The 57,671-nt window shown below is 37.9% G+C and carries 55 protein-coding genes (2 of these 55 only partly in view); 20 read left to right on the top strand and 35 right to left on the bottom strand.

All coding sequences use genetic code 11. The features are described 5' to 3' along the window. Positions 1-470: the end of a zinc-dependent alcohol dehydrogenase gene (locus V6624_RS15385; protein WP_338839213.1), read on the top strand. 544 nt of this gene lie to the left of the window's left edge; only the last 470 of its 1,014 coding nucleotides appear in the window; its start codon lies beyond the left edge, outside the window; the stop codon is at positions 468-470. 30 nt (positions 471-500) lie between these two features. On the opposite strand, the gene V6624_RS15380 is transcribed toward V6624_RS15385, so the two are convergent. Together V6624_RS15380 and V6624_RS15375 are read right to left on the bottom strand one after the other, a co-directional pair. Further along, complete coding sequence (locus tag V6624_RS15380; protein ID WP_338839212.1) at positions 501-5,897, bottom strand: N-6 DNA methylase; 5,397 nt, start codon at positions 5,895-5,897, stop codon at positions 501-503. Beyond that, on the bottom strand, positions 5,884-6,321 hold the full coding sequence (locus V6624_RS15375) for a DUF1896 domain-containing protein (protein WP_338839211.1): 438 nt from the start codon (positions 6,319-6,321) through the stop codon (positions 5,884-5,886). The genes V6624_RS15380 and V6624_RS15375 overlap by 14 nt, the downstream gene beginning before the upstream one ends. A gap of 172 nt (positions 6,322-6,493) precedes the next feature. Between V6624_RS15375 and V6624_RS15370 the strand changes: the two genes are divergently transcribed. Then, complete coding sequence (locus V6624_RS15370) at positions 6,494-6,670, top strand: histone H1 (RefSeq protein ID WP_338839208.1); 177 nt, start codon at positions 6,494-6,496, stop codon at positions 6,668-6,670. 78 nt (positions 6,671-6,748) lie between these two features. Here V6624_RS15370 and V6624_RS15365 read toward each other — a convergent pair whose 3' ends face one another. From V6624_RS15365 to V6624_RS15310, 12 genes are all read right to left on the bottom strand, one after another. Next, entirely contained in the window at positions 6,749-8,836 is a 2,088-nt protein-coding gene (locus tag V6624_RS15365; RefSeq protein ID WP_338839207.1) for a DNA topoisomerase 3, read from the bottom strand. Positions 8,837-8,842: 6 nt separating this feature from the next. Beyond that, complete coding sequence (locus tag V6624_RS15360) at positions 8,843-10,330, bottom strand: DUF3945 domain-containing protein (RefSeq protein ID WP_338839206.1); 1,488 nt, start codon at positions 10,328-10,330, stop codon at positions 8,843-8,845. 85 nt (positions 10,331-10,415) lie between these two features. Next, entirely contained in the window at positions 10,416-10,724 is a 309-nt protein-coding gene (locus V6624_RS15355; protein WP_338839205.1) for a helix-turn-helix domain-containing protein, read from the bottom strand. 26 nt (positions 10,725-10,750) lie between these two features. Further along, a complete protein-coding gene (locus tag V6624_RS15350; RefSeq protein WP_338839203.1) occupies positions 10,751-11,104 on the bottom strand; it encodes a helix-turn-helix domain-containing protein in 354 nt (117 codons plus the stop codon). A 265-nt stretch (positions 11,105-11,369) separates the two neighbouring features. Beyond that, positions 11,370-12,206, bottom strand: coding sequence for an RteC domain-containing protein (locus V6624_RS15345; RefSeq protein ID WP_338839201.1), 837 nt, complete (start codon positions 12,204-12,206; stop codon positions 11,370-11,372). 299 nt (positions 12,207-12,505) lie between these two features. Further along, entirely contained in the window at positions 12,506-13,204 is a 699-nt protein-coding gene (locus V6624_RS15340) for a DUF4397 domain-containing protein (RefSeq protein ID WP_338839199.1), read from the bottom strand. A gap of 276 nt (positions 13,205-13,480) precedes the next feature. Next, positions 13,481-14,242 carry a LytTR family DNA-binding domain-containing protein gene (locus tag V6624_RS15335; protein WP_338839198.1) on the bottom strand — a complete coding sequence of 254 codons (762 nt, stop codon included), beginning with the start codon at positions 14,240-14,242 and terminating at the stop codon, positions 13,481-13,483. Further along, on the bottom strand, positions 14,223-15,341 hold the full coding sequence (locus tag V6624_RS15330; RefSeq protein WP_338839197.1) for a sensor histidine kinase: 1,119 nt from the start codon (positions 15,339-15,341) through the stop codon (positions 14,223-14,225). The genes V6624_RS15335 and V6624_RS15330 overlap by 20 nt, the downstream gene beginning before the upstream one ends. A 55-nt stretch (positions 15,342-15,396) precedes the next feature. Next, positions 15,397-15,891: a hypothetical protein gene (locus V6624_RS15325; RefSeq protein WP_338839195.1), complete on the bottom strand. Its 495-nt coding sequence runs from the start codon at positions 15,889-15,891 to the stop codon at positions 15,397-15,399. 111 nt (positions 15,892-16,002) lie between these two features. After that, the gene (locus V6624_RS15320) at positions 16,003-16,632 is read right to left on the bottom strand and encodes a porin family protein (RefSeq protein ID WP_338839193.1); all 630 of its coding nucleotides are present in this window, start codon (positions 16,630-16,632) and stop codon (positions 16,003-16,005) included. A 325-nt stretch (positions 16,633-16,957) separates the two neighbouring features. Beyond that, entirely contained in the window at positions 16,958-17,479 is a 522-nt protein-coding gene (locus tag V6624_RS15315) for a VOC family protein (protein ID WP_338839191.1), read from the bottom strand. 106 nt (positions 17,480-17,585) lie between these two features. After that, the gene (locus V6624_RS15310; protein WP_338839188.1) at positions 17,586-18,455 is read right to left on the bottom strand and encodes a helix-turn-helix domain-containing protein; all 870 of its coding nucleotides are present in this window, start codon (positions 18,453-18,455) and stop codon (positions 17,586-17,588) included. A 134-nt stretch (positions 18,456-18,589) separates the two neighbouring features. Here V6624_RS15310 and V6624_RS15305 point away from each other — a divergent pair, with 134 nt between their 5' ends. Together V6624_RS15305 and V6624_RS15300 are read left to right on the top strand one after the other, a co-directional pair. Then, on the top strand, positions 18,590-18,991 hold the full coding sequence (locus tag V6624_RS15305; RefSeq protein ID WP_338839185.1) for a hypothetical protein: 402 nt from the start codon (positions 18,590-18,592) through the stop codon (positions 18,989-18,991). A 55-nt stretch (positions 18,992-19,046) separates the two neighbouring features. After that, on the top strand, positions 19,047-19,511 hold the full coding sequence (locus tag V6624_RS15300) for a hypothetical protein (protein WP_338839183.1): 465 nt from the start codon (positions 19,047-19,049) through the stop codon (positions 19,509-19,511). 292 nt (positions 19,512-19,803) lie between these two features. Here the strand turns inward: V6624_RS15300 and V6624_RS15295 are convergent, their stop codons facing one another. The 12 genes from V6624_RS15295 to V6624_RS15240 all read right to left on the bottom strand — a co-directional run bounded on the left by V6624_RS15295 (position 19,804) and on the right by V6624_RS15240 (position 33,233). Then, positions 19,804-20,832, bottom strand: coding sequence for a DUF6268 family outer membrane beta-barrel protein (locus tag V6624_RS15295; RefSeq protein ID WP_338839180.1), 1,029 nt, complete (start codon positions 20,830-20,832; stop codon positions 19,804-19,806). Between the two features lie 189 nt (positions 20,833-21,021). Then, positions 21,022-21,783, bottom strand: a complete 762-nt coding sequence (locus V6624_RS15290; RefSeq protein WP_338839178.1) for a LytTR family DNA-binding domain-containing protein — start codon at positions 21,781-21,783, stop codon at positions 21,022-21,024. Further along, complete coding sequence (locus V6624_RS15285) at positions 21,780-22,823, bottom strand: sensor histidine kinase (protein WP_338839176.1); 1,044 nt, start codon at positions 22,821-22,823, stop codon at positions 21,780-21,782. Before V6624_RS15285 ends, V6624_RS15290 begins: the two co-directional genes overlap by 4 nt. A 164-nt stretch (positions 22,824-22,987) precedes the next feature. After that, positions 22,988-23,797, bottom strand: a complete 810-nt coding sequence (locus tag V6624_RS15280; RefSeq protein WP_338839174.1) for an SDR family oxidoreductase — start codon at positions 23,795-23,797, stop codon at positions 22,988-22,990. A 324-nt stretch (positions 23,798-24,121) separates the two neighbouring features. Continuing rightward, on the bottom strand, positions 24,122-24,880 hold the full coding sequence (locus V6624_RS15275) for a succinate dehydrogenase/fumarate reductase iron-sulfur subunit (protein ID WP_338839172.1): 759 nt from the start codon (positions 24,878-24,880) through the stop codon (positions 24,122-24,124). 20 nt (positions 24,881-24,900) lie between these two features. Beyond that, the gene (locus tag V6624_RS15270) at positions 24,901-26,814 is read right to left on the bottom strand and encodes a fumarate reductase/succinate dehydrogenase flavoprotein subunit (protein ID WP_338839170.1); all 1,914 of its coding nucleotides are present in this window, start codon (positions 26,812-26,814) and stop codon (positions 24,901-24,903) included. A 1-nt stretch (position 26,815) separates the two neighbouring features. After that, positions 26,816-27,475 (bottom strand): succinate dehydrogenase cytochrome b subunit, encoded by a 660-nt coding sequence (locus V6624_RS15265; protein ID WP_338839168.1) that lies wholly within the window; start codon positions 27,473-27,475, stop codon positions 26,816-26,818. Positions 27,476-27,496: 21 nt separating this feature from the next. After that, positions 27,497-28,930 carry an anion permease gene (locus V6624_RS15260; RefSeq protein ID WP_338839166.1) on the bottom strand — a complete coding sequence of 478 codons (1,434 nt, stop codon included), beginning with the start codon at positions 28,928-28,930 and terminating at the stop codon, positions 27,497-27,499. Between the two features lie 63 nt (positions 28,931-28,993). Further along, positions 28,994-30,142: a porin gene (locus V6624_RS15255; protein WP_338839164.1), complete on the bottom strand. Its 1,149-nt coding sequence runs from the start codon at positions 30,140-30,142 to the stop codon at positions 28,994-28,996. Positions 30,143-30,294: 152 nt separating this feature from the next. Further along, complete coding sequence (locus tag V6624_RS15250) at positions 30,295-31,353, bottom strand: adenylate/guanylate cyclase domain-containing protein (protein WP_338839162.1); 1,059 nt, start codon at positions 31,351-31,353, stop codon at positions 30,295-30,297. A 23-nt stretch (positions 31,354-31,376) separates the two neighbouring features. Continuing rightward, positions 31,377-32,219 carry a phospholipase A gene (locus tag V6624_RS15245; protein ID WP_338839160.1) on the bottom strand — a complete coding sequence of 281 codons (843 nt, stop codon included), beginning with the start codon at positions 32,217-32,219 and terminating at the stop codon, positions 31,377-31,379. A gap of 36 nt (positions 32,220-32,255) precedes the next feature. Next, complete coding sequence (locus V6624_RS15240) at positions 32,256-33,233, bottom strand: DUF4421 family protein (protein ID WP_338839158.1); 978 nt, start codon at positions 33,231-33,233, stop codon at positions 32,256-32,258. 94 nt (positions 33,234-33,327) lie between these two features. On the opposite strand from V6624_RS15240, the gene V6624_RS15235 reads away from it, so the two are divergent. Next, a complete protein-coding gene (locus V6624_RS15235; protein WP_338839156.1) occupies positions 33,328-34,257 on the top strand; it encodes a helix-turn-helix domain-containing protein in 930 nt (309 codons plus the stop codon). Between the two features lie 92 nt (positions 34,258-34,349). On the opposite strand, the gene V6624_RS15230 is transcribed toward V6624_RS15235, so the two are convergent. Further along, positions 34,350-35,195: an RteC domain-containing protein gene (locus V6624_RS15230; protein WP_338839155.1), complete on the bottom strand. Its 846-nt coding sequence runs from the start codon at positions 35,193-35,195 to the stop codon at positions 34,350-34,352. A gap of 347 nt (positions 35,196-35,542) precedes the next feature. Continuing rightward, complete coding sequence (locus V6624_RS15225; protein ID WP_111291214.1) at positions 35,543-36,331, bottom strand: SDR family NAD(P)-dependent oxidoreductase; 789 nt, start codon at positions 36,329-36,331, stop codon at positions 35,543-35,545. 229 nt (positions 36,332-36,560) lie between these two features. Between V6624_RS15225 and V6624_RS15220 the strand changes: the two genes are divergently transcribed. From V6624_RS15220 to V6624_RS15210, 3 genes are all read left to right on the top strand, one after another. Then, positions 36,561-36,974 carry a VOC family protein gene (locus tag V6624_RS15220; RefSeq protein WP_111290814.1) on the top strand — a complete coding sequence of 138 codons (414 nt, stop codon included), beginning with the start codon at positions 36,561-36,563 and terminating at the stop codon, positions 36,972-36,974. A gap of 102 nt (positions 36,975-37,076) precedes the next feature. Then, entirely contained in the window at positions 37,077-37,655 is a 579-nt protein-coding gene (locus V6624_RS15215) for a TetR/AcrR family transcriptional regulator (protein ID WP_111290813.1), read from the top strand. A gap of 50 nt (positions 37,656-37,705) precedes the next feature. Then, entirely contained in the window at positions 37,706-38,497 is a 792-nt protein-coding gene (locus V6624_RS15210) for a glucose 1-dehydrogenase (RefSeq protein ID WP_111290811.1), read from the top strand. Between the two features lie 66 nt (positions 38,498-38,563). On the opposite strand, the gene V6624_RS15205 is transcribed toward V6624_RS15210, so the two are convergent. Together V6624_RS15205 and V6624_RS15200 are read right to left on the bottom strand one after the other, a co-directional pair. Further along, on the bottom strand, positions 38,564-39,514 hold the full coding sequence (locus tag V6624_RS15205; RefSeq protein WP_204251709.1) for an aldo/keto reductase: 951 nt from the start codon (positions 39,512-39,514) through the stop codon (positions 38,564-38,566). A 158-nt stretch (positions 39,515-39,672) separates the two neighbouring features. After that, positions 39,673-40,233 carry a hypothetical protein gene (locus V6624_RS15200; protein WP_111290809.1) on the bottom strand — a complete coding sequence of 187 codons (561 nt, stop codon included), beginning with the start codon at positions 40,231-40,233 and terminating at the stop codon, positions 39,673-39,675. Positions 40,234-40,414: 181 nt separating this feature from the next. Here V6624_RS15200 and V6624_RS15195 point away from each other — a divergent pair, with 181 nt between their 5' ends. Beyond that, on the top strand, positions 40,415-40,819 hold the full coding sequence (locus tag V6624_RS15195; RefSeq protein WP_111290807.1) for a helix-turn-helix domain-containing protein: 405 nt from the start codon (positions 40,415-40,417) through the stop codon (positions 40,817-40,819). A 154-nt stretch (positions 40,820-40,973) separates the two neighbouring features. Here the strand turns inward: V6624_RS15195 and V6624_RS15190 are convergent, their stop codons facing one another. From V6624_RS15190 to V6624_RS15170, 5 genes are all read right to left on the bottom strand, one after another. Further along, positions 40,974-41,570: a hypothetical protein gene (locus V6624_RS15190; RefSeq protein WP_111290805.1), complete on the bottom strand. Its 597-nt coding sequence runs from the start codon at positions 41,568-41,570 to the stop codon at positions 40,974-40,976. Positions 41,571-41,723: 153 nt separating this feature from the next. Further along, entirely contained in the window at positions 41,724-42,587 is an 864-nt protein-coding gene (locus tag V6624_RS15185; RefSeq protein WP_111290803.1) for a hypothetical protein, read from the bottom strand. A 139-nt stretch (positions 42,588-42,726) separates the two neighbouring features. Further along, entirely contained in the window at positions 42,727-43,410 is a 684-nt protein-coding gene (locus V6624_RS15180) for a hypothetical protein (protein WP_111290801.1), read from the bottom strand. Positions 43,411-43,585: 175 nt separating this feature from the next. After that, entirely contained in the window at positions 43,586-45,010 is a 1,425-nt protein-coding gene (locus V6624_RS15175; protein ID WP_111290799.1) for an amino acid permease, read from the bottom strand. 215 nt (positions 45,011-45,225) lie between these two features. Continuing rightward, positions 45,226-46,740, bottom strand: coding sequence for a carbohydrate-binding domain-containing protein (locus V6624_RS15170; protein WP_111290797.1), 1,515 nt, complete (start codon positions 46,738-46,740; stop codon positions 45,226-45,228). 561 nt (positions 46,741-47,301) lie between these two features. Here V6624_RS15170 and V6624_RS15165 point away from each other — a divergent pair. The 11 genes from V6624_RS15165 to V6624_RS15115 all read left to right on the top strand — a co-directional run. Next, positions 47,302-47,907, top strand: a complete 606-nt coding sequence (locus tag V6624_RS15165) for a DUF4255 domain-containing protein (RefSeq protein WP_111290795.1) — start codon at positions 47,302-47,304, stop codon at positions 47,905-47,907. Then, positions 47,904-48,740 (top strand): hypothetical protein, encoded by an 837-nt coding sequence (locus tag V6624_RS15160; RefSeq protein WP_111290793.1) that lies wholly within the window; start codon positions 47,904-47,906, stop codon positions 48,738-48,740. The genes V6624_RS15165 and V6624_RS15160 overlap by 4 nt, the downstream gene beginning before the upstream one ends. A 21-nt stretch (positions 48,741-48,761) precedes the next feature. Beyond that, positions 48,762-50,936: a phage tail sheath C-terminal domain-containing protein gene (locus V6624_RS15155; protein ID WP_111290791.1), complete on the top strand. Its 2,175-nt coding sequence runs from the start codon at positions 48,762-48,764 to the stop codon at positions 50,934-50,936. A 27-nt stretch (positions 50,937-50,963) separates the two neighbouring features. Beyond that, positions 50,964-51,392 (top strand): phage tail protein, encoded by a 429-nt coding sequence (locus tag V6624_RS15150; RefSeq protein ID WP_111290789.1) that lies wholly within the window; start codon positions 50,964-50,966, stop codon positions 51,390-51,392. Between the two features lie 2 nt (positions 51,393-51,394). Continuing rightward, on the top strand, positions 51,395-51,841 hold the full coding sequence (locus V6624_RS15145; RefSeq protein ID WP_338839154.1) for a phage tail protein: 447 nt from the start codon (positions 51,395-51,397) through the stop codon (positions 51,839-51,841). Positions 51,842-51,848: 7 nt separating this feature from the next. Continuing rightward, positions 51,849-52,010, top strand: a complete 162-nt coding sequence (locus tag V6624_RS15140; RefSeq protein WP_338839153.1) for a DUF5908 family protein — start codon at positions 51,849-51,851, stop codon at positions 52,008-52,010. A gap of 1 nt (position 52,011) precedes the next feature. After that, entirely contained in the window at positions 52,012-52,695 is a 684-nt protein-coding gene (locus tag V6624_RS15135) for a LysM peptidoglycan-binding domain-containing protein (RefSeq protein ID WP_338839152.1), read from the top strand. Positions 52,696-52,707: 12 nt separating this feature from the next. Next, positions 52,708-54,453, top strand: a complete 1,746-nt coding sequence (gene vgrG, locus V6624_RS15130; RefSeq protein WP_338839151.1) for a type VI secretion system tip protein VgrG — start codon at positions 52,708-52,710, stop codon at positions 54,451-54,453. Between the two features lie 63 nt (positions 54,454-54,516). Then, the gene (locus tag V6624_RS15125; protein WP_111290781.1) at positions 54,517-54,807 is read left to right on the top strand and encodes a PAAR domain-containing protein; all 291 of its coding nucleotides are present in this window, start codon (positions 54,517-54,519) and stop codon (positions 54,805-54,807) included. A 2-nt stretch (positions 54,808-54,809) separates the two neighbouring features. After that, a complete protein-coding gene (locus V6624_RS15120; RefSeq protein WP_338839150.1) occupies positions 54,810-55,220 on the top strand; it encodes a GPW/gp25 family protein in 411 nt (136 codons plus the stop codon). Between the two features lie 13 nt (positions 55,221-55,233). Beyond that, positions 55,234-57,671: the 5' portion of a baseplate J/gp47 family protein gene (locus tag V6624_RS15115; RefSeq protein ID WP_338839149.1), read on the top strand. 910 nt of this gene lie beyond the right edge of the window; 2,438 of the gene's 3,348 nt are visible here — the first part of the coding sequence; it begins with the start codon at positions 55,234-55,236; the stop codon falls past the right edge of the window.

The raw sequence follows: 57,671 nt of genomic DNA, 5'->3' as shown, positions 1-57,671 counted from the left end.
TAGATATGGATGAGTGGCGCTTGGAGAAAGCGAGAGAAATTGGTGCGCAATCACTTAACACTTCCAAACACTCCTTAAATGGGGGATTGGCAACTATTTTCGGTGAAATAGATAGTCATGGCAATAAAGTTCCCGATGTGGACATATATATTGATGCAGCGGGAGCTCCAGCACTCTTTATTGAAATAGTGAAATGGGTAAAGCACGGTGCACGGATATCTCTTATAGCAGTTTATAAAAATCAAGTACCACTTAATCTTTCGCAGGTAATGTCAAAGGAAGTAGTCATCTTGGGATCAAGTGGCTATAACCACGAGGATATAAAGGCTGTTGTTGGATATATCAATAATAATGAAACAAAGATTGGGAATACGGTAAGCAAGGTCTATAGGCTTGACAATATACATGAGGCATTTCAAGTGGCCATAGAAGCGAAAAAGGTCATTAAGGTTATCATCGATATGGAATAATAGTGTCTCCCCATCAGTATTGGGAGAGATTTACAAAGATCTAGATTTTACCTGAAGGGATGGAGTTCGTTCTCCATCCCTTAAATTTTCCCCGGTATCTGCCTGCTCTTGCGGTGCAATAGACAACTGTATCTTCCGCTCGACAGCTGCAAGTTCCGTTTTGAGCTCGCTCAATCTACTTTCCTTTGACCATGTTCCGTTAACCACTTCCTGAAGTATAGGCAAGTCTTTTTGCAGTTCGGTAATTTTCTTTTGTTCCTGCTCGATATAGCCAGGCAATTTTTCTAATGCTTTCAAAAAATTCATGGCCGCCGTTTCGGGATCTTTCGCCATAATACCATTGTTGTAGGTATATTTAATATTACCCTCGCCCTGTACCAAAAAGCGGTTTACACGAATATCAACACCCTCTTTTTCGGATATTTCGGTTTTTACCAATAACTGAAACCCATACAGACTACCTATTTCCTGGTATTCACCTCCTGTACGTGCTTTATCTGCAAGCTGATTGAGCTTTGCACCAATCTGTTTTATGTCCGCATTGGACGGTAAACCGTCCAGTAACACAGGATTTGCAATGATGCCGTCCGAATGCTTTTGTATCCGCCCCTGTAAATTCTCCCAATCAAGGTTAAATTTATCAAGCCGTGACTGCGCACTTTCAAGCATTGCGGTAGTATCTTCCAATTTGTATTTAGAACTGAACTTGGAACGGTTAAAAGCCTGCTTTTCGCTTTCCAATCCGGCAACCTGTTTTTCTAATTTGGCTTTATCCAACAGGTCTGTATTCCCTGACAGTATAGCCACGTATTCCGAAAAGTTCATTCCCGATTTTTCATCCATGCTACCTTCATCAATGGTTCGTTTGCCGAGGTTATTCGTTTTTAGCTGGTCTATAAAAAGTTGCTTGTTGTACAACAGGTTGAACTTGTAACTATCCAATGATTTTTCTACGGCATAGATGATCACATTTACTTTGTTATCAGCAAAGAATTTGGCAATCTCATTGCCTTTACGAACGGCTCTGCCGTCCCTTTGAGCTAGGTCGCTTGGTCGCCAAGGTGTATCGAGATGATGGACGGCAACAGCTCTTTTCTGCGCATTTACGCCTGTTCCGAGCATGCTTGTGGAACCGAACAGCACACGGATCTTACCCTCGTTCATATCTTTAATGAGCTCTTTGCGTTGCTTATCATTCTTTGCCTCCTGAATAAAGCGTACTTCGTGTGCAGGTACGCCGTGGTCTTCCACGAGTTTGCGTTTGATTTCGGAGTACACATTCCATTCGCCCGGCTTGTATGTTCCCAAATCGGAGAAAACGAACTGTGTTCCTTTCTGTGCATTGTATTGGTTGTAATATTTGGCAATGTTTTGAGCACAATGCGAAGCTTTATTATCAGGATGGTCTTCATACCGGCCACTTACCATCCGCATATCAAGCGACATCTTACGGGCGTAGTCCGTTGCGATGAGCATCTTTGCTTTTTCCTCACTTTGACTTAACGGAGGCCTGCCCAACAGTTCTGCATTTCCCGTTTTGGCAAACTCCATCAGCTTTTGGATAAATACCGATTGGTCTGGCGTTGGAGGTATGTTATACAATACCTCGTTCTTATTGGGGCGGTCGATACCGATATCTTTTGCCGTTCGGTAATCTGTAATTTCGGAGTAGAATTGTGCCAGCTCAGGGACTTTGATAAAATAGCGGAAACGTTCTTTTGCTACGATATTGTTGGCTACAGAAAATTCATAGTCGGTGGTTTTTCTTGCATAGATTGCTGCCCACGCATCAAAAGAATGGATACCTTGTTTTTCCATTGCTTTTGGTCGCAGGTATTTGAAAAGCAGATACAGTTCCGTTAGCGAATTGCTTATAGTTGTTCCAGAAAGAAAGGTAGCACCCATATCCGCACCCGTACGTTCCTGAATGGTACGGATAGCAAAGAGCAGGTTCATTGCCTTTAAGCTTCCATCAACGTTGCCCAATCCGGCAACCCTTGTATGCCTTGTGTTGAACATCAGATTTTTGAACTGGTGGCTTTCGTCCACAAACAAATGGTCGATGCCCATCATTTTAAAGTCCACCACATCATCCTTGCGGTTCTCAATATCGTGTTCGAGGGTTTTAAGCTTTACTTCGAGGTTTTCCTTGCGCTTAATTACTCCGGCGAGCATACCTCTGGTCACTTCCTTGCCCTGTGATTGCAGGGCGTCGAGGTTACGCTCTACACTGTCCAGTTCTATATGCAGAATTTCCTTCTGTATTTCGGGGGACTGCGGTATCATCCCGAACTGGTCATGCGTGAGTATCACACAATCCCAATCATTATTTTTAATATCGCCAAAAATGCGCAGGCGCTTTTGAGGCGTAAAATCTTCCTTGCCCGGAAACAGGATTTTAGCGTGTGGATAGGCAGTGCGGTAGGCTTCGGCTATTTCGTGGACATTGCTTTTCAGCCCGATAATCATCGGCTTATGGGCTAAGCCCAGACGCTTCATTTCCTGTGCTGCGGTACACATTACCAACGTTTTTCCTGCACCTACTTCGTGGTCGCAGATAGCACCGTTGTTCAGCTTTATCATCCAAACGGTGTCCTTTTGGCTCGAATACAGGTCTTGGATACCCAGTGCCTTGCGATCCAGCCCAGGAAAGTCCTGATGTGTTCCGTCATAATTGGGACGGACAAAGCAGTTAAAGGTATCGTTGTATTGGTCTGTAAGCCTGTTCTTAAACTCATCGTTTTGGGCGTGCAACCATTCGGTAAATGCCGTACGGATTTCGTCAATCTTGGTGTTCGCCATTTGTATAGCTTCCATATCCCGCACTTTTACTTCCTGATCGCCAACCTTTACTTTTTTGGTTATATCAGGCGTAGTATTGACCAATGCGTGTTTAAGCAGTGCAATTCCGTCAAATGTCCGGCTTTCTGCCTTTACAGCGTATTTATCCCAGATATGTACATTCTTCCGGTCACACTTTACGGAAAAATCATCGGCACTTTCGGAGTAATGGATAAGGACATCCGTATCGAACAGGTGCGAAGCAAACCGGGCATAGATGCCGGTGGGGATCCAACGCTCGCCGAGGTTAAAATCCAGCTCTTCAAATTCGATACGTCTTGGTCGGGCTTCTTCCAAAACGGTAAGGCTTGCTTTGGCTTGGTTATCATCGGGATAACCTTCGAGGTAGGTCCGTACCTCTTCCGCTTTCTCCACTACATTGCCCGCAATCCAGCGTTCGGATATTTCATATTCCATTTGCAGAGGATTATAATATATACGAGCATGTAAGGCTTCTTTTAGCGCATCAGCAGTCATACCACTGATTTCGGACATAAAGTCCAAATCCACGCTTCCATACTTGTTCAGCGAAGCCGCTAAAGCTTCTTCCGGATTGTCGGTTGCTATGGTTACGGTAGAAAAACTTACCGGACGGCTGAATATATCCGCCTTATGTACCACGCCACCAACGACACGCTCCAGGTAAGGGATTTCCTTACCGGAACTGTCAGTTTTGATTAGCTTGATATTATCGGTACTGTTGAGGTTGCCATACCTTTTGACAAAAGCATCGTACAAACGGTTTAGGTTTTCCCTTTCTTCTTTGTATTCGGTGTGATGCTGAGCCTCTTTTGTGTAAAGCTGTTGGTAAACATCACGCATCCCGATATACGCTTCCGCTCTTGCTTTCTGCAAGGACGGCAATTGCAATGGATGAAAAACAGCCTTATTGTCTGCTATATTCACATCATGCAGATGGCCGACCCACCCATTATCTACCACAAGGCAATCGCTTCGGTGGAACGATTGGAGTTTGCCACTATATGGTGCAGGCGCAGGAATAGTACTAGTAACAGTAGGTCGAGCAGTTTGGCCATTCTCACCGAAACCTGAAAACAGGTCGCCGACAGCTTCCTGTTTTATACCATTGGTCGCTGCGTTTCCGTTAGTAGTTCTATTGTTAATGGTAGGCGTATAATGTTGCTGCATCGCACTACTGAACAGGTCGGGTTGGCGACCAATTGCACCTCTACTTTTATTTGTGCTTTGCCTTTTTGCCTGTGTGGCTCTCTTTGGCGGGGCAAGAACGGCTACAGGTTCGTCCACATTTTCAAACAGATCGAAAATGCTCAACTGCTTTAATTCCTGTGGGCTTTCCTGATGTGTTGCCGGAACGGGTAAAGGTTGCATTTTTTGCTGAATGATTACTGGTTCGATAACCGGAGGTGTAACTTTCGGTTCAACCGGAATTCGTATCACAGGTTCATCATTCCGTTCGCCTTTGTATAAGTTCAAATTCAGGTGCTTTCCAAAATCTTCGGAAAGCATTTGTCTGAGGTCTTTGGCAATACCATCAACCCCGTTTTTATGGGTGTAGATAAGCGCAGGTTGTCCGTAAGGGTCTGTATCTAATTTATAGTCAGTATGCACAATCCTTGTGCTGTCCTGAAAGAGTGCATTGCCAGGGATATTGTTTTCCGTTGGCTTACTCTGGCAAAAGAGATCTTCTCTTTCGGTCAGGCTTTGCTTTGCAGTATTCTTTTGTAGGATAATCAAATCACTGCCAACCTCCGTACCGGCATATTCTGTAAACAGGTTGTTGGGCAACCGGACAACGGAAACCAAATTATTATTCTGCATTAGCGCTCTGCGTATCGGCTCGTTCTTAGGGCTATTCAAAATACCCTGTGAAGTGATGTAAGCCAATAAGCCTCCCTCACGAACCATATCAGCGCCTTTCAGGAAAAAGTAATTGTGTATACTTCGGGCGGCCTGTACTTTTGCAACATCCTTGCTTCGGGAATAGGAAAGATCAAACACAGAAGTATCGCCAAACGGAATATTGCTAGCAATGACATCATAGCTCTTTTGTTCCCTTTCAGGAATTTCCTCGAAACCGCTCACACGGATATTGCTTTCGGGATAAAGCTGTTTTAAAATTTTGCCAGTGAGCAGATCCTTTTCATAAGCGGTAACGCTGGCCTTTTGATGTTCTGAAAATGACTGTATAAACGAACCAGTACCTGCGGAGGGTTCGAGGAACTTATCAATGCTCAGACCGCTTTCACGCAAGGTTGCAGAAATTGCGTCTATGATCTTTGGCGGGGTATAAAAAGCCGTCAGTACGGAGCTTTTCATACTCTCCACATACCTGCGGTATTCTTTTTCGTCTTCGGAATTATCTTTGAGCAGCTGGTGGAGTTCGCGGGTAATCGGGAAAAGGTCGTGTTCCGTTTTCCGCCAATTATTGATGTCTATTTCATTTGCTATGGGGTTCAGCACGAATTTAAGACCGCCAAATCCGCTGTATTGCATCATTAGCAGTCTTTCACCTACGGTAGCTTGCCGGTTCTCCTTTTCCAGTTTAAAAGCAATTCGCAGGGCATCAATATTCTGTTGGAGATGTTGCTTTTTACTGAAGCCCATTTTCCTCTATCCATATTGCGATGGTTCCGGTCAGTTCGGTATAGAGCAGATCGTACTCTGTGTTGTACGCGAAATCATCGGTTAGCTCATATTGGGCAAATACAGGCTCACTAACGGTGAACATTTTAAGGGCGAACGGTCTTAGTTCCTCGTCTGCCATGATGGTGTCGAACTCATTGCTGACTACCTGAAATATGGTGTCGAATTTGGAGAAGTGCAAGCCATCAAAGAGAATGTAATTGGCTATTTCATTGCATTGCTCAATCGCATTTCCCGAACGGAAAGCACCTTCATAGGCATTGGCTGCCCACGAGGAACGCTGGTCAATAAATTTGTGGTCGTGTGCCTTTTCGGGAAAGCTGGTGTTTAATAATTCTTGTAGTCGTAATCTGAAATACGATAGGTCTTTTTGCTGAGTATCCATACTATAATTTTGTTTAGAATTTCACTTGAAGCCTAAAATTATAGTAGAGGATTAGAGCGTTTGTAGAAGTTGCAGTGTTTGGCTTTAAGAGGTAGGATTTGGCGGAAGGTTGCAAAACTTAATGGTAGAAAGTGTATTTTTGTACACTTTTAATTTTTAATCTATAATCATAATGAACGAGTTAATCGAAAAAATCAATTCTAGCTTTGAGGCATTAAAAGCAGACGCAGAATTACAGGCAGAAAAAGGAAACAAAGCAGCGGGAACAAGGGCTAGAAAAACTTCTTTAGAGTTAGAGAAGCTATTAAAAGAATTTAGAAAAGCATCTTTGGAAGCATCTAAGGCTTAAAAAATAAGCCCTCTGGGTCAGGAGGGCTTATGAAAACAAATCAAGAATTATTCTGTAACTAATTGGCAGATAGTAAATTTATTTTTTTTTGTGACCCTTGTTTTTATCAAACTCAAAAGAGGTTGTACAATCTTCTTTCAATATGATAAACGCATCGAATTTCTTTCCAGCTTTGCTTTTCATTCCCTTTATGAGCGAGGTTTTGCCTTTACTGACAAGGCTTTCAATATCAGCTATGTCGATTTGTACGCCACATACATTACGGAACTGTACCCAATTACAAGCCTCATCAGGACATTTGACAATCTTATCACGAATGATCAGATGTTGCTTTTTGCATTTTGGACAAATGAGTTTAGGCAGGTTGTTTTGAGCTATGGAAGTTTGCAACAGTTCATTTGTAATGGACAACGCATAAGTTTCCATTTGCTTTTGAAATTCTTCCGGATCAGCTTCGCCGTTTTCGATTTTCTGCAATGCGAGTTCCCATTCGGCAGTCATTGCCACATCTGCAATTTTGCGTTCTTTGACCAATCCATATACCTGTAATCCCTTTTCGGTGGGGATCAAAGATTTCTTTTCCCTTTGGATATAATTTCGGGTAAATAGGGTTTCGATGATTGCGGCTCTGGTAGCCGGAGTACCGATACCGATATTTTGCAGGGCTTTCCGTTCGTCTTCATTTTCAATTTCCTTTCCGGCAGTTTCCATTGCGGACAATAAACCAGCCTCGGTATAAAGTACAGGGCGTTTAGTTTTCTTTTCGAGAACGGAGGCTTGTTTTACTTTAAGTTCATCGCCAATTTTCAGTTCTGGCAGATCCTGTATCGCTTCGCCATCATCATCAGAGAAACTGCCTTTAATGGAACGCCAGCCAGGTTCTATAATTTTACAGCCCTTTGCAGTAAAATCGTAATGTAAGACCTGTAATCCTATATCGGTTATCTCTTTAATACAGGCCCCAGAAAGGGCTTCGAGCAAACGTGAGGCAATCATGTCGTAAACCTCGTTTTCCTTAGCATTAAGAGCCGAAGGGATTTTATCTGTAACCAATAATCCGTGATGGTCAGTTACACGCAGATCGTTCACAATACGTTTATTGAAGCGTCCCCATTTCATCTTTAAAACGGCTTGTTTACAGGTTTCCCTATCCTGCAAAGCCCTGACAAGGTTGGGTATTTCCGCCCACATATCTTCAGGAATGTATTTGCTTCCGGTACGTGGATACGTGATAAACTTCTTTTCGTAAAGGCTTTGGGCAATGTTAAGGGTTTCTTCAGCAGAAAGGTTTAGCTTTTTGTTCGCTTCCTTTTGCAGTCCTGTAAGGTCAAAGAGTAAGGGAGGTTGTTCCGTAACGCTTTTGGCTTCAACCGATGTGACTGTTGCCGTTTCGTTTCGCTGAATGTTTTTCAGCGTATCATCTGCAAGTTTCTGGTCTTCCCATTTGGTTTTGGAAAGGCTTTTAAAATCTATCTGTTCTTTGTTATGCGATAACTGTATCTGCCAGTATTTCTTTACCGAGAAATTTTTGTTCTCCAGATAACGTTTGCAAATCAAAGCTAATGTAGGTGTCTGTACTCTGCCGAGCGAATAAATGCCATTGCCTGCGGCTATGGAGAGTGCCTGCGTAGCATTGATGCCTACGAGCCAATCGGCACGGCTTCTGCCTTGTGCGGCCTGATATAATCCATCAAATTCTTTTCCATTTTTAAGGTTATCAAAACCTTGTTTTATGGCTTTTTCGGTAAGCGAACTAATCCAAAGACGTTCAAATGGCTTGTTGGATTTCAGGTATTCATAAATGTACCTGAAAATGAGTTCGCCCTCACGTCCTGCATCGGTAGCAACAATAATACTGTCGCTACGGCCAAAAAGCTGTTCGATAACTTTCAGTTGCTTTAATGCACCTGTATCCGCTGTATAACTTTTGTCTTTTTTTACTTTTCGGACGGTCAGCAAAAACGGGTTGGGCAATATGGGTAATGATGCTTTGTCAAAACCCGTAATCCCATAATCTTCGGGCATTCCCAGTCCTATCAGGTGACCGAATGCCCACGTAACAAAATAGCCGTTACCTGTAAGGTAGCCGTCCTTTTTATCGGATGCTCCCACAAGTCCGGCTATTTCCCTTGCTACGCTTGGTTTTTCTGCAATGATTGTCTTCATATTTTACTACATTTTTCTGCCTTTGGATTTAGCAGGAGCTTGTGGCTTTTCCTGTTGTTCCTGCTGTTGTTTGTTTTTCGGGCTTTGCTGTCCCGATTTCAAAGGTTCGTTGATATTCTTGGTGGCTTCGTTGGTCTTGCCCTCCGAATTGACGGCAGTTTGTGTTTTATGGCTTTCAACAGGTTTTGCCTGTTCCTTCAGCTTGTCAGGGTTTTGAAAAGAGAAATCTGTTTTCCCCGTTTCTTTGTTCAGCGTGATATAGCCCTGATATTTTTGTCCCTTTTTATCAATCAGTCCATCAACGTAAACCGTTTGCCCGGCTTTGAATTTGTTGTATTGCTCGTCGTCCAATTCCTTTCCCCTGAAAGTTTTTGGAGCTTCCTGCGGCTGGCCTTGCTGATTGTTTTGTTCTTTGCTCTGCTGGTTATTCTGCCCGTTGCTTTGTGACTGCTGATTGGGGTTGCTTCTGTCAAAGAGGAACTCTACATAGCGTTTGTCTGCATTGAACTGAACCGTTGCATCGAATTCAGTTCCTTTTTTAGAAATCATTCCTTCTAATTGAAGCGGTTTGCCTTCCATTAACGTTTGCTTTTGGGCATCATCTAGTTTTACGCCCTTTATCTCGTCAGGAATTTTTATGAAATCGGTTCGTAAAGCAATAAGTTCATTGGTAAGCCTGTCCACACTTACAATGGACGGCATCAATTCACCTGTTTTAGTATTCTTTAAATCAACTACACGTCCCATATTGCCTGTATCGAGCAGGTTTTTCTTATCCTCATCTGTGAACTTGTGGCCGAAAAACTCAAAGTTGAGATTAGGTTCTTTTCGGATGCCGTGTATCGCTGCAACAACTTGTCCATCTTCGGTAGGTTGTAAAGACAAACGGGCATCGGTACGAACAATGGCACCGCCCAGGTTTACGCTTACAGGTACTAGCTCGTTGGTTTTATAGCCCCTTAGCAAAGGGTCTAACAGATTCATTTTTTCAAGGCGTTCCTTGCCTAATCCTAGATTGTTCATGGTTTCCCAATCAATCTGCTCCGGCTTGAAGCGGTATTCGCTTTTTTCCGGTGTCGTCTGTGTTGTTTCCATATTATTTTTATTTTCTTGTTTATGTTCCTGTTTTGGTTCTGCCTTTACCTCGTGCTCCTTCATCAGCTTTTCACCTTCGGGAGTTGGCTTATCTACCTGCTTTTGCATTTCATTTGCCGTATCGATAGCTAGAGGTGCAGGCACTTTGAAAAAGCTGAAATTTGTGGGGTTCTTTAACTGGCTGAAAAAGTTGGAAAAGAAGTTGGAAAAGAAATCGCCGGACTTATCTACACGCATAAACTGGTTCTGATTTTTCTTTGTCGGATCAACCGTCTCCATTTTCCCGTTTTCGTCAATGCTCTTTACCGCCTGAATTTTCTTTTTCTCTTTATCCAGTACCAGTAGTATGTCCGATAACTGTTCGGGCATTTCCTGTTTATTTGTGGTTTCTTCACTCATAATCTGAAAATTTTAAAAGTTCACAGCCGAATTTAAAGCAAGCATTCACTGCACTTCCTGAAGTGGCACGCAAAGGCAGTGTTTGTCACTTGTTGGCGTTCAGTTTAGTAGTAGGCGGGTTAAAACTTTCCCTTATAAACTGATGTACATCCGACAGTTTGTAATAAAGTTTTCCGCTGATGGTGTAGTAAGGCAGTTTTCCTATTGAGCGATACCTTTGCAGGGACCGGTTACTTATTTTGAGCATCTGAAGTAGGTCCTGATTATCCAGCAATTCCTCACCATCTATACTGTTACGTTTCTTTTGCAACTCATCTATATTATCGCCCAACATATCGAGGCGACCCATAAGGCGTTCCATCCACGCCAAAAATTCAATTCTATCTATATTCATAGGAACATACTTTTAAGGGTTCATACCTATTTTTTATCTCTATTCAGCTTTCTGCCTTTTTCGATATAACTTTTGCCTTTTGCCATAAGCTCCTCCACAAATTCATCAGTACTTTGTATGGCATTGGCGTTAAGCATATCCTTAATTGATCCTATAGTGTAGAAGTACTGACCATAGATCTTTGAGTAGGCTATTTCGCCTTTGGTACGCATACGCCATAAGGTCTTTTCGCTGATGTGCAGGTATTGGCATACCTCGTGGTTGTTGAGCCATAGGTCATCATAGTTTTTATCTTCCTGTCGTTTCAGATAGTCGGCAATGGCATCGATACGGCTGTTAAGCTGTTGCCAGGCTTCCTCTTCAATGGTTATGATTTTCATTGCACAGTATTTAAAGTTCACTATGCAAAATTGGTAAAGGTGGCAGTGTTTGTCTGCCAAGCCTTGCCAATTGGTTTGCCACTTTTTTGAAAATTTTTACAATTGGCTAAAACCCTTGTTTAATAAGGGTTTTGAGGCATTAGGGATATTTTGTAACAGCATTTTTTGACCATTTGCCAATTGGCAGATATGGGCAAATAAAAAAGCAGCGCTTAATACGCTGCTTAGTAGACTCAAAACAATTAGTCTTTGGAAATTTAATTTTCTATTCCTGTTCGTCCATTTTTTTGATTAGCCCATCCAAAAGAGCATCTATGAACTTTGTCCGGTTGGTTTTTCTGTTTCTTAGTTCTAAAAAAGTATGATAAATATCGCCAAGATCAACATTAAAGGCCCGCTCAAAGGCTTTGGCTATAGATTTAATATCAGTATTGCCATTCTCAAATACAGCTTGGGAATGTAAAGCGTAGATTAATTCTATCAGCGCACTTTTACTGGCTGTCCAATTTAAGTTACTCTTGTTGATCGCCTTATCTTTTGTGGGAGAATATTTTTTAATATTGAAAAGCTGATCCTCTAAATAAACCTGAATAAGATCGTAAGCTATAATCTTGGCAACTTTATAATCGTGGGTAGTGCTAAAGTTTTGATCAGATTCAAAATAATAGGTATCCAGACTTAGCTTAATGTCAAATTTCCCCCTTACAAAATATAGGTTGTCAAGATATGTACTATTTGTTCTGTAATATTTGTAGAATTCAAGATTGTTATCAAAAAAGCGTTTAAGCTTTGTAAGCTCTTGGTTCAAGTATGTTTTTATTATTCGGTCTCCTCCATATGGCTTTTTCATTTCAATTTTATAAACCGAATTGTAATAGATAAGCTTGGAGAGAATTGATGGTTTCAACTTCTTGAAGAAATAAATCTCTTCTTCGGCATTTTCAAAACTCCTTTTCAGTACAAATTCCTTTACATCCCTTAAATAATCCAAAACCAAAGTCACAGCCGTTTCAGCGAGTTGAATAGGACTGGTTAGCTCTATCTCTAAATCTAAAATTTTATCATCTAATTCTTGTAATACCTTGCTACAATAGTTAATCATCTATACTGTATTTCATTCGCCATAAAAAAATGGCATATTAATTTATTTTAAAAAATGTAAATCAGAACTTGTGAAATGAGATGGTCTGCCGATGTTTGCAAATTGAGTGGACATTATAGATGCCCTCTGTAACGATTCACCAATTCGCGCCCAGTTGCAGGAAAGATAGGTTCTTAAACAAAACCCCAAAACTACACTTGGTAATTTTGGGGCCATGTCCTGATTTTTCGCTTATCAATGTTTGCAAACCTTAAACGGGTTTCAAGCACGTTGACCAAACATATTATCGTCAGTAGCAGTTAATATTGAACTTTATGTACTTCCAGATTATTCGATGAGTCCCCCGTAATGTATATGCTATAATTCTTGCCTTCAAGAAGGTCTGGCACATCGAAGGTCCCCAAAAGGTTACCCGACGACAGTCCATAAATCGAAAATGTAAGTGTACCGGGAGGAATATTTTGGTATCCACTGGCAATATTTCGACTGATACTATTCACGATATTGTCACCCGATGCGTCCTTTATCCGAATGTCGGAAGGAGCCCCGTCGCTAAGGTGGATGAACTTGATCCTTGCCCTTCCCGCAGACGGCGTTGAAAGTTTATCTTCAAACATTTTTACACGAGCCTTTGATCCGCTACCGGCAAGATAAACTGTATATCTTTCTCCATTTGCCATCCAAAGCTCTCCATCTGCTACTTCTGCGCCCGTCTGTGCATCTCGAAAAGAACCTACAAGACGATTCCCCGTATAGGTCGAGATATAATCAGAATACTCCGTGTATGCAAGTGCGTCTCCAGTTAATTCTTTATTAACGAGAAAGAAGCGCTGTTCGGCGGAAGTTGACGATGCATTCACCACTTTGAGCTGGGCTGTTCCTGCGTCATCGATATCATTTTTTTCACAGGATGATATTGCAACTGTGGAAAATAGTAAAACAGCAGCAGCCAGCCCTTTACTAAAGATTTTTTTTGATTTAATAACATGATACGTCATAGTCTTGATTTTTTTAGCTTGTAATGAATAGGTTTCTCTAATCCATCCATTTAAGCGGGTTTATATTTTTTTAAGTTTAAAAATCTATTGACCAAAAGTATATGTTATCATGTCTAAATTGTACGAAAATCAAAGGCAACAGGACAAATTTGGAGGCAAACGGACACGCCTTGTCTGCCACCCATTCTTTAGGGACATAGGTCCCCCATAAGTGGTAAGCGACCAAGGCATTGGCTGATGGGTTTAGTCGAGGATTATGATTACAACTGATACAGTTTATTCCTGCATCCACTCCAGTACCTTTTTTCGTTTTTCCTTGCTGACAATAATCTCCTTATGAAATGCAATATTAAGATTGACCTTTAATCTTCGTGGAAAATAATCCAGGATATCAGTGATCGCATTTCTATTGATAATAAATTGTCTGTTCACACGAAAGAAATCTATGCTAACTTTCTTTTCAAGTTCTTCGAGGGTATCTGGAATGATATAATTTTTTCCACTGTGGGTATACAGATGGATAATTTCGTGTTCAATATAAAAAAGAGCAATGCTTTCAAGAGATATGGGCAAAAACCTGTCCCTGTACCTGATCATTAATGTTCCGCTGTCCTTAAGCTGATATTTTGACAGTGCAGTCATAGCTGTTTCATACTGATTGGCCATTTCTCCCATGAGATGTCCCTTCAACTGCTCAAACCTTACGACCGCATCTTCCAGCGATTTTTTACTGAAAGGCTTTAGGATATAGGCAATGCCACTTGCCCTGAAAGCTTCAAGAGCGTACTCATCAAAAGCAGTACAGAATATCACAGGTGCATTGATCTCTATGTGTCTGGAAATTTCAAAAGAAAGCCCATCACCCAATTGGATATCGCTGAATATCAGATCGGGCTGCGAATTGTGATGAAAGTATTCTATGCTCTCTTCCACAGACTCCAGCAAACAATCTATTGTTACATCCGGACGTATTTGTTTCAGCTGGGAAGCGAGATTTTCTGCGACCAGCTTTTCGTCCTCAATTATTACTACCCTCATCTGTTATAATCTTAAAACCCACACAAAAGACCTTACCATCATTTTTTACCGTTATTTCTTCACCTGTCAACAGATAATAACGTTCGGCCAGATTCCCCAGACCACTTTTGGTAGAATTATCTCCGTAGCTTTTAGCCTTGATGGAATTAAAGACCTCTATATAGTCACCATGCTGTCTTATCGTGATCTTCAATGGCTGTCTTGTAGTGAAGCTATTATGCTTTATGGCATTTTCGGCGAGTGATTGAATAGAAAATGTAGGAACATAACCTTGCAGCTTTTCAGTATCTTCAATCTGAATGCTCCATTCCAAAGATTCTGCGAACCTTATCTTTTGCATATTCAAATAGTTTTTACAAACCGTAAGCTCATCTTCAAGTGTGTCCAGCACCTTTCGGTTATTGGATACTGCCACCCTTAAAAAATCGGCTAAATGCAAAAGATATTGATCACCTTTGATCGTATCAGTTGCATACAATACCTTCAGGGTACTCAGAGCATTGAAGAGAAAATGTGGTTGTATCTGCTGTTTTAGTAGCAGGTTTTCCGCTTCGGCATTTCTTGTCTGTAGACGGGCTACTTCAATATCGGACTGAATCTTTACACGCCTGACGATAACAAAATCATGAAGGACAAGTATAACCGTGTTGATCATGAAACCGACAAGCCCATATTTCATCAGATCCTCGAAATTATCCAGAGGCTTCAAACCGGCAATAGGAGCTGCAATATACCAGGAAAAAAGGTAAAGGGATATGCCCATTATATAGCCGATAACGTACCGGTAAAGTCTGAACATAAAGATGTTGTCATAAAACCTTTCTGCACTGTAGCGAAGCATATATTTATGCAGGGAACTGATCGTAAACATATACAATCCGCTCTTGATCGACATCACGATCGTTACTTTTGAATTCTCTGCCAGAACAAGAAAAATCAACGCACAGACAAGGACAAAGAACGTCAACATTACGTTGAGCCTATTTACATCTCTTAAACTATTCTCATTGATAATTCTTTTTAAATTGCTTAGCATCCCGAATTTTGGAACTTTTATTGGTTTATTGGTTGTAAATATACTCATTAAATCTTTTAGCATTTGGATCGGTATGTAAGATATTATGTAACCATACATATCTGGGGGACAATCCAAATTACAACATCAGAAAAATACCTCCATAGATGATGACATGTAAGACGATGATTCCCCAAACTATCAAACGATTTCTTCCTTTTTTCTTCCTGCTGTACTCCTTAAGTTGCGGTATTGACTCGTTTTTTAGCGTACTGAGTCGCTGATTGAAATTATATAGGATATGCTGTAGATTGGGGTATCTTGCATTAATTGGCAAACTTAATGTTTCGATACCTTCGGCTGCCTTTTCAAGACAGATATCAACAAGCTCTATTTCCTCTGCATTGGGATTTACAAAATTCCTGTAGAATTGTGAAAAACCCCCTTTTTTCTTTTTTGCGGATCTTTTTCCTGCCAGTATACTATCTATATGATAATTTGCTGTATCTATTACCTTATCGATATAGCTCTTGATGTTTTCTACGTTTCCGTGAAAAATCAGGCTACGCATTTCCTCTTTGCTCGAGAAAATGCCGATACTGACAATTGGCGTAGAAGATTGATTCTGATTCATGTTTCTATTGTTAAAGGCGATTAATTTAGATTTACTTCTTCCGATTAGCTGTCAGATAAAAAAAACCATATTGCACCTATGCTAGTGATAGCCGGCAATATGGTTTTTTGATTAGTTCTTTTTTCCGAAGACATAGGAAATGCTCACCTGGGCCACACTGTTCTTGAAATCTGGTTTTACACTCGCAGAAGTGAACTTGCCGACTTCCATAAATCCCATGTAGTAACGGGCACTTATACCAAGCCCCCTTACAGGTCCTTTTTGGAACTCATAACCTAAACCTCCGGCAACTCCGGCATCAACTTTGTCAGCGAATTTATCAACTCCAAGATAACCAGCGAAATCTTCATCATCAGTGATCAGCATATTGGCCTGTGGTCCAGCTTCCAAAAATAGACCTCCCGCAGTCTGGTATCTCAAAAGGATCGGAACAGACATATAAGCCAATTCTATATTTTCTTTCTGACCGAATGCCGGATTTTTAAGTTTTGCCCCTTGAGTGGAATACAGGAAATCCTGTTGGATAGAGAATCTTTCGCTCAGTTTGAAATTGATCATACCGCCGACGTGAAATCCGGGAAGTCCTTCGGTTTCAAATGCGGCATCGACAAAGTTACTGTAGTTACCGCCGGCCTTAAGTCCGAACGAAGTACGACTCAGCATCTTACCAAAGAAGCCCTGTTCCTGGCTAAATGCCTGTGTTGAAAGTAAAATAAATGCGAACACTACTAATTTTTTCATGACTCTTAAATTTTTTAAATTGTTTTAATTTTCTCTAATTTGTTTAACTATGCCCCAAAATTACAAAGTGACAGCATTGGTCTTAGCTATTATCAAAGCGAAGAGGATAAATCGGGGGGCGAAAAGGCAAACGCCCGGAAAAATGATATAATATGGAAAGACTTGGCTATAGGTCATTCCCATTTTCTCTTGTCTCAACTCTTAGCCCACATAATAGATACCGGTGTACCGACCAGACGCACTACCGTAACCCGAATGTAACAGAAAAGCAGGCCCCCTTCGGGAAACCTGCTTTCAAGAAAGGGTGGATGATAAAGGTTTATTTTTAATTCTGGGGTATAGCATCCCATAGGGATGCACTCTTCTCTGGATCCAGCCACATATATTCTACGTAATGGCCGAGGTTCTTCGTCTCGTCCAGATAAAGGAATGGGGAGACACTATCGTGGCTTTCAAAGGCTATATGGTGTTTATCGGTATCCAAACAGTTCCTAAAATCGTCCCATTCTTTTCGGTCATTAAATTTACAGCCAAAATGGTGGAACATCTGTGAAAATCCTGAGGAGGGCAATAATGAGCTATAGCATCCGGTTCCGTCCTGCAATGGCTGAATCAGTTCCAGTTGGATCTCTCCTATATTTGCAAATGCCAGTTTTACCTCATAGGTTACCAGCATACTACCTTTTATAACCTCTTTTTTTATTGGTTCTGGTACAACAAGAAATTTTTCAATACCGTAAAACTCCTTGAATATTTTAATGGATTGGTCGAGATCTGTGGTAATATATGCCATCTGGAAAAAGTGTTTATATACGTTTAAACCAGGCTTTAAAATGTCTTTTTTCATTCGATCAGAATTTTTGCTGTTATGATTATGGTCAATATTATCAAATATTGATGCTGTATCCTAATAAAAAAAATGTAAAAAGGACAAAATCGTACCTAAACCGACATTATGTCTCCCTATACACGCTGGGGGATATTCCCATTACACGTTTGAAATATTTCCCAAAGAACGACTGCGAGGCGAAGTTTAGCCTGTCGCTGATCTGCTGGATGGTCAAATCGGTTGATTTTAGCAGAGCTTTTGCTTCCAACATGACATACTCCTCTATCCATTCACTCGCACTCAGGCCACTGTTGTCCTTTATGATCTTGGAAAGGTATCTTGGACTCAGACAAAGTAGATCGGCATAAAAGGCCAAATTTCTATGTGCGATGTAATTTGTCTGGAGGGCATTCAGGAACTTTTCCAATATTTCATCATGCCTAAGATTCTGTTCGTGCTCACAATATTCTTTCAGATGTGCATAATAGCCGAAATGATAGAAATATGCCTTAGTGATATGCTGGATGATTTTTATCCTATACGGATTATCCCTTTCACTTAAAGCCCTCTTTACCTGTTTAAAATATTCCAACAGGTCATGCAACTGATGTTCACCCAGTTCAACATAAGGTTTTTTGTAAAGTGACAGTAATGCAGGTACCCGTTCCTCCATTTTCAGAGATTCGGAAAATCTTTTTGACATCAGTAGAAAAATCGCAGAAAAATCCCCGCTGATAAATTCAAATTCTACAGTCTGCCCGGCCATCAGAATAAGCAGACACGGGGATTCTATTACATGATGCCTCATGTTGAACCTCCCGCTGGATGTCCCTTTTAAACATACAATAGCTACAGTAACTTCAAGTTTAACCGGATGCTTTATAACAGAAGAAATAATTGGCTTTTCGAGGAGTAGCACATCGTCGTTATTAAAATCCGTGTAGGGATTTCGGTGCTCGTTGCTAAATTCAAATGGCAGGTATGTACTTTTCATCCCTTAGTTATTGTTGGATATAACTTAAAAGATTAAATATAGTACTTTTTGACCAATTTTGGATAACAATAGATCTTGAAGCTTCAAGATGTTCGGCATAATTTTACTCTAATAAATTTTTAAAGAATAAAGTTATGGTTGAGAAGAATATTGAAGAAGCAATAAAGGATCGCTTGCGCAACGGTTTTAAAAACTGGAACGAGGGTTACGACGCATGGCTGGAATGGTGCAATACACTTTATGAGCCTGATGCCCATTACAACGTGGATGGCAAGCGCCTGACGCTACAGGAATATAAGGACTATATGGGCGAGTTTTTTAAAGCATATGAAATAGAATTGGGAAATTTCTATAATATGCTGGTTGAAGACAATTGGTGCGGAATTCGTTATTCTGTACAGATAAAGGACAAAAGAACGGGAGAAAAATTCCAGCAGATGTCATTTGAATTTGTACAGTTCAAGAATAATCCAGCACCTATAGGTGCGCGTGTTGTCGAAGGGTGGGCTGTATCGGACCATCCGTTGAACGCATAGTTATGCAACACTTGCTAACTAAATATTTTCAGAAATTTATTTCAAAATTATAGTTATGGATAAAAGTTTTCAGGAGAAAATCAAGAACCGTCTTTATGAGGCATGGGAAGAATGGAAGCCGGATTACGATGACTGGCTGAAATGGTCACGGTCACTTTATTCGCCAGATGCAATTATTTTCGCCATAGGCGAAAAGCCCCAGATCTTTAGTGAATATCAACAAAGCATGAAGGTACAGCGTGATGCTTTCATAATGGATATGGGACCAATAGAGAGCTGTGTTGTACAGGGTAATGTCATAGCGATCAGCTATAATATGTATTTGACTCAGAAGTCAGAGATCATGGGACTATTGCCAACAGGAAAAAAGGCTATGATTCGCGTAGCTGAGTTCAATACATTTGAAGAAATGCCTGGCTTTGACAAACCAATGGTGGTCAAACTTGAGGTCATAGGTGGGGGATTGATGGAACAGTTGGTAGATTACGGACCTGACGGCAGAATTAAAATACAGCAATAAATTCTACTCAAGCCATAAAGTAGTATTGGCCGTCTAAAAAGTGATTTTTAGGCGGTTGTTTTTTTCCTTATCATTTGAGAAGGTCGTAGTACAATGCCTGTGGCATTTCCTTCGGTCAATTTAACCGTGCTCCCATCAGAACCGCCTGGGCAACCTTCCAAAAGATTTATTTCGGGTAAATCTCCCGACCTCCACGCTATTTTATCTATCCAACGTCAAATATGATTCTCTGATAGATTTCAATTGTCGGAACGTTGCCCAAAACCAATTCATGCATTGCCGCCCCATATTCTTACAGATCCAATCCTTTCCAAAATGGCAGTATGGAAAGACCGACCTGGACAAAGGGCACCGGTTTGTGTTTATTGTCAATAAAGTAATCCTTGGGCTTTGAGTTGTTTTCCCGTATCCTGGAGTTTACCATATTGTTCACGCCTCCGCTCACGCTGATTATCACTTTTTTTGTAAGCCTGTATTCTGCCATAAGGCCAGATTTGATTTCCAGTGAGGACAGGGTTAGTTTATCGGTAGGAAGAAGGGATACGGCTTTGTCAAACTCGAAGAATGAATTATTTCCGGCCAGTTCATTAAAGAATGTAAGGGAGGTCTTGGGTGTTATTTCTTTGCGTAATGCAATCCGCGAAGGCAGGTCTACCGTCAGGTCCATGTCCCATTTCCTGAATTTGTGGTAATAATTGATCATCAGAAAGAAGGGTACGGGAGATGCCGGATCCAGCAAGATCGCAGCTCCACCGGAAAGACGGGTATTTTCGGTCCTGATGAAAGGAACGGTCACGATACCGGTAAAGGTAAATTGACTTCTGGACATAGAGGGATTAAAGATGCTTCCGGCAGACGCCGTAATAGTAACTGGCTTTCCAAAAAGGGAATCTGTTCTGATGTATGTAATTGCCGTTGACAGCATTGGCATGTACGTGCTGTGGTCGTAGACCGGATTATTACTGTCAAAATTTGTAATATCGCTAAGCTCGTAGAATTGATGTATGACACCCAGGCTTGCCACTAAAGTATTGTTCCTGCGCTGCAGCACAGGCATATTCATATTGATCCGCGTTCGCGAACTCCGAAAATTGCCCTCGAACACATCATTCCCATTTACCTTAGATCGTATTTTCCCCACCCCATTTTCTTCATGCGTGATGCTGAATTGGCGTATGCGGGGATACAGGAGGGCTGCCTGCTCCGCAGCAGTTTTGCGTATTGAGTCCGCCAGGCGTTCCTGTTCTGCAACAGGAAGCTCCTGTGCACGGATTCCAAAACAAAAAAGTACTAACAGAATTGTCAAACTGGATTTTCTCATATTCCTGGCATTTTTCATATATCTATAATGTAATTTATTTTATTCTACCATGTCAATTCCCTCAAATTATTTAACGGGAGGCATTAAATATCTAAATTTAGATCAATCAAAGGAAGATCGGACACAGTTTGGTTACGAAGCGTTCAAAAAAGATGGTGAGATTGCCATTGGCAAACCTTAAGCGGGGCGCTATTCATTCTGTTGTAGCCATTTCAAGAATTGTGGTGCTTTTTCCCTGCTGATGGTGATGAACTCATCGTTAGGAACCGACACAGAGAGGGACATTTTGCGTGAGAGCAGGCTTGATACATGTATCACTGCTTTCCTGTTGATCAGGTATTGCCGGTTTACGCGAAAAAATTGATCCCCGACCAATTGTTCATGCTCGTCCAGGCTTTTGTTTGAACAATAAGTCTTTTTGTCGAATGTGCACAGATAGGCCGTATTGTTCCTCAGATAGAACATAGCGATATCGATAATTCTTATTGGGATCACCAGGTCTTTTTGGTTTACCAAGATAGAGGTTGATTTGGGCTTGGAGGCTACAGAAAACATATCCTGAAGAAATTCATACTGTCTGATTATTTCTTGCTGGCCCACCCGGGTAAGGTTTTTGTATCGTTGAAGTGCTTCCCTGACAGAATCTTCAGTAAAGGGTTTTAAGATGTAACCGATACCATTTGTGCTGAAAGCATTGAGTGCATATTCGTCATAGGCTGTACAGAAAATAACCGGTACCTGCAATCCCTGAAGTATCTCAAAGCTCAGACCATCTCCAAGGCGGATATCACTGAAAATAAGATCCGGCGTTTCATTTACAGCAAAATATTTTAAGCCTTCCTTGACAGATCGTAAAATGGTGACAACATCCAATGAGGCATCGATCTGCTGCAATGTCTGCTGTAAATCGGCAGCAGTAATTCTTTCATCCTCTATAATTATGACCTTCATCTTTTCAAAATCTTTAGGTAAACCGTAAAAAAACTATCATCAGAACTAATCCTGATATCGCTTTCGCCAAGCAGGCGGTACCTTTCCCTGAGATTATACAGCCCGTTACCCGTGGATCCTTCGGGATTTGGATTTACCTGCAGATTATTCCGGACAGCTATAAAACCGTTTTCTTCGTAAATTCTGATATGTACCGGCCTTTCTTCGGTAAGTTCGTTGTGCTTTAATACATTTTCTATCAAAGGTTGTAACGAGAAATAGGGGATGTTACCGTTATTCAGTACAGGGTCGCTTAGTTGTATATCGTATTCTACTGCGGTTCCGAAACGGATTTTTTGCATCCTGAGATAAATAAGGCAAAAATCTATCTCGCTTCTGACCAATGCTAAATGTTCTTTGGGATTTGATACCGATACCCGCAGAAAATTGGAAAGATGTATTAGATATTCCTCCCCAAGTTTTGTGTCCTGTTTGTAAAGTGATTTGGCGGTGTTCAAAGCATTGAACAAAAAATGTGGCTGTATCTGTTGCCTTAACAGCAAATTCATCGTCTCACTTACATTCGCCTTCAGTTGGAGTTTTTCTATTTCGTTTTGTGCATTGCGATACTGGAATATAAATAGGTACTGGATAATAAGTATAATTGTATTTATGGAGAAGACAGCCACAATAGCCAAAAGGTAGGCGATAACGGTTCCTTCCTCGACCTGTTCTCCTTCCCATTCTTTTCCCGTTGCCGCAGAATAAAGAGTGACTACTAAAAACCAAACCCCCATTGCCCATACATAGCTGTATAGGTACAAGCTCAATGTGGGCAGTTTTCGCTCCTTTTTCCTAAATTTTAGATTCCATGTAAATAACAGGAACATGTTCCCAAAACTCACCAGATTGGTGAAAATAAGAGATTGGAAAATTCTATAGACCGTATCTGTTCCATCATAATTTCTGGCCAATAAAAAGATGGTCATCAGTGCTGAAATTAGTATACTGACGACTAGGTTCAATCTTACAAGTCCTTTAATGGGCAACTGATATGACATGAGAACAAAAGTATGTACTTAACCTGCAAGTCGTGACTCATTTTAAGGCCAAACGGATATTTATGACTATTAACAAGCCAAAACGAAGAGCGAAGCGTACTTGTTAAAAAACAAAAGCCAACAGGAGGCTCAATACCTTCTGTCGGCCTTTAAAGCAGGTCTATCTATTTAATAGCAGAGGTTTGCAGGAATGCCACAACACCACCATCCACAAGAATATCAGAACCACTGAGGAAGTTCCCCGCAGGGCTTATAATAAATTCGACCATTGATGCTATATCCTCAGCGGTACCTACCCGGCCCGCTGGTGTATTATCGATCATGTAACCCATTACAGCGTGTGCCTCCTGTTCCTGTTTTCCCATTGGTGTACTATGCACACCCGGACTGATGGACATTATCCTTGCACCTTTTTTGCCCCATTTTACGGATGCTGCCGCAATCTGTAAACGGTTTGCTTTTTTAGATGCCGGGTAGGCTGTATTGGGGTCAGTCAGTCCCATGGTAGGAACATATTCCAACAGTTCATCTGCCGAAAGCCTTAGTATTTCTTTCTCCTGTTCAGGAGTAAGGTTATTAGAAAGGTAGCTGGAAGAACTGGAAATAAAAACGCCTACCGTTCCAGGTGATAGATGTGGCTCGAACGCTTCAAGCATCCTTGCAGTACCGATCAGGTTAACGGCTAATATCCGTTCTCCAGAAGACATGGTCGGAGACAGCCCTGCTGTATGGATAATTGCCTGTATCTCGCCCAGCTCTACGGCTTTGCTTGCTGCGGCCTCGACCGAAGCTTTGTCGGATACGTCTAATTTAAGCGTGGTGACATCATATCCGCCTATCGTTAATTCCGCGGACACGTTGCTCAGTTGTTGCTCATTAAAGTCGCATAATAGGAGTTTATATCCTGATCCCAGTCTTCGGGCACACGCTATCCCCATACCTCCGATACCTGTTATTATAATCGTTTTTTTCATTTTTTATGATATTTAGTTTAGTCTATTTAATAAAGATTGCTGACTGATCCTGAATATTATGATTAACAGGATACAAACGGCATTCAGCTATTTTGAACAATTAGTTTTACGACAGATTGTACATCTGCAAATAGTATATCTAATTGGTAGAAATATAGCAGGATTAAAATTACGGTAACCGATAGCCCTATAAAAGGTCTAATAGTACAAAAAGTTGGATGAAAGGAATGTTTAACTACTTATTAGATATATCTATTGTTTTCTCCTGTACTGTAGTATTACTCGAGTGGAGATTTTTCCTTTACAAAGAATAAATTTAAAAACTCATGCCTTTGCCTTATTTCTCATTACCACAGTCCTGTTAAACTCGTAATTCATTTGTGCTATATTCAGAACGGAAATGCCTTGGGGGCATTCGACCTCACATGCTTCGGTGTTACTGCAATGCCCGAAGCCTTCGGCATCCATTTGAAACACCATATTGCTGACCCTCTGCATACGCTCTTCTTTGCCCTGTGGAAGCTTGACCAGATGGCTGATTTTTGCTGATGTAAAAAGTGCCGCACTACCATTTTTACAGGTGGCTACACATGCACCGCAGCCAATACAGGCAGCAGAATCAAAAGCTGATTCTGCAATTTCATGGTTAATACGCGTTGAGTTTGCTTCCGGAGCCTGCCCTGTATTTACACTGATATAACCGCCAGCAGCGATGATCCGGTCAAAAGCTGAACGGTCGACCTTCAAATCCTTTTTTATTTTAAACACCTGACTTCCGAATGGCTCCACTACGATGGTATCTCCGTCGCTGAAACTTCTCATGTGCAATTGGCAGGTAGTTATATGCTCCAACATACCATGTGCAATACCGTTGATCATCAAACCACACTGTCCGCAAATTCCCTCACGACAATCATGGTCAAACTCTATTGGTTCTTCTCCTTTCAGTATAAGTTTCTCGTTCAGAAAATCAAGCATTTCGAGGAAAGACATGTGATCGGTTATGTTATCCAAATCGTAATCTACCAGTCTCCCAGTTTCCCTGGAATTTGCCTGTCTCCATATTTTTAGATGTATCTTCATTTTTTTTATTTTTGGGACACTTATTTGTAACTTCTGATGATGGGTCTTATTTCCTCAAAACACAATGGTTCTTTGTTTAAGACCGTTTGACCGGGACCAATATATTCCCAAGCAGATATATAGGAAAAATCCTCGTCGTTTCGCATAGCCTCCCCATCAGGTGTTTGATACTCCTCCCTAAAGTGCGCACCACATGATTCATTTCTTTGAAGCGCATCCCTGCACATCAACTCGGCTATTTCCAGATAATCAAGTACTCTTCCGGCTTTTTCGAGTTCACTGTTCAGCTCCGTGTCTTTTCCAGGGACACGCACTCTTTTAAAAAACTCTTTCCTTAGCACGGTTATATCGGCTATAGCTTGTTTAAGACCTTGTTCATTACGTGCCAGGCCGCACTTGTCGTACAGGATTTTCCCAACAGATTTATGAAAATAATCTACTGTCAGATCTCCGTTTATATGTAAAAGATTGTCAATCTGTGCCTTTACAGCTTTTTCGGCCTGTTCAAAAGCAGGTGTATCCGTATCTATTGGACCACTATGAATTTCTGTGGAAAGATAATTCTGCAAGGTATGAGGTGCTATGAAGTACCCATCTACACACGCCTGCAACAGCGAGTTGGCTCCAAGGCGGTTAGCGCCATGATCTGCAAAATTAGCTTCACCCAATGCAAATAAGCCTGGAATAGTGGTCATCAATTCATAATCTACCCAAAGTCCTCCCATAGAGAAATGCGCAGCAGGTGATATCATCATTGGTTCTTTGTAGGCATCGAAACCGGTGATTTTTTTATACATATCAAATAAATTGCCGTATTTTTCTCTGATCTTTTCAATCCCCTGTTCTTTAATTGCTTTTGAAAAATCTAGATAGACGGCATTTTTTTCCGCCCCAATTCCATATCCTGCATCAATACGTTCTTTGGCAGCCCTTGAGGCAATATCCCGTGGAGCCAGATTACCAAAGGCAGGGTAGCGCCTTTCCAGATAATAGTCTCGCTCTTCCTCGGGGATTTCATTTGAATTTCGCTCGTCTCCTTCTTTTTTCGGCACCCAGATCCTTCCGTCGTTACGAAGAGATTCAGACATCAATGTCAGTTTGGATTGGTAAGCTCCTAATTGTGGTAGGGAAGTTGGATGGATCTGTGTCCAGCTCGGATTAGCCATTAATGCTCCTTTCTTATGTGCCCGCCATATCGCCGAACCATTGCATCCCATGGCCAGCGTAGAGAGATAATAGATTTTTCCAAAACCGCCTGTTGCCAGAATAACCGCATGAGCGCCGTGACGTTCAATGTGCCCATTATCTAAATTTCTTACGATGATACCTCGTGCCTTGCCGTTATCTACAACAAGATCGAGCATTTCATGTCTTGTATACAGGCTTATACCTCCACTGTTGACCTGTCGCATCAATGCCTGATAAGATCCTAATAGCAACTGTTGTCCAGTTTGTCCTCGGGCATAGAAGGTACGACTGACCTGGACACCGCCAAATGAACGATTGTTAAGGTATCCCCCGTATTCCCTTCCGAATGGAACTCCCTGAGCAACCGCTTGATCAATTAAATTAAGTGAACATTCTGCAAGCCTGTAAACATTAGCTTCCCTTGCGCGGAAATCCCCTCCTTTAAGAGTATCTACAAACATCCTATAAACACTGTCTCCATCATTTTTATAATTTTTGGCCGCATTAACACCTCCCTGTGCAGCGACTGAATGCGCCCTCCGTGGAGAATCCTGAAAACAGAAAGACTTGACTTTATAGCCCATTTCAGCTAATGAAGAGGCTGCCGAACTTCCAGCCAAACCAGTCCCTATGACAATAATTGTGATTTTTTTTCGGTTGGCCGGACTTACGAGTTTAGCTTGCCTTTTGTAACGTGTCCATTTTTCTTCTAATGGCCCTTCTGGTATTTTTGATTCAAATTCCATACTATTGCTGTGTTAAATAAACATAAATCGGAATGACCGCAAAGCCAATGGTGATTGCGTAGGTATAAATCAGTCCTATGGTCTTTAAGTAGCCTACATATTTGGGATGAAAAAGTCCCAATGTCCTAACTGCACTATAGACTCCATGTCGCAAATGGTAGCCAAGGGCAACGGCGCTTAAAATGTATGCAGCTACATACCACCCGCTGGAAAAAACTTCCTTCACTACGATGTAGAGATCCTTATTGCCGTTGGAGTCTTCAGGAATTGTTCCGAATTTGTACACGTACCAAAAATTAGCAAGGTGAATGACCAAAAAGATCAGGATTACAGTGCCTAAAAACCCCATGTTCCGGCTTTCCCATTTACTTGCCCTTCCACGATGATCAAGCTGATATTTTCCGCCAGACTTATTGTTTTTTAGGGTTATAATTAGCGCAACAACAGAGTGTCCGATAATACTGAAATACAAAATATAGGAGACAAGTTTAATTAGGATGTTTCCTGAAAGCAGATGGGAGTAGTGGTTGAACTGAAGCTGTGCTTGATGCTCAGGTAAAAGAAGCTGTAGATTTCCAAACAAGTGAACAATGAGAAAAAATGACAGGAAGAGGCCGGTCATTGCCATCATTATTTTTTTTATCAAGGTGATATTTAACATAACTAGAGTGTTTTTGACAAATTAATATATTCCGAGAAGCTTCCACCATGCGAATCCAACACTCATGTAAATAACCATAAGAACAAGACCTAAAATCAACCCCTTGATCCACCATGTTTTTATATCGACATATCCGCTTCCAAAGAATACTGGGGCTGGACCGTGGCCATAATGCGTTAGCGTTCCATATAGCGAACCAGTGAAGCCCAACATAAATGCGAGCAACAACGGCGGAATGCCCACTGATATTCCGACTCCCAACAAGGCGGCATACATTGCCGCGACGTGCGCAGTAGCACTGGCGAACAGGTAATGGCTAAAAAAATAAACTCCAACTATCACAGGGAATGCAACCATCCAGGATAAAGATCCAATCTGAGATTTTATCTGTTCGCTGAACCATGAAATAAATCCAAGTTCATTCAGCGAACTTGCCATCATGACCAATGCTGAGAACCAGATAATAGTATCCCAGGCACCTTTCTCAGCTTTCACGTCTTCCCATGTCAGTACCGAAGTCAGTAGTAATAAAACAAGTCCAATGAATGCAGTGGTAGTAGCATCGATACCAAACAGACTTCCCGTAATCCAGAGTACCAGAAGAATCACAAAGGCCAAAAGCATCAACCATTCATTCCTGCTTATTTTACCCATTTCCTTCAGTTGTGCTACTGCCATTTTTGGTGCATCTCCAGTAGATTTCAATTCCGGAGGATAGATTTTGTACAACACCAGAGGAATAACAAGGAAGGAAACAATTCCAGGTACCAAAGCGGCTAGCATCCATGACATCCAAGTGATTTTGATTCCCATATCAGCTGCAAATTTCTGACACATTGGATTACTCGCAGTTCCGGTAAGGAACATCGATGAAGCAATGAGGTTGATGTTATAGCAGTTCATTGTAAGGAAGGAACCTAACTTGCGATGTGTTTCTGGCTGGTCTGGAGTCGAACCGAAACTTATTGCCATAGATTTCATGATCGGATAGACTATGCCGCCCCCGCGTGCAGTGTTGCTTGGAATAGCAGGTGCTAAAGTTAAATCTGCAAGCCCCAAACCGTAAGCAAGCCCCAATGGTGATTTTCCAAAGATTTTAATGAACATCAATGCAATCCGCTTTCCTAGTCCAGTTTTAATAAATCCTCTGGCGATAAAGAAGGAAATTCCAATCAACCAAATGACTTTATCTCCAAAGCTTTTCAGCGCCAGAGTAATAGATTTTGCCGGATCTCCCGGGGCCAGCACCTGTGTGAGTGCTACTGTGGCAATGGCACACATACACATTGTTCCCATGCTAGCAGCCTTAATAATAATTCCAAGAATGGTGGACAGAAATATTGCCAGCAGATGCCATGCCTGCTCATTGACACCTTTGGGAGGGGGGATAAACCATAGTATGGCGCAGAACCCAACGGTCGCCAATAAACTTCCAAGGTTGATTTCTTTTTTCATTTTTAATATGTGTTAGTTCATGTTCTCAATTTTGGATGTCATCGTTATAGGATTATTCGCCGGCTAAAACCGTGACTGAATCTGCATGATGAATAGCTTGTTGTTGTAAGTTGTGGTGTTGGAAATTTCTTTTTCGTAAAAATCCATCTGAAATCCCAGTTGCAGTCGTGAATTGTAATTTTTCAAAAACTCAAATCCTACCATAGGTAGCACGGTTCGCCTTATATTGGAGTCTCTCTTGAAATTAAGATCCAATTCTTCATACCGGCATGAGATTTCTATGGAATTAAACCGTGGTTTTCCTACATTGTACTTCAAATTTGGCAAAGCGTACCAGCCTCTAACCTGATAATCCTTAAGTTCTACGGTTCGGTCTGCTACAGGGATCAGGAAATATCGGTAATGGTTTGTTCCCTGCTTTGCTTCGGCCTGAAATTCCAGTGAAAATTTTCTGCCCAAATTGAACAGGCCTGAAATATCTATTCCCGCTGCATATACCGGTTCATCAAACACTTTTCCATACCCACCATTTAAGCCTAAATTGAACTGATTTTTTTTGGACAAGGTAATCACCGTACGCCCTGCAAACTGCTTTCCGTTGTCTTTATCATTGTTCTGATTGCGTCCGTTACCGTTAAATACTGTCAGAGCGTACTTAACTGGAAGTGTACTGATGTGGGTAGTACCTATTATTCCGGCACCAATCTGAAAACTTTCCCACCCATTGGATCCAAATTCATAGTATTGGTTAGAGAAATCCATAGATTTTACGATATCCACTGGAAAAGTATTCTCCAAACCAAAAGATGGCCTAAACTGGCCTAATATTACAGCAAAATCCTCGGTAATCTTATATTGTATATAAGCGTTTTCAAGAACTTTGTTTTTGGGATCAGATTTAAAGTCTGCCAAGTTTAAAAGGACATTGACTTCGGCCCATTCGCTGATGGCTACGGCGGTAGAAAAACGAACCCTTTTTACATCAAAAGTGTTGTTTGTGTATTTATCAGTTTCGTGGTGCATTCCATTGACATCTACCTTATCATGCAAGCCTACGATGTAACGGCTTTGAAATAGCCCTTTAACCTTGAATACGGGATATTTGATTTCCTTTGTCGTTGTGCTGTCTGTTGGCTGCTGTCTATCTTGGCTAAACACAGTTACGGGCACCCAAAATGCTATAAAAAGCAATAGATTTAGCTTTTTTTTCATTACAATAACTTTAATTTTTTACAATTTTTGCCAAGTAAACGACTATTTAAAAGTTCTATTTAAGTTTACTTTTTTCGAAGGCTATGGAGAGATTTCATCGGCTTTGAAATTCGACGAAAAGTCTCATACATTTTAAATTATAGAATTAATTATCAACCACTATTTTTAAATACGAACAATCCCTCTTGTTCATGCTCAACACCCTTTAGATCGTTTAAATTAACAAACTTATATGTGTATGATTCATGATCAACTATACTGGAATAAAAGTCACCGGATATAATTACGTAGGCTGCACTTTTCTTACAAGCGGACTGCAAACGGGAGCAGATATTGAGCACATCGCCATGATACGCTATTTCTTTTTTGTAGTCCCCAACGAGTGCGGTAGAAACTTTACCCTGGTGAATGGCACATTTAAAAACGGGACTTAAACCGTATTTATCAAGGTAATATTTTTGTCTTCTCTTCAGACAATCCATATAGGAAAAGTATAGTTCTATACATTTTTCATAGCGGAATTTTCGCGTAACTTTCCAAGTAATGACTGCTTCATCACCTACGAATTGATAAATATCACCTTCATGTTCCAGTACGATATCCGATAGATCGTAAAAACAATCCTGTATATATCTACTGTAGTTCAGATGTCCTATCTTATCAGCGGTTGGTGTTGAATTTTCCATGTCAAGGAACATGAAAACACGTTGTTCTTCTTTGGGAGTATGATAGGTATTGATAACGGTATTCCTAAAATAATTTCTGCCTAGGTCTCTTCGCAAAAGGATCAGTATTCCTACTATGATTTCAGTTAAAAGCATATAGATAAAAATTCCTAACGCATTTGCAAAAAGTATTGGGCTTATGGCTGAGAATCCAGACATAATGAAAAAAATTAAGGAGGACATGGACGTAAAGATGGCTAAACGGACAGCCACATTTACGATAAAACTGCACCTGTGATATAGAACAGGATATAGTGTGGTATATAAAATCCCCATTACAAGACCGAAAGGGAGCGCTACAAAAAATGATATCTTATACAGTTCGATTTTGGATATCTCGATCCCTGCACCGTTTCCGTATATTTCCTGTATAAAGTGTTCAGGAATATCGCTAAACTTTATAAATACATAAAAAAATGTGAGCAATATCCATAACGCCGTTATGTTTAGGATTTCTTTGATGTTATGGGCTGTCTTGTTTTTCATCGGTACATAATATTTAAACCATATCAGTAAAAATTCATAAAAGTAGGTTTGATGATAATTCCCAGGCGTATCATACTGGTTTCTTTTCTGTAGTCCAACAGTCCTTCTGCATAACCATGGTACCATTGCAGGAAAATATACTGATTGGAAGATTTGAAAGGACGGTAAACCATCTGTGTTTGCAAAGCTCCTTTCCAGTCGAGCTTTGAACCCTTTTGGAGCAGAAATTCTGCGTACAGTTTTTTAGGGATTAAAGTATAGCTCACCCCAGCTTCTAAAAAACCCTCATATTCTAGCAGATCAGGGTTGTCACCGGATACAAAGGGAACAAGTATTCTCGTCTTTAAAACAACTCTATTGCTTATCTGTCCCTGCCAGTTGAACGAAAGGAAATTCCAGCTTCTGGATTGTAAGCTGTCACGTCCGTTTGACTCGTGCTCGAACATCAATGAATAATACCCTATGCGATTCTTTTTATCAGTATACGGACGGATCACACCAATAGTGGGGTTAAAATTGATATCTTCAAAAGGACTGGATTTCTCATAGACCTTCCAAAATGATTTTTGTGTATAGGTAATAAAGGAGTAGACATTATCAAAAAGAGGTTTTCGGGATAAAAGATACTTAAAACTGATCTGGTATTTTATATCTGAAGTTTCCTTGGAGAGCTTATCCCGTAAACTGACCCCGGTTATAAAATAGTTGTCCTTGTATGCACTAAAATTTGGTTGGCTAAGGAAAATTTCGGTAGCTGTCTTTTTTCGTATAGAATCACTTTGCTGTTGGGCATAGACACTTGTTACACCAAATAACAGCATAACCAAATAATGTGAGCAACGCAGAAAAAGACATTTTTCATCCATCACTATTTCCTATTATTAATTTTTTTCAACATATTTCTATTTATTCTTCTTTTTAAACAGGTCATCCAGATGCTTTACGTAGGATAACTGCATTGTAATACTTGTTAGGCTGAGTTCATCGCTTTTGATAGGATATACAGATTTGTTACTAATCATGATCACCATAGATAAACCCCAATCTTTTTTATGATAGTTCCCAGAAAAACGAGCTGCGGCAGTAGGATAAATGTCAACTTTCCCATTGCGTGTTTTATGTGTGGCATCACCAAAATTGACACCTGCCTTAGCCATACCCGATAACAGCCAACGATCGTTAAGAACCAATGAATATGCATAGCCGGCATTGATACCTAACTGAACATTTTCAAACGAATTGGCAGATGAAGCTGCATAGTCATCAAAACCTTTAAGTCTGTAATAATATGCCCCTCCGCCAACAAGCCAGCTGCCTGCCGATCGTAACTGTAGCTCATTAAGGTCAAAAGCAGCTTTAGAAGAATATCGTTTTCCGTTGAAAAGATAAGTTGCTTCCGCTCCAAACTGTAGAACGGACATATCTGGAAAAAGCTCTTCTATGCTGCCAGATCTTCTATGACTGTAAAAACCTTTATAATTTTGAAAGAATAAATCTACAATTACATTTCTTCCATAGTGATGTGCCTGAAAATCCATCACCTTGGAATTCCCATATTCTTTCTTGCTCTTTAACGGAATGAAGCCATATCCTAACTGCATACCGAATATGGTATTTTTTACTACAAGCCCGACACCTAAATTCAAAGGGTAATTGGGACTGTAATTTTTGTCTCCTGCATCTATTTCTAAAGATCGTGTTGAAACAAAACTCATAACCTTTAATTTCTCGGGGTATCCTAGAATATACAGCGAATCGGTTTTCTTCACATTTATTCCAAACGAATCTTGCTGACCGTAACATACAAAGGATAGGAAGAAAGATAAAAGTGTAGCACAGGCGACTTTTCTTCTATCCTTTTTCCAAGACTTTTTATTCATAACCGAATATTCTTTAATAGAATACAAATGTATTTATCATCCCTCTTCTTTAAAAGGTCATATGTACTTCATTATTGGACTAAATTTCTTTTTTATGGCGATATACACCATTATTATAAAAATATATTGGATATTTGAACTCATGAAGAAACATGTATTACCATTCAAATGGGAAGAAGGACCGCAAACAACACGGATAAGTACATCAGGAAATGAACTCACCATTATTGATCAACCTGAAGTGCTATCAGTATTTGACTATCCGCTTAAAGTTGATGTAACTATGGCTATTTTCTGTTTCAAAGGAAATGTTAAAATGACAATTAACCTAAAGCCCTATGAAACAGAGGAACCATGCCTAATCATTCTCCTTCCAGGACAAATAGTAGAATGCGAATATGTAAGCAAAAAATTTTCTGCTTTGTTTATAATCATGTCCCATCGTTTCACTGAAAATCTTGAAATAGAGGAACGCTTTCCAGCATTTCTCTCTATTCAAAAAAATCCTTACGTTAAACTAAATAATTCTGAAATGGAGGCATTCGTAGATTATTGTAGAATGATGAAGAATACAGTAGGTAACAACAAGAATCCATATTGCCTACAGATAGCAAAATATCTTACTAAAGCATTTTTTTATGGGTTTGGGTATAACATACATATCCAACAGGAAAATCAAGTAGTAAAAAAGCCGAAACAACATATTTTGGTGGAAAAATTCTTGCAACTGTTACAGAAATATTATACACGACACAGAAGTATTAATTTTTATGCTACTAATCTATCTCTTACGCCAAAATATCTTTCCAAGGTAATCAAAGAAAACAGTGGCATTTCAGCAAGTGGATGGATAGATAATCATGTAATATTGGAAGCAAAAGCTCTGCTAAAATCGACCGACATGACGATACAGCAGATTAGCGATAAGTTGAACTTTCCTTCTCAGTCATTTTTTGGAAAGTATTTTAAACGTGTAGAGAACATGTCGCCAAGCGAATACAGAAAAGGCGGATTGACATCCTAAAATCAAAACGTCAATAAATAAGTCGCCTTATTACAGCCTTTATATTACAATCCAAATTTTGCTACACGTTGTTTTACAATTTCTTCGAAAGCTTAAAGGTCTTGGTCCATATATTCTTCTAAGGATTTCTTAAGCTTATCTAGAAAGGTAGTTCTGGAGCCAGCACGCGTTTTCATGCGATGGAAAGCATGATGCATATCTGTTAGTGGCATGCGGAAAACAACCCGAAAGATTAATGCAATCTGACGAATCCCGACATTTCCGTTTGATATTACTCTTGCTGCATGCAAAGCATAAATAAGTTCTATTAGGGCATTCTTTGAATCGCTCCATAATATATTTTTGGTCTCATCTAGTGTTTGAAAAGTTAGTTCACCTTCACCCTGTGATTTGATCTTAACAACCAGGAAATTGTACAATAGCTCATTTGCTATAATTCGCGCAACCTTATAATCATAATAAGTGGAAAAATTTGGATCTATTTCAAATACAAAACTGTTTAAGCCATCATGATAATCAATTTTCCCTAATCTAAAATATTGCTGGTCCTTATCAGTTCTGCCCGAACGATAATATCTGTAAAAATCCGAATGACAAAAATGTTCAGAATACTCTTCTTTTAGATTACGAAGGTGACTTGCAAAGTATTTCTTATAAACAGTCCCCATTTTAACGGGACAACCTGTCTCTATCCTGCAAACCTTATTATAGAAAATAAGCTTACCTAGTATTTGGGGTTTGATGTGACGGAAGAAATATATTTCCTTGTACTCATCCTTAAATCCATGTTTTACAATATGCGATTTCGCTAAAGCCAATAATTCTTGGAGATAAGATGTCATTTCAAAGGCATCATCAATTGAGATAGAGCTGTTGGGAAATAGTTTGTTTTCTCTTTTCTCAATTTCGAATAAAATATTGTGTAGTGAGAACTCCATAAGCCAAATTTTAGAAAAACCATTTAATAAGGTTATAGTAAAATTGGGACTTATTTACGAAATCATAACCCAACTACAACCCAAGTTGGGTAAGATTTTTTTATATAACTCCTTTCTAGGAATTAGAGCTCTCAGATAATAATTAACCAATGGATAATTGAATTTTGTTTTTTAACTCATTACATCAAGGTTAATTTTTGTATTTTTGTTACCGAGTTACTTGGAAAATTGAACAAAATGACTGCATCTAGCACCATTACTAATTCGTTACTGATAACAATTTACCGTTTCGTAAACCATTCTTTATAAGCTGCTTTAGCTTTTTCTAACGTTTTTTTGAAAAAAAATTAAATTTTGTAAATCCCAGCTGCGGTTTTTTCGATAAAAGCCTTTGGTAGTATACGATTGGCGTACACCGAAATGATATTTGTAAAACCCGGAATAACTTCCGATTTTTTGCTGAACATGGCTTTTACTGCCATTTTTGCCACTTCATCTGGCTGCATATTAAACTTTTCAGCCATTTTGTTTAAAGCACTTAAACCAGCTCTTGCAGCAAAACCAGTATCAACTGGACCTGGACTAAAACAAGTTACTGAAATAGAAGTTTGGGCAAGTTCGAAACGCAACGCACGGGTAAACGATAAAACAAAAGCCTTTGTAGCCGAATAAACAGCTAGCGTAGGTACAGCTTGGTAAGCAGCAGTACTCGATATATTTAAAATGTAAGCTTGTTTTTCTTGTGAAAGTATAGGCGCCAATAAATGGGAAAGTTCTACCACTACATTCATGTTAAGCTGCATCATGCCAAGCTGATCGTTTAGAGCAGACTTACTAAAATCGCCCCATATACCATAACCCGCATTATTAACTAGAATTCCAACTGGATAGTTATTGATTTTTACCCAATCGGTTACTTTTTGCGATGCGCCATTTGTCGAAAGATCAATCGATAAAATAAAAGCATTGATGCCGTATTTATCTTGAAGATCATTAGATAATGCTTTTAATTCCTCCTCACTTCTTGCAACAAGCAATAATGAATAGCCTTGTTTAGCCAATTCATAAGTAATAGATTTTCCAATGCCTTTGCTAGCGCCAGTTATTAACGCATACGGTTTCGTTTTTTCGCTCATTTTATCCATTTAAATTACCCAAATATAAAAATTAATTGTAAACTGTTGGATAGACAATGTACATAATGGCTACCCCTAACCCTATCCGCTCGGACTTATTGCACCAAGTATGCCAACAAGATATACAAACCGATTTCGAATAAATTCAAAAAATCAATCGTACTTAAATCATTGAAAACATTATAGTTAAAAAATATACTATTTTTATAGTAACATATAATTGAAGTTTATGAAATTGGAAGAAGAAAAAAATCAAGAAAAAAATACACTCCAGAAAGCTCAAATAAAGCCTTTTCTCACAGTGAATAACGGATTAAAAGCGGTTAAATTTTACACTGACGCTTTTGGTGCTGTTGAATCTAAAAGATTTGAAGTTGATAATAACAAAATATCTTCTGTATTGCAAATTGAAGGCGCTGAATTTTATCTTAGTGACGAAACACCTTGTGATGGCAGTGAAAATCGAGCTTTTAGCAACCTAATCAGAATAATTTTGGAAACTAAAAATGCAGACAAAATATTTGAAAATGCACTTAAATTTGGTGCAATCCAGATTTGCCCCATGGTAACCGAAGAAGACTGGAGAATTGGAAAGCTAAAAGATCCATTTGGACATATCTGGGAGATTGGCTATGAATTATGAGAAAATAATAGCAATTGAAAAAACTACCGAAAATGAGTTAAAGAAAAGTTATAATTCAAACAACTGCATTTAAATGAATGTTTTTTCATTTAACTTTACTATATGAGACCTTTAGACCCAGATAAAAGAGAGAAAATTTTGAATTCTGCATATGTGCTTACAGGCAGACAGGGATTAGCAAGCGTGACTATCTCTGGCATAAGCAAAACGGCCGGAGTTGCTGCAGGAACCCTATATATCTACTTTAAAAACAAAGAAGAGGTGGTACAATTGGCCTATGCCGCTGTAGAGGATAAAATGACACAGGCCATGTATCGTGACTTTGACATTAATTTACCTGTAAGGCAATCACTTAAGCAGATTTACATTAATATGCTTAACTACAGGCTAAACCATTATGATGAAACCGTATTTATCGACCAGTATCAACAGTCTGGCTACATACAGCTCAATTTCTCCAAACAACTGGCCGAGTATGAAAAACAGAACAAACCTCTTTATGATCTTTTAGAAAAAGGACAGCGGGAAGGAATTATAAAAGCACTAGATGCAATTATACTTATCAGCTTTTTTGATGGCGCGGTACGCTCCTGCTCTACAGGCATCATACAAAAGTTATTTCCATTAAGCCAGCAGCTTATCGATGACTGCTTTGATTTGGTATGGAGAGGCATAAGCTAATAATTTTAAATGAATAATTTTTCAATTAACCTATTTTAATAATATATATCATGAGCATTTTTAAAGACAAAACGATTATCATTACTGGAGCAGCTATGGGGCTCGGACTAGCAGCAAGTAAAGCAGTAGCATTAAAAGGAGCCAATCTATCAATTGTAGATTACAATGCCGAAGCACTAGAAAAAGCAAAAGCAGAAATCCATTCTGTTGCTCCAACTGCAAAAATTATAACTATAGTCGCTGACGTTTCAGACGAACAGGCTGTCAAAAATTATGTAGACAAAACAGTTGAAGAGTTTGGCCGTATCGATGGATTCTACAATAATGCCGGTATCGAAGGAAAACAGGCATCAATAGTGGATTATGACATCAATATATTTAAAAAAGTAATTGACATCAATCTTATGGGGGTCTATTACGGACTAAAATACGTGATCCCGGTAATGCAGAAACACGGCGGAGGAAAAATTGTAAACGTAGCTTCTGTAGGAGGAATCAGAGGGGTTATTAATCAGATGCCTTATGTAGCAAGTAAACATGCCGTTTCAGGTATGACCAAAAATGCAGCAATAGAATATGGTAAAGATGGAATTTACACCAATGCAATCGCGCCTGGCGCTATCCTTACCCCAATGGTGGCAGAAGCTTTCAAACAGGTAAACCCATCCGACCCTAAAGCTGCTGAAACAACATACGCACAAAGAAACCCTACAAGGAGGTTGGGCAAACCTGAAGATGTAGGTAACCTTGTTGCATTTCTCCTTAGCGATGAATGCCAATATGTAAATGGACAGACCATTGCTATTGATGGAGGGGAATCAAACCTGTATGGTAATTCTTAAATCAAGACATTTTTATTTAGAAACGGATTACGGCATAGCCTGTAATCCGTTTTACACCATTCTTATTTAACTCCATTCTGGGAACTGGGTTTTATTTAAATCCAATTTTTCAATCGCTTTCATGTCGGCATCATCAAGCTTGAAATCAAATATATTAAGGTTTTCTACAATATGTGCTTTTTGCGAAGATCTCGGAATACTAACAATACCGCGCTGATAATGCCATCTCAAACTTACTTGTGCTGTAGTCTTGCCGTGCTTCTTGGCAATCTGGGTTAATACTTCATTTGTAAAAAGACCATTACGGCCTTCCGCAAAAGGCGCCCACGCCTCCATCTGGATATTATGCTGTTTTAACACATTATAATCATTGGACTGTTGAAAATAGGCATGAGTTTCAATCTGATTCACTGCAGGTTTTACCTCAGCATAAGATAAAAGATCTTTCAGTTGCTCTGGGCTAAAGTTACTTATGCCAATAGCTTTGATTTTTCCAGCTTTGTAAAGCTCTTCCATTGCTTTCCACGATCCTTTTACATCACCTCTTGGACGGTGTATTAAGTAAAGATCAAGATATTCAAGCCCTAGTTTTGTTAGCGTTTCTTCAAATCCTTTTTTAGCATTTTCATAACCAGCATCATCAACCCAAAGTTTTGAAGTAACAAAAAGCTGCTTTCTATCAATTCCGCTTTGTTTTATTGCTTTCCCTACTTCTACTTCATTTCCGTATACTTTTGCGGTGTCAATAAGGCGGTAACCTGCAGCTATTGCCTCAACTACAGATTTCTGGCATACATCACCGCTGAGTCCGTAGGTTCCAAATCCGAGTATGGGCATTTTTAAACCGTTATTCAGCTTAACATCTGGAATGCCTTTAGCAACTTTATCTGTCAAGACATTTCCAAATAGATCAGGCATGCCAAACATACCAAGATAAATTCCTGCTGCGGCAAGTTTTACGCTACTTTGCAAAAATCTGCGTCGGTTTATTTCATTTTTCTGGTTTTGAGAATTCATGCTTTTTGGTCAAATTAATTAGTAATAGTATATTGTTTTTTGATTATTCTAATTTTACAAATGCTTCATTATCAAATTTTAATGTTAACATTCTAAAAATCCAAGAATAATTTTGGCTGTTAAATATACTAAATTATCAATATCAAATTGCTTTCACTTTATTCGGTTAAAGAATCAACCAGAATCTTTTTCTTGATTTTCTCCACTCCCCTTTCTCTTATTAATTCTACTGCATCGAGCATTTTGGTTAAATGAATATAAGGCGTCATCAAGTCAGGATCTGGATCTGCGGCATGAGGCGACAATGAAAACTCTAGAACTTGATATAGAAATAATTCAAATTCTTGGAGCGTTTTTTCATTAAATGCGTTTTGAAATACTATACAAGGATTATCGTATTCTTCTTTAGTTAGAGAAGAAAGTTGAAAAGCCTTTTCTTGTGGCAAAGATTCTTTTACTTTCCATTTTTTACTTTTCTCTTTTAAACAGTAACAAACTCTAAGGAATGATTTGAGAACCGAATACAAAATAAAAACATCTGAAGGATTCTCCTGTTTGTAGACTTTTGTTTTATAGCAGTAAATTACGGCTTCGCTTAAAATTTGTTTGTAATAATCGAGATGTGCATAGGCAAAAAAGGCATTAATTACCTTAAATGGATTTCCTTCAATATTTCCTGCCCAAAAGCTGGTTTCGAAGGACATTTTATTCTTTTTCATAGTCCAGTAGATTTAATTCATGTAGCGAAATTCTTCCATTTAAAAAGAATAAACTATTCCAAATACAGATATAATATTCTGACAAAAAAGACTCTTTTTTGCAATGTTTTTTTATCTTTGAAACTCATGATTTTTAGCCAAATGGCTTTATCTTTGATCTTTTAGAAAACCAATATTCATTATGGAAAAGAAAATACATCAGGGAAGAAACGTAAAACGTTTTAGAGAAATGCTTAACATAAAGCAGGAAGCTTTAGCTTATGATCTGGGAGAAGACTGGAACCAAAAGAAAATTTCTATGCTGGAGCAGAAAGATGTAATTGAAGACAGTTTGCTAAAACAAATCTCAGCTGTATTGAAAATTCCTGTTGAAGCTTTTCAGAATTTTGATGAAGAGCAAGCGATAAATATTATTTCTAATACTTTTCATGATACTCAAGGCTTAATAAATTATAGCCCAACTTTCAATAATAATCCTATTGATAAATTGATTCAACTTCATGAAGAAAAAATTGCTTTGTATGAAAGGATGCTGAAGGAGAAAGATGAAATGATGGTGAGGTTGGAGAAGTTGATTAATAAGTAAATCATTTAAATATATTTTACAAAAAAAGAGACTTTAAAGTCTCTTTTTTTGTAAAATATTATGAGTACGAAGTCTAGAGATATTTATATTGCTTACCAAAAAAATCTTTGTAAATCACAATACAATATATTAAAATGACTGTTGAGAATTGTTTCTAAACGTTAGAGTACATTCTATTAAATCTATCTCTACTTTCATAATTTTCTTTAAGTTCTACTAGGAAATTATCAAAATCTACTATAATATCTTCTAGCATTTTTTTTGGATTAATTTTAATATCCATTGTACCTTCAAAGTTTATGCTTTCTGGATAAGTATAATTTATAATAATTTTTCCTTGAACCATTCCATTATGAAATAACCCACATCTAGCTTCCGAGTATAAACTTCCTAAATTAATATCTGAAAATTGATTAGGATAAATTCTGTTAAGTGCTGATATAAAAAAAACTCTGCTTTGATGATTACTACTTTCACCTCTTCTGTACTGCTCAACACCTTCTAAGTAAGACATACAAATCATAAGAACTATAAATCCATTGTTTTCCTGAGATATTAAATTTTCAGCACGATTTAAGAACCAATCTTTTACTTGACGTTCATAGATTAATATTTTATCAAATACATCATTTGCGTCTAAATCATTATTTAATCTTTCATCTTTAACAATAGGATTGTATTTTTCATCTAACCATCCCACAATGTCTGGTGCAATTTTAATTGGATCCAGATATCTTAATTTTTTTGACATATGTTCTTCTAATGTTATGTTTTCTGAAATAGTAAATAATACTTTGGTTTACTATGGGTTTGCAACTAAATTAGAATTATTTTCTGATTTGACAAAAAACATCTTTTCATTATTCCGATTGCCCTAATTCATTGTAATAGGTTTTATAGTAAGTTATTTTTTAATCTCTAAGCTTGGAAATTCAAAAAATACATTTCCTTTTTCCTTTTCATATATTTCGATTGTCATTTCACCAATCCTTAATTTTAAATTAGCTAATTTATTATCAAAAAAAACATTTTCTTTTTTTATGGTATCTTGTATACTAGTAATCCAATTCAGAATATCAATACTTTGTTTAACAACCATAATATTATAACCACTTGTGACTTTCCCAAATCCTGGACATAAATATGTTTTCCCATTAATATTCATAAAACCAGATGATAGACCACTTTCCCACATTTTCTCTCTATCCGAAGTCGAGAAATTTTCTTCCACTGGTGGCAAGTCTGGTGCTAAAAATTTTTTCATTATGTGAGAATAATTTTTCTCTAAAATTTCAAGCCACTTTATATCGCTGAATGAATCTTTATGTTTATCAAGTCCAAGAAATACAATATCATTTTCATCAACATAAGCAAATAATAAAAGATTACCTCTTTTTACAAATTTAGTCTTCTTGTCAGGCTCCAATGATAGATGAAAATGAAAAATATTCCACTCATTACTTAAATGATCAATTTGCTTAGATTGAATAATCCTATTTGTTTGGAAACAATTTAGATTTCCTCCATCTTGAGCCAATTGAATAATTGTTTGGATTTCTAATTTCTTGTGGTGTAAACTAATTTGCTTTTCAAAGTCAGGAACTATAAAAACATTTCTCTTTTTTGGTTCTAAAATCTTTGAACTTAAATTAAAAAAATCAATTAATATTTTATTAATATTCTGATCTAAAGAAATCTTTAATCCAGAATCATTCAATATCTTGAAAATTTCGTTTTTTAAATCATTGTAAAAGTCAAAGTCTATCATTTTCTTTGTAATTAGATGGAGAAAAGTCAGAGACATTTGCGCTGCTTTTCAGTTTAACATTTTTGAGAGCTGGGCACACAGAAAGAATTTCCACGCTATCAACAAGCATATCAAAGCTATCACATAAAAGAAAATATTATCACAATATAAACTCTCTTCCAAAATCGGTGAATTCTGCTATTTGACCATCATATTTATTTTGTGTACTTCCTCCTTTTACTATTTCTTCTGTATGAACTACAGATCCAACGCTAATATAAATTGAAAATCCTATATCAGGCATTTCCATGTAATCTTTTTTATTCTCTTGATTAAGTATATAATTATTATAAAAAAGACCTGGATCTTTGTTAATAACAGCTTTACTATACACAGTTATAGACTGACCTTGGCTTTGGGTATTGAAAATGAAATTTTCCAAATAATTGATTGTATAGTCTAGTTCGCCTATAAATTGATTAATGTAAAAGCCCATAAAAATCGGTTTTTCAATTTTATCGTAATATCTGATTTTAAATGCCTTTTCTAATATGTCTAAAAAAACAGGATCAAAATCTTTAGTTACATCACTATTAAGTTTCTCCAGCAAATTTTTAAGCTTCTCGAATTTGTCAAAATGATAATTATACCATTCTTTTTCCTGAAGATTAAAAACAATTACAGCTTTCAAATATTTCTCTACAGCTGTACTTGCAAGAGTTATCCCTTGCACTATGAAATGGTTATTCAGTAAAAATCGCGCTGCAATATAATCTCGATATCCAAGGTCAGCAAATGAATATCCAGTAGTTAGTTTTTCCATGTAATTAATAGCTCTTCCCATAATATTATGTTTTTAAAATTTATAAAATCAATTATGCTTATTAATACCCCAAAACTATTTAAGTAGTACGCAGTGATTCTGCGTAGTTTAAAAATAAATAGTATCATATAATAAAGGCATTGAAAATCAACTACAAGTTGACAATCAATGCCTAAATAATAATATAAAAAGTTATCTATTCTTTCTTTTTAAAAACCTTATAAAACACAAAAAGAATCCCCAACCAAATCGGAATTAATTCTACAGATATTTTCATATTCGTCATCCACATGATGGATAAAATACCCAATAAAAATATGAAACAAATGTAATTGCTTACGGGATAAAATATAGAAGCAAACTTCGTTTTTGTGTTTTCTCTGTCTTTGGCAAGTCTAAATTGTAGATGCGTGTACGAAATCATAACCCAGTTAATCACTAAGCAAGACACTACTAAAGACATTAAAATACTAAAAGCTTCTTCTGGAATTACTTTATTGATTAAAATACAGATCGCAGCAAAACAGGAAGAAATTAAAATGGCATTAACTGGCACTGATTGTTTGTTTAGCTTCTTTAAAAATTGAGGAGCACTTCCTTGATCTGCTAAACCAAATAACATTCGCGAGTTGCTGTAAACACTACTGTTGTATACTGATAAAGCGGCAGTTAATACAATTAAATTAAGTACATTAGCGATAAGGCTTGTAAAAAATATTTTGCGTCCAAAAAGCTCAAATTCCATTCCGTTCAAGTTCTGAAAAACCATCACAAACGGACTGCTGTCTGTCGTAATTTGTCTCCAAGGCGACAAAGCAAATAAAATGACCAATGCGCCAACATAAAATATAAGGATTCTATAAATAACCTGATTGGTTGCTTTTGGAATGTTTTTTTCTGGATTTTCTGCTTCAGCAGCGGTAATTCCAATTAGTTCCAAACCGCCAAAAGAGAACATAATCAAAGCCATTGCAGATAATAAACCTTGAAAATCTCCAGTTGCCGTTTTTTCGAAGAAACCTTTTGGAAAGAAACCTCCATCGTTATACAAATTATGAATTGTAGCGTGCTCTCCTCCTGTTCCGCTTATTAGCAAATAAGCACCAAAAAGAATCATGGCAATAATAGCCACAACTTTTATAATTGAAAACCAAAATTCGGTTTCTCCGTACACTTTTACAGAGGCAAAATTCAAGGCATTAATAACCAGAAAGAAAAATAAACTGGATGCCCAAAGCGGAATTTCGGGCCACCAAAACTGCACATAAACCCCAATGGCTGTAAGTTCGGCCATACTAACGAGAATATACAAAATCCAATAATTCCAGCCTGATGCAAAACCTGCAAATGAACCGCAATATTTATAAGCAAAATAGCTGAAGCTTCCTGAAACAGGTTCTTCAACAACCATTTCGCCAAGTTGCCTCATAATAAAAAAAGCGATAATTCCGGCAATAGCATATCCTAAAATAACAGATGGCCCTGCTAATACGGCCGCTGGACCAATGCCAAGGAAAAGACCTGTTCCTATAGATCCGCCTAAGGCAATTAACTGAATGTGTCGGTTAGTTAGTCCACGTTTAAGCTGATTCTCTTCTACAGCATCATGATTATTTTTCACAGATTATGTTTTAAGGTATTTAAATGTATTCAGAAATGTATAAAAAGCGAAGATAAGTTAAAAAAGGAATCGTACAAAGCTTCTTTCTGTAGCATCTTTCAGAATTAGCTATAAATAGTTAAGTTTTGCCCATTTGCAGCACAATTTTAAAACAGAAAAGTCCATCCGCATGCGAATGAACTTTCCAATAATTTATTAAAACAATAATCTATTTATTATCTCCCTGGGCCTGTACTGCCTCCTATTTTTGTTACCATAGAAGTCAAGGTAAAACTTGAGGATAATGTAGGATTGCTAAAAGTTCCTCCTAAATATAATCCATTAAACTCCGTTGCATTACTAACGCTAGAAACCGTTACCAATTTATAAGTTTTGCCCGAACTGAATGCGCTGCCAGACAATAGTAAAGTCGTAAAACTAGCAGGTGATTTAAATGTCATTACCTCTGCATTATCACTATTGAGTACGCTATATATAGTACCAGAATTTCCACCGTCTAGTATAGCAGAAGCCTGTGTAGATACGCTTGCCGTTGGCGAGCTGGTTGCTCCTCCGGCACCAATTAGCAATCCGCCTGTAATTTTAAATGTATTACTATCGCAATCAAAACCTTCTTCAGGGCTTTTAGCTCCTATTGCAAAGATTTTTCCGCCCGTTACAGTAAGTGTACCATTAGAATCAATTCCGTCATTTGTTGTACTGTATGCAACAATAGTTCCTCCATTAATGTAAATTGCATCTCCAGCATTGATTGCGTCATCAACCGCTTTGATATAGATTTCTCCGTCATTGATTGTCAAGGTACTTTTACTTTCTATTCCTTCTCCTCCTTCACCTGTTGTGGTAACATTAATAGTACCTCCATTAATTACAACATAAGGATCAATTGTATCATCGGTATCGTATGAAGCAACTATTCCGTCATCAGCAACAGTAGCAGTGATTGTTCCAGCATTGATGATAATATGTCCTTCTTCTGCTTCGATACCATCGCTAGACGCATTAATATTCAAAGTACCTCCGTCAATATAAACCGCATCGTTTGCATGAATACCATCTGAAGAAGTTTTTGTTATATTAATCGTACCGCTTTGCACACGTATGTAGTCATCTGATGCAATAGCGTGTTTATTGTTCCCTGCAATATTCAGAGTTCCGCTTCCTGAAAAAATAAGCTGGCCTTCGCTAAAAAAAGTTCCCTTTTGGTCTTCTGTAGAGGTAGCATAAGTTGTTCCATCTTCTAATGTATTTGTTCCGCTAACAACAATAAAAGCGCGTTTACCAGACTGAATATTTATTGCTGGTCCGTCATTATTCTTGATAGAAACGTCACTTAGCGTAAGCTTATATTTTTTATCGCTGTAGATTTTAAGCATTCCATCTGTAGTGCTTCCAATTACTTCATAAGCTACTTCAGCAACTGTAGAAGTAACGGTAACATCTGCACCAGAAATGGCAATTGTAACTCCAGCAACTTCATTTTCTGCCGTTGCACTTGTACCATTAAATATTATTTTTACTGTAGATGAAAACGTAGAATTAGCAAGTATATCGTCCTCGTTTGCTCCAGTTTCTGACGAGCCTTCGGCAGTTCCCTTTGCAGCAGTTGCACTTATTGTAATTGGATCATCTGTTGCAACAGTATCATCATCTGAATCGTTATCTTTTGAACAGGATATAGTAAAAACTCCTAAAAATAGACAGAAATAGAAATAGGTTTTGGCTTTCATGTTATTGGGTATTTATAAAATTAATAATTGTGAAATGAAAATCTAAACAAGAATTATGGTAAAAATTTCCAATGCAGTTTAAGAATCGACAACAATAATAAAGTCTAATATGCTTATTTAGTTATCAGTAACAAAAATCTAAATTAGATTAAATTGGAAATAGGGCGAAATAAAATATATCAATGGAAGTATTCTCTAGACAGATTTAGCAACTATGTCGACTTTAGCTTTATATTCTTTTTAAAAAACAGCAAGACACGTCACTAAATAAAGGCTTTAGAGAAATCTAGAGCTTTTTTCTTTTATAATTTTCTTGGTTTTAAAAGACTAAAAACAAACAACAACTATTTAAAAACCAGTATTTTAACTAGATAAAAAAGGGGAAAATCACCCTTTTCTGGTACCCTTACATTTATCTAATTTAGTCAAATCTTAAAGCCTTGTTTTAAGCATCAGTTTAAAGCACAGTCAGAAGCCCTATTTCAAATTACAATCTTCGCCCTACACCTTATTCCTTTCCATAAAATTTCATTTAGTATTTATAATAAATTTTGTCAAAAGATGATTTTTGAAGTAATACAAATAATTTCAGAACAAGTAAATAACTATCTCGAGGAAGTTGGGTTAGAAAAATCTGTTGTACCAGAAAATATCGCTTTTCTAGAGTCTCGCAATGAAGATTCAGATTCAACCTCTATAAAAGATTCTGTTGTACTTACACTAATCAATTTAGCCGAAGAAGCTACTTTAAAAAACTTCCCAAACCATACTATTGATAATGCAAAAACAATTTATAAAAACGGCATTATCAATTTAAATCTGTATATCCTTTTTAGTGCCAATAGAGATATATACGTAAACTCCCTTATGGACATTTCAAAAATTATTGAATTTTTTCAGGGAAAAAAACTTTTTACCCAAGCTAATACTATTTATAACCGAAACAGCAGTGCTATGAGCAATGTAGACAACTTTAGATTTACAGTTGAACTCTACACGCCCACTTTTGAAGAATTAAATTATATCTGGGGAACACTCGGCGGAAAACAGCTTCCATCGGCTTTATACAAATTAAGCATGATCCAAATTGAACGCAATATTACACAGGCAGAAGGACAGCTTATTGGCGAATTTACAGGAGTAACTAAACGAAAAGAACAGTCATGAGTTATTCTTCTACATACGGATTGTTGTTTCAAGTAACGCTTCTTCATAATTATTTTTTGAATAACGGAGAAGAAACTTTTGCAAGTATGCCAGATGATAAAAAAGAAAAAATGCTGCAACAATTCAGTACAGATGCATTTATAGCCGTAACACCAACTTTAGAAACCAACACTGTACTTAAAAACTACAAAATGGTATTCAAAAAGACCAAAACAGGTTTCGGCGTATATATTAAATTAAAAGATGAATCAGATCCTTTTATAAAAGTCCCTGCCGATTTAAACCTAACGTTTTTAATTAAAATTAATGATTATCAATTTGAAAATTATACTAATCTTGATTTTGCTCTTACTCGAGTATATCTTTTCAGTAATGTAAAACCATTAACTGAACCCGTTTCATTCAAATATCTTCCAAAAATAAACGACAACAAACTTATTTCAAACGCTTATTTAGTATCTGAAAAAACTACTGCCGATTTAATTTCAACGCTGCAGCCGTCGGAACAGCAAAATGTTTTTGGAGTTATTTCGCTTACCGTTAAAGGTGACAACAGCTCAGAAAATATTATAGACGATTCGGATAAAATGTTAAGTCCAAATTTTAAAATTCATTTTGATAATCGAAAAACACTTTGGAAATACATCAACCGTAAAGCAGGAACCGAAATTAAAACCAAAACCGCAAAACCATTAACCCGATCTGGTTTTATAGAGATTGACCCTGTTAACGATTTGGACCCTTCTCAACCTGCAGAAAGTCAATATCCAAATCCATCTGTAAAATCAATAACAAAAATCAATAGTGATTACTATTCAGAAATATTTATTTAATAATTAAAAAACAAATCAATTATGGCAACAACTTACAAAACGCCTGGAGTATATGTTGAGGAAATCGTAAAGTTCCCTCCTTCTGTTGCCCAGGTAGAAACAGCGATTCCAGCTTTTATTGGCTATACTGAAAAAGCCACGAATAAGATTAATGGTGATTTGAAATTGAAACCGACAAGAATAACATCTCTTTTGGAATATGAGCGTTTTTTTGGCTTTGCAAAACCAGAAACAACAATTAGTGTTACCATTAATGATGTAGTTGATAATGGTACGACAACAAGATCTCTTATTGTAAACCAACCGTCTAGCAGACAGCCTTTCTTGATGTATTATTCAATGCAATTGTTCTTTGCAAATGGTGGCGGACCCTGTTACATTATATCCGTAGGCCGTTATGGCGATGATTTAGATGATGCTGATACAAAAGTAACCTCTATAAATGATAGTGGCGAATTAAAAAAAGGTTTGCTAGAATTAGAGAAAGTAGATGAACCTACACTTATTCTTTTTCCAGATGCTACTCAAGTAACTGGCATTAATGCAACTGATTTTTATGGTTTGTATAATGATGCCTTGAACCAATGTAGAAAACTGCAAGATCGATTTACACTCATTGACACACTTAGCTACGATGCTTCTAGCCCAACAGATACAAACATTGATGATTTGAGAGGAGTTATTAGTTCAGAGAAAGATACTTTAAAGTATGGAGCTGCTTATTATCCACATTTAGAGACTATTCTAGATTACAGATACAATGCAAGTGAAATCATGATTAAGCATTTTACCTCACCTACGCCTAATGCAATGTCAACTGTATTGAGCGATTTAGCAGGTTCAAAAAATGCAATTGTGCCATTAATCAACAAATTAAAAACAGTTCCGGGAACAAATGATAATCTAACAGGAAGTATAGCTGAAGTTTTGAAATTTATTGAATCAGCAGCCGGCTTTAATAATGCCGCAGCAACTGCCGCAGCAGAAGCAGTCATTACTGGAGGAGGAACACAAGCAGATGCAGATGCCGCAGCTGCAGCTGCAGGAACTTTTACGGTGGCAAAAAACAATGAGTTTATACTCTTATTCGAAACTTTGAATAAAGATCTCGCCAATCTTATAGGAGAAAAAGAAAAAATTAAAAAAGCAGCATTAGCCGCAATAGCTTCTGATGAAGAAGACCAACCAACCAGAGACGCTATTACGGCAGCTTTAAAAACTCTCACTGATCCTTTTGAATTGGACGATAAAATTGAAAGCGTCAAAACCAATTTGGCTGATTTATTAGCGAAAGCAAAAACAGCAAATAACAAAGTAAAAATAACCGCAAATATTAAAGGAGCGCCAGGTGTTCCGACGGTACTATCTGAAATTTCAAAAATTTTGAATTTCACATCGCCAGCTTCTATTCTTGATTTGCCGGCAGCTATCACTTTTGATGTTGATCTTTTTGCATCTATTGTAGCTAATATTGATACAATTACTGCTGCTGTAACAACCGCAAAACCAAATGATACAAATAACGGTGCCATGAATGGTCGCTTTTTAGCAGATATTACAGAGCTTGATAATGTTACTTACAATAAAATACTTTCCGAAATCTCTAATCTATCCATAACGCTGCCACCAAGTTCTGCCATAGCAGGAATTTATGCAAGAGTTGATAGTGATCGCGGTGTATGGAAAGCACCAGCAAATGTTAGTTTAAACTATGTTATTGCTCCTACGGTAAAAATCACTAATAATATACAAGACGGATTGAATATTGATACAGTTGCAGGTAAATCTATCAACGCTATCAGAACATTTACCGGCAAAGGTACTTTGGTTTGGGGATCAAGAACCTTAGCCGGTAATGATAGCGAATGGCGTTATGTGCCGGTTCGCCGCTTCTTTAACATGGCCGAAGAATCTATCAAAAAAGCAACCGAGCAGTTTGTTTTTGAACCTAACGATGCCAATACTTGGATAAGAGTAAGAGCTATGATTGAGAATTTCTTAATTCTTCAATGGAGAGCTGGAGCTTTGGCAGGAGCCAAACCAGAACAAGCATTCTACGTAAGAATTGGATTGGGACAAACCATGTCTGCTATGGATATTTTAGACGGTAAAATGATAATCGAAATCGGTATGGCAGTAGTTCGTCCAGCTGAGTTTATCATCCTACGTTTCTCTCACAAAATGCAGGAATCTTAATTAAATCATCATTAAAAAATATAGATCATGAGTTATCCGTTACCAAAGTTTCATTTCTCAGTTGACTGGGGAGGAACAAAAATAGGTTTTACAGAAGTTTCCGGATTAGATGTAGAAACCGAAGTTATTGAGTACCGTCAGGGCGCAAGTCCGGAATACAGCAAAATCAAGATGCCGGGCATGCAGAAGTTCTCTAACATTACGATGAAAAGAGGCACTTTTAAAAGCGATAATGAATATTATGCATGGTGGAATACGGTAAAACTAAACACCATCGAAAGAAGGGATATTACCATCAAATTACTTAATGAGGAGCACGAACCCGTGATTACCTGGAAAGTAAAAAATGCATGGCCAACAAAAGTGCAGTCAACTGATTTAAAAGCCGATGGAAACGAAGTAGCTATCGAGTCAATAGAATTGGTTCATGAAGGTTTATCTATTCAAAATGATTAGTCATGTCTAACTATTATCCACCCGTAGGCTTTCATTTTCTGGTTGAATTTGATAAACTGGGCACAAAAGAAAAAGACCATCAATTTCAATCCGTATCAGGACTTTCAGTAGATCTTGAAACGGAAGAAATTGTTGAGGGTGGAGAAAACAGATTCAAACACAAACTTCCTGTAAAAACCAAATATCCCAATTTGGTTTTAAAAAGAGGGATATTGATTGATTCTGACGTAATTGAATGGTGCCGAAAAGCATTAGAAAATTTCGAGTTTAAGCCCGTTGATTTAACTGTAAAGCTCTTGAATCAAGATCGCCAGCCTTTAATGCACTGGAAAGTCATACATGCCTATCCTGTAAAATGGGCAGTGGAAGATTTTAGTGCTTTAGAAAGCAAAATTGTTGTTGAAAGCTTTGAGCTCGCTTATAATTATTTCACGCTTCATAAAAAATAATTTTATCATGCCAATTGAAATCAAAGAGCTTCACATTAAAATAAACGTGAACGAAAGCTCAAATTCGGGTGCGAAACCAGCTTCTTCATTATCTGCTACTGAAAAAGATACTGTGGCAGAATGTGTCGAGCAAGTAATGAAGATTATTGAACGAAAAAAAGAACGTTAATATGGCAGCAACTAAAGGTGAATTAAAAAAACTGAAGATCATTGCCTATAGCGATCCTCAATTCAACAATCCCATTTCGGGTATTGAAAAGTTTATTATTTTGATGAATCCTGAAAAATATACTTTTCATTACAAGATAGAGCAAGATACAACGCATGCCGCTGGAACAAGCAGTCCTGCACCAAGATTTTCAGCAATCGCTCCAGAAGAACTAGAACTGGATTTTGTTTTTGACCGAACTGGGGTTATTGCAGGCAAAGAAAGTACCGAAAATGGGGTTATTGACGACATTGAACATTTTAGAAAAGTAATTTTAGAATATAATGGTACACAGCATAAACCAAACTATTTAAAAATCGCTTGGGGAAGCCTTTTATTTAAAGGATCTCTCACCGAAATGACCATTGAGTATAAACTTTTCAGGCCAGATGGAACGCCCATTAGAGCCATTGCAAAAGGAAAGTTTAAAGGAGTTGTTGAAGATGAATTGAGAGCAAAACAGCAAAACAATCAATCTCCAGATTTAACGCATACCAGAATTGTAAAAGCTGGCGATACGCTTCCTTTAATGTCTTTTAACATCTATGGCGATTCAAAATATTATCTCGAAGTGGCAAAAGCCAACAAGCTTATCAATTTCAGAAAATTAAAAATTGGCCAGAAAATATTCTTCCCTCCTCTATAAAAACAACAATAGATGAACAATAGCGATGTCATACAAACCAGTAAAAGTGCCGATTTAGTAACGCACAAATTGCTTATTGAGGGAACTGAGCTTTCTGGTGTTTACCAAGTAATGAGCATTGTAGTTCATAACGAGGTGAACAGAATACCTATGGCACAGATTATTTTGACCGATGGAGATGCTGCCGCGCGAGATTTTAAATTAAGCAATGAAGATTTGCTTGTTCCAGGAAAAAAGATAGAAATCAAAGCTGGCTATCATAGTGACGAAGAAACTATTTACAAAGGAATAGTCGTAAAACATTCCATAAAAATAAAAGACAAATCGTCCCTTTTGATTGTAGAATGCAAGGACGAAGCAGTAAAACTGACTATTGGCAGAAAGAGCAAATATTTCTATGACGTAAAAGACAGTGATGCTTTTGAAGACATTATAGGCACTTACGGATTACAAAAAGATGTAGAAAGCACTAATTATAGCCACAAAGAGTTAGTGCAATACAATACTTCCGATTGGGATTTTATTGTCTCTCGTGCACAAGCCAACGGAAAATTATGTTTTGTTGAAAATGGAAAAGTCTCGGTTAAAAAGCCAGATCTAACTTCAGAATCAGTTGAAACGGTTGCTTTTGGCGCTACTATGCTAGATTTTGATGCCGAAATTGATGCTCGAAATCAGTTTGCAAAAGTTTCATCCTACAGCTGGAATGCATCCAATCAGGAATTATTAGAAATTGAAGCTAAAGATCCTAGTGTAAATCTGAACGGAAATTTATCTGCTTCTGACTTATCAGACATTGTAAAACTGGAAAATTTAGAATTGCGTCACGGCGGTAATGTAACCGACACCGAATTGCAAGATTGGGCCGATGCTAAATTATTATTTCAGCAGCTGTCAAAAGTTCGCGGAAGAGTAAAATTCCAAGGAATTCCCGCCGTAAAACCCAATACCATTATCACACTTGAAGGCGTTGGAGATCGTTTTAATGGCAAAGCTTACATTACTGGAGTTTTCCATGAGATTGCAAATGGTAACTGGACTGTAAATGTGCAGTTTGGATTAAATCCTGAATGGTTTTCTGAAACTTATGATGTCAATACACCGTCGGCTTCAGGAATAATTCCATCCATAAAAGGACTGCATATTGGTATTGTAACTCAGCTTCAGGACGATCCTGACGGTGAAGACAGAATTTTGGTAAAAATTCCAATTATCAATAACGAGGAACAGGGCATTTGGTGCAGAGTCGCAGCTTTAGACGCAGGTGACAACAGAGGCACGTTTTTTAGGCCAGAAATTGAAGACGAAGTAATTATTGGCTTCATCAACCAAGATCCAAATGATGCCATTGTTTTAGGAATGCTCCACAGCAGCGCAAAACCCGCTCCTTTAAAAGCATCTGACGATAACCATCAAAAAGGAATTTTTACAAGAAGCGAAATGAAAGTGCTCTTTGATGATGATAAAAAATCAATAGCCATCGAAACTCCCGCAGGAAAAAAAATAACACTGGACGAAGACAAAGGATCTATCGTTGTTGAAGATGAAAATTCGAATGTGATTACGATTGACAGCGCAGGAATAAAAATGGAAAGTGCAGGCGATATTTCAATAAAAGCAACAGGCGATGTAAAAATTGAAGGTACGAATGTAAACCTAAAAGCAACTGCTCAATTTAAAGCAGAAGGAAGTGCTGGAGCAGAAATGTCATCGGCCGCGGTGGCAATTGTAAAAGGTAGCATAGTACAGATTAACTAGCTTATTTTATGCATTTTACTATTCAATACTTAAATAAAAAAATTAAATATAAAATAAGTAATTATGGGAGCACCAGCCGCAAGAATTAACGATATGCATGTTTGCCCAATGGTAACAGGAACTGTCCCTCATGTTGGCGGACCAATATTACCGCCAGGTTCGCCTACAGTATTAATAGGTGGCCAGCCTGCTGCCTGTTTAGGAGATATGATTGTTTGTACAGGTCCTCCGGATAGCATTATTGCGGGATCAGCTACTGTGCTGATTGGAGGAAAACCAGCTGCAAGAATGGGAGATTCAACTGCACATGGCGGCACCATAATATTAGGATGCCCAACGGTTTTAATAGGTTAATTATGGAAAATAAAGAAGCTTTTTTAGGTACTGGATGGAGTTTTCCGCCAGAGTTCAAAAAGAACAGCAAAGCGGTCGTAATGACGTCTGATGAGGCAGACATTAAAAGCAGTCTGGAGATATTGCTTTCTACCAAAATCGGCGAACGCATTATGCTGCCAAAATATGGTTGTAATATAGACGAATTGCTTTTTGAATCATTAGACAGAACACTAAAAACGTATGTTACTGAACTCATAAAAACAGCGATTTTATATTATGAACCCCGAATTGATGTTGAAAAAATTGACATCACACAAGGCGATGATTTAGAAGGGGAATTATTGGTCATAATCGATTACAGAATAAGAAGTACAAACTCAAGAAGCAATCTTGTTTATCCTTTTTACAAAGAAGAAGGCACTAATGTTTAAAAGTTTATAAGCTATGAGCACCAACGGCAGCCAAATAGACAATGTTATTTTTAAAAGAAATGGAGTTAATCAGGAAGAACGCTTTAGTGACGCATTAGAGCCTAGCAACCTGAAACTTCATGATTTTACTATTGAAGACTGGCTGTTATTTGCTTATAATTTTGCCAAAGAAGTCAACTTTTTCGACACAAATAACGATAAAAAAACAGAAGGCAACTGGCAGGAGTTTTTCAACTATTTCGGCTTTACAAAAGACACTCTTCCAAAAAGAACAGAGAAAGAATATGCCACTTTAAAAGAAGACATCGCCAGAACATTATCGGTTGCCAATATAAATCAAGACCTTACTCCTCACCTGACCTTGTTTGTGTGTTTCTTGAAATTATTAGAATTATCTCAAAACAAACTTAATCTTATTACCAAAAAACATTTAGATTTTTTCTATAAAGACATACTTCAAATTGAAAAATTGCCTGCAAAAGCAGATAAAGTCAATATCATTTTTGAATTGGCAAAAAAAATAGCCGAGGAAAAAATCGATGCCAATACAGAACTTGATGCAGGAAAAGATCCTGATGGCAAAAAGTTAATTTACAAAACCACAGAAGAGTTTATTGCCAATAAAGCCAATATAGCGTATTTAAAAAGTGTGTATAATGACGTTGATTTGGGTGAAATTAAATGCAGCGAAATCGCCAATTCTCTAGATGGAAAAGGCGAACCTCTAAAAGAAGACGCTCCCTATTGGTTTCCTTTTGGATATAATTCAGATGAAAAAAAGTATCCAAAATTAAGCGATGCCAAATTAGGTTTTGCAATAGCTTCAGAATTATTTAATCTTAAAGAAGGTGACAGAAGTATTGACATCACAATAACTTTTAATGAGCCTTTAGCTTTTCTTCATCTAATCAATACAGATGATCTTTTGGAAAATATCAGCATCCTTTATAGTGGAAAAAAAGGATGGATTGGAAATTTTAAACTGGACACAGCCATTGCTTTTAAAAATGTAAATCAATCTTCAAACATTGACAGCAATCAATTAAGATTGGTTTTTCAGATACCAAAAGATAATCCGGCAATTGTTAACTACGATCAGACAGTTTTAGGCGAATTTTTCTCGACAGAACTTCCTGTAATTCGATTCTTAATTAATACGCAAGATAAAAAAGGACATACTCTTTTTAGAAGTCTAGTTACAAAACCAATAAAAAGCATTAAAGCAAAAGTTGAGGTTAAGGACGTAAAATCTTTAATATTAGAAAGTGACACTGGCTTGCTCAATGCTACGAAACCCTTTTATCCTTTTACAACTCAACCCGAAAAAAACAGCGCATTTATAATAAATTATCCTGAAATTTTTTCTAAAAATTGGACAGATGCAGCTATTAACATAAAATGGAAAAATACTCCCTCATCATTTGTAACTCATTATGCAGCTTATAAAAAAAGTTTTCTTGAGACCATAAGCATAGATATTTTTGACAGCGCAATATTCCACGATATTAGCCGTGAAGCCAAAATGAAGGCCAATCAGCCTGAAGATGAAAAAGTCGTTCCAGAAATAAAGGCTGTTTCAGAAACTAAAAATTTAAGAGTTTTAAATAAAAAAAATGCCATTGTTACAAAGGACTATTTTAAAGCAACATTATCTGTTTTAAACAAAGAAGTTTGGGATGAACAAAATAACGCTGTCAATTTATTTGATGATCCGGATAATGATAAAGTATTTGAAACTAATGTCAATGTAAAAGGCACTTATGAGCTTGGCAAAAGCGGCCCAATTCGATTGACTTTAAATCAATCCTTTTTGCATTCGTTATTTCCAAAAATATATACTTTGGCTATAATGAATGTGGCGAAAGATGTATTAACACCCATTCCAAATGAGCCTTACACTCCAATTGTAGAAAGCATAAGCTTGAATTATTCTGCTGAAGAAACTACTGAGTTTAATGCTTCAACCTACGAATCTAACCGAATAAAATTGTTTCATGAAGCTCCTTTTGGCCAGCAGGAAGAGCATTCTTATTTGAAACAGCAAGCTATTGATAAAGAAATTTTAGACCCTTCCACTTCAATTGCTAATTGTTTGGTTCCAGATTATTGTAATGGAGGCGAATTTTATGTTGGTCTTCAAGATGCCGAAATATCTCAGCAAATTTCATTATTATTTCAAATATTGGAAGGGAGCGAAAATATTAACGTTCCCACTTTTACAGCAAAGCAAAAAGTAGAATGGTATATACTGTGTGATAATTACTGGAAAAATCTTGATAAGGATATTTTCGCAAATGGCATCGATAACTTTTTAAAATCGGGTATTGTAAAATTTAGCATTCCAAAACAGGCAACTAATGACAATACGCTGTTTCCAGCCAATACCATTTGGATAAAAGCAAAAATGCACAAAAAATATGATGCCGTTTGCAAAGTGATCGATGTAAAAAC

Origin of the sequence: Flavobacterium ginsenosidimutans, assembly GCF_037478105.1 — a bacterium.
Classification (GTDB): Bacteria; Bacteroidota; Bacteroidia; order Flavobacteriales; family Flavobacteriaceae; genus Flavobacterium; species Flavobacterium ginsenosidimutans.
This window is presented reverse-complemented; position numbering and strand designations above follow the sequence as displayed.

What these genes read in the sequence shown, in the direction of transcription:
- V6624_RS15275 (WP_338839172.1), bottom strand. Translation starts at nt 24,880, where the DNA reads ATGAAGATACATCTAAAAATATGGAGACAGGCAAATTCCAGGGAAACT.
- V6624_RS15225 (WP_111291214.1), bottom strand. Translation starts at nt 36,331, where the DNA reads ATGAGCGAAAAAACGAAACCGTATGCGTTAATAACTGGCGCTAGCAAA.
- V6624_RS15355 (WP_338839205.1), bottom strand. Translation starts at nt 10,724, where the DNA reads ATGAATATAGATAGAATTGAATTTTTGGCGTGGATGGAACGCCTTATG.
- V6624_RS15200 (WP_111290809.1), bottom strand. Translation starts at nt 40,233, where the DNA reads ATGAAAAAGAATAAAATGTCCTTCGAAACCAGCTTTTGGGCAGGAAAT.
- V6624_RS15135 (WP_338839152.1), top strand. Translation starts at nt 52,012, where the DNA reads ATGGCAGCAACTAAAGGTGAATTAAAAAAACTGAAGATCATTGCCTAT.
- V6624_RS15140 (WP_338839153.1), top strand. Translation starts at nt 51,849, where the DNA reads ATGCCAATTGAAATCAAAGAGCTTCACATTAAAATAAACGTGAACGAA.
- V6624_RS15150 (WP_111290789.1), top strand. Translation starts at nt 50,964, where the DNA reads ATGAGTTATCCGTTACCAAAGTTTCATTTCTCAGTTGACTGGGGAGGA.
- V6624_RS15370 (WP_338839208.1), top strand. Translation starts at nt 6,494, where the DNA reads ATGAACGAGTTAATCGAAAAAATCAATTCTAGCTTTGAGGCATTAAAA.
- V6624_RS15280 (WP_338839174.1), bottom strand. Translation starts at nt 23,797, where the DNA reads ATGAAAAAAACGATTATAATAACAGGTATCGGAGGTATGGGGATAGCG.
- V6624_RS15265 (WP_338839168.1), bottom strand. Translation starts at nt 27,475, where the DNA reads ATGTTAAATATCACCTTGATAAAAAAAATAATGATGGCAATGACCGGC.
- V6624_RS15260 (WP_338839166.1), bottom strand. Translation starts at nt 28,930, where the DNA reads ATGAAAAAAGAAATCAACCTTGGAAGTTTATTGGCGACCGTTGGGTTC.
- V6624_RS15375 (WP_338839211.1), bottom strand. Translation starts at nt 6,321, where the DNA reads ATGGATACTCAGCAAAAAGACCTATCGTATTTCAGATTACGACTACAA.
- V6624_RS15235 (WP_338839156.1), top strand. Translation starts at nt 33,328, where the DNA reads ATGGCGATATACACCATTATTATAAAAATATATTGGATATTTGAACTC.
- V6624_RS15270 (WP_338839170.1), bottom strand. Translation starts at nt 26,814, where the DNA reads ATGGAATTTGAATCAAAAATACCAGAAGGGCCATTAGAAGAAAAATGG.
- V6624_RS15310 (WP_338839188.1), bottom strand. Translation starts at nt 18,455, where the DNA reads ATGAAAAGTACATACCTGCCATTTGAATTTAGCAACGAGCACCGAAAT.
- V6624_RS15325 (WP_338839195.1), bottom strand. Translation starts at nt 15,891, where the DNA reads ATGAATCAGAATCAATCTTCTACGCCAATTGTCAGTATCGGCATTTTC.
- V6624_RS15160 (WP_111290793.1), top strand. Translation starts at nt 47,904, where the DNA reads ATGAGTTATTCTTCTACATACGGATTGTTGTTTCAAGTAACGCTTCTT.
- V6624_RS15180 (WP_111290801.1), bottom strand. Translation starts at nt 43,410, where the DNA reads ATGGGAAGAGCTATTAATTACATGGAAAAACTAACTACTGGATATTCA.
- V6624_RS15300 (WP_338839183.1), top strand. Translation starts at nt 19,047, where the DNA reads ATGGATAAAAGTTTTCAGGAGAAAATCAAGAACCGTCTTTATGAGGCA.
- V6624_RS15345 (WP_338839201.1), bottom strand. Translation starts at nt 12,206, where the DNA reads ATGATTAACTATTGTAGCAAGGTATTACAAGAATTAGATGATAAAATT.
- V6624_RS15125 (WP_111290781.1), top strand. Translation starts at nt 54,517, where the DNA reads ATGGGAGCACCAGCCGCAAGAATTAACGATATGCATGTTTGCCCAATG.
- V6624_RS15285 (WP_338839176.1), bottom strand. Translation starts at nt 22,823, where the DNA reads ATGTCATATCAGTTGCCCATTAAAGGACTTGTAAGATTGAACCTAGTC.
- V6624_RS15360 (WP_338839206.1), bottom strand. Translation starts at nt 10,330, where the DNA reads ATGAGTGAAGAAACCACAAATAAACAGGAAATGCCCGAACAGTTATCG.
- V6624_RS15215 (WP_111290813.1), top strand. Translation starts at nt 37,077, where the DNA reads ATGAGACCTTTAGACCCAGATAAAAGAGAGAAAATTTTGAATTCTGCA.
- V6624_RS15320 (WP_338839193.1), bottom strand. Translation starts at nt 16,632, where the DNA reads ATGAAAAAATTAGTAGTGTTCGCATTTATTTTACTTTCAACACAGGCA.
- V6624_RS15315 (WP_338839191.1), bottom strand. Translation starts at nt 17,479, where the DNA reads ATGAAAAAAGACATTTTAAAGCCTGGTTTAAACGTATATAAACACTTT.
- V6624_RS15340 (WP_338839199.1), bottom strand. Translation starts at nt 13,204, where the DNA reads ATGACGTATCATGTTATTAAATCAAAAAAAATCTTTAGTAAAGGGCTG.
- V6624_RS15335 (WP_338839198.1), bottom strand. Translation starts at nt 14,242, where the DNA reads ATGAGGGTAGTAATAATTGAGGACGAAAAGCTGGTCGCAGAAAATCTC.
- vgrG (WP_338839151.1), top strand. Translation starts at nt 52,708, where the DNA reads ATGAACAATAGCGATGTCATACAAACCAGTAAAAGTGCCGATTTAGTA.
- V6624_RS15210 (WP_111290811.1), top strand. Translation starts at nt 37,706, where the DNA reads ATGAGCATTTTTAAAGACAAAACGATTATCATTACTGGAGCAGCTATG.
- V6624_RS15250 (WP_338839162.1), bottom strand. Translation starts at nt 31,353, where the DNA reads ATGAAAAACAAGACAGCCCATAACATCAAAGAAATCCTAAACATAACG.
- V6624_RS15170 (WP_111290797.1), bottom strand. Translation starts at nt 46,740, where the DNA reads ATGAAAGCCAAAACCTATTTCTATTTCTGTCTATTTTTAGGAGTTTTT.
- V6624_RS15330 (WP_338839197.1), bottom strand. Translation starts at nt 15,341, where the DNA reads ATGCTAAAAGATTTAATGAGTATATTTACAACCAATAAACCAATAAAA.
- V6624_RS15220 (WP_111290814.1), top strand. Translation starts at nt 36,561, where the DNA reads ATGAAATTGGAAGAAGAAAAAAATCAAGAAAAAAATACACTCCAGAAA.
- V6624_RS15365 (WP_338839207.1), bottom strand. Translation starts at nt 8,836, where the DNA reads ATGAAGACAATCATTGCAGAAAAACCAAGCGTAGCAAGGGAAATAGCC.
- V6624_RS15350 (WP_338839203.1), bottom strand. Translation starts at nt 11,104, where the DNA reads ATGAAAATCATAACCATTGAAGAGGAAGCCTGGCAACAGCTTAACAGC.
- V6624_RS15255 (WP_338839164.1), bottom strand. Translation starts at nt 30,142, where the DNA reads ATGAAAAAAAAGCTAAATCTATTGCTTTTTATAGCATTTTGGGTGCCC.
- V6624_RS15195 (WP_111290807.1), top strand. Translation starts at nt 40,415, where the DNA reads ATGGAAAAGAAAATACATCAGGGAAGAAACGTAAAACGTTTTAGAGAA.
- V6624_RS15185 (WP_111290803.1), bottom strand. Translation starts at nt 42,587, where the DNA reads ATGATAGACTTTGACTTTTACAATGATTTAAAAAACGAAATTTTCAAG.
- V6624_RS15305 (WP_338839185.1), top strand. Translation starts at nt 18,590, where the DNA reads ATGGTTGAGAAGAATATTGAAGAAGCAATAAAGGATCGCTTGCGCAAC.
- V6624_RS15205 (WP_204251709.1), bottom strand. Translation starts at nt 39,514, where the DNA reads ATGAATTCTCAAAACCAGAAAAATGAAATAAACCGACGCAGATTTTTG.
- V6624_RS15165 (WP_111290795.1), top strand. Translation starts at nt 47,302, where the DNA reads ATGATTTTTGAAGTAATACAAATAATTTCAGAACAAGTAAATAACTAT.
- V6624_RS15145 (WP_338839154.1), top strand. Translation starts at nt 51,395, where the DNA reads ATGTCTAACTATTATCCACCCGTAGGCTTTCATTTTCTGGTTGAATTT.
- V6624_RS15155 (WP_111290791.1), top strand. Translation starts at nt 48,762, where the DNA reads ATGGCAACAACTTACAAAACGCCTGGAGTATATGTTGAGGAAATCGTA.
- V6624_RS15240 (WP_338839158.1), bottom strand. Translation starts at nt 33,233, where the DNA reads ATGAATAAAAAGTCTTGGAAAAAGGATAGAAGAAAAGTCGCCTGTGCT.
- V6624_RS15245 (WP_338839160.1), bottom strand. Translation starts at nt 32,219, where the DNA reads ATGGATGAAAAATGTCTTTTTCTGCGTTGCTCACATTATTTGGTTATG.
- V6624_RS15290 (WP_338839178.1), bottom strand. Translation starts at nt 21,783, where the DNA reads ATGAAGGTCATAATTATAGAGGATGAAAGAATTACTGCTGCCGATTTA.
- V6624_RS15120 (WP_338839150.1), top strand. Translation starts at nt 54,810, where the DNA reads ATGGAAAATAAAGAAGCTTTTTTAGGTACTGGATGGAGTTTTCCGCCA.
- V6624_RS15380 (WP_338839212.1), bottom strand. Translation starts at nt 5,897, where the DNA reads ATGGGCTTCAGTAAAAAGCAACATCTCCAACAGAATATTGATGCCCTG.
- V6624_RS15190 (WP_111290805.1), bottom strand. Translation starts at nt 41,570, where the DNA reads ATGTCAAAAAAATTAAGATATCTGGATCCAATTAAAATTGCACCAGAC.
- V6624_RS15230 (WP_338839155.1), bottom strand. Translation starts at nt 35,195, where the DNA reads ATGGAGTTCTCACTACACAATATTTTATTCGAAATTGAGAAAAGAGAA.
- V6624_RS15295 (WP_338839180.1), bottom strand. Translation starts at nt 20,832, where the DNA reads ATGAGAAAATCCAGTTTGACAATTCTGTTAGTACTTTTTTGTTTTGGA.